Here is a 55,491-nt window from a genome sequence, read left to right on the forward strand (position 1 = left end):
CCTTTCGCGAAAGGTGACCGGCCGTCGTCGTACCCGCACAGCGTCACAGAAGGCCGGGGAGCTGGCGCAGAGGCTAAAATTCGATGATGCCTTTTCTGGACAAACTTCAGCTCTGGGCCGATGACCGCCCCGACGACACCGCCGTCGTCGTCGGCGGCAAACGGCTCAACTGGGCTGACCTTCGGGACGCCGCAACGTTGCGCCTGGGCGAGACCGCCGCGACGACGATACTCGCCGAGCCCAATTCCCTGGACTTCGTGGTGGCGTACACGGCCGCGGTGGCCGGCGAGCGGCGCTGCGCCGTGCTCGACCCGTTGTGGCCGCACGCCATGATCGATGAGGTCACCGGGAGGATGAGGCAAGCCGGGTCCGCCACCGGCCTCCACCATGGCGAAGGCGAACAGCTGACCGACGGCGATCCGGACACCACGTTCCTGATCGGGCTGACGTCCGGAACCACGTCCGTCCCCAAGGCCTTCACCCGTTCACGGCGTTCGTGGCAGGTCTCGTTTGACGCCTCCATCGAATTCTTCGGGCTGACGCCGGAGGACAGGACGCTTGCGCCCGGGCCGCTGGCCGCGAGCTTGAACCTCTACGCCTTGTCCGAATGCTTGTATGCGGGGGCGGCTTTCCATACCCTGGAGACCTTCGACGTCGGCGATGTCCACGCGGCCATCGCTTATGACGGGGTCACCCGCCTTGTCCTCGTGCCTACTATGCTGCGCCTCTTGAGCGAGCGCGGATTGACCGGGGGCGTGGACGCATCCGGTGTTCGGAGCATTATTTGCGCAGGCTCGAAGCTCGACGCCCGTACCCTTGAAGCGGCCCGGCGGTGGGCGCCCAATGCGGCAATTTTCGAATACTACGGTGCGTCCGAGCTCAGCTTTGTGTCCGGAACGCGCCTTGCCGCCGGGGAACCGCTCGACGCCGGCGGAACGGGAATCGGCCAACCGTTTCCCGGCGTCGAACTCAAGATCATGGACGACGACGGCGCGGAGCGGCCCGAAGGGGCAGACGGGAATATCTGTGTCCGCTCCGGCATGGTCAGCAACGGGTATCTGTGGGGCGACGACGGCCAAGCGCTGCGGTGCTTTGACGGTTGGTACACGGTGGGGGACCAAGGCTATGTGGACTCCGGTGTCCTGCACATCCTCGGCCGTCGGTCCGACATGATCATCACCTCCGGGAGGAACGTCTATCCCCACGAGGTGGAACTCGCCCTGGCATCGGTCCCCGGGGTCTCGGCGGCTGTAGCGGCCGGGATGTTGGACGAAGTGCGCGGCCAGAAAGTCGTCGCCGGAATCGTACCCGCCTATGGTTCGGTGACGGCAACCCAAGTGAAGACGGGACTGGACGGTTTGCTCGCCCGGGACAAGCGACCCCTGCGGTATTTCACCCTGTCCGAATTGCCCGTGACGGACCGCGGGAAGGTCAGCCGCCAAATGTTGCTCGACTGGATTGAGAACAACGATCCGCGGGCGAAACCCCTTGCCTAGCCGTGAGCGGGCCACGGGGCTGGACCCCTCGCGCCAGCCGGTGATCATCGCCGCCTTGCGTACACCAATTTGCCGGGCCAATGGGCAACTGAAGCCCCTTCGCGCCGAGGAACTCCTCGCTCCCGTGCTGCGCTCACTCCTCAAAACCACCGGTGTTGCCGGCCCGGACGTCACCGACGTCGTCATCGGGAATGCGGTGGGAGGGGGCGGAAACCTGGCCAGGTATGCCGCATTGCTCGCGGGACTGCCCGTGGGTGTTCCAGGACTGACCGTGGACCGGCAGTGCGGTTCCGGACTCGACGCCATCGCCCTGGCCTCCCGGCTCGTGGCCGCGGGGGGTAACGGCGTCTTCCTCGCCGGGGGAGTGGAGAGCATCAGTACTGCTCCGTTGCGTGCCAGGCGAAATCCGGACCCCGACGGCGAGCCGGACTTCTACACCCGCGCCACCTTCGTGCCGCCCGGGTTCGGGGATCCGGACATGGGTGTGGCCGCTGAAAACGTAGCGCGGGAGTGTGGCGTCAGTCGCGAACAACAGGACGGGTTCGCCGTGCGGAGTCACGAGCGCGCCGTCGCTGCCCGTGCCGCCGGCGCCTTCGCCTCGGAACTTGTTCCCTTGGAAGCCGGGGGCACCGTGGTGCAGGCGGATGACGGACCCCGGGCATCCCTCAAGGCCGGACTCATGGCCCGCTTTCCGTCGGCATTCGTACCGGGCGGCACTGTGACCGCCGGAAACTCGTGCTTCGACGCTGACGCGGCCTCCGCCGTCGTGATCACCTCACTCGAGCGCGCACGGCAACTTGGTGCCGCCGACGGATTGCTCGTCCTGGGCTCTGACACCGCGGGCGTGGACCCGGAATTGCTGGGTCTCGGAGCTTCGGTGGCGGCCAGACGGTTGCTGGCCGGGCTCGATCTTGAACCTGCGGAACTGGACCTCGTGGAATTCAACGAGGCATTCGCTTCGCAGACCCTCGCCTGCCTTGAAGCGCTGGGAGTGGAACCGGAACGGGCGAACCTCGACGGCGGTGCGCTGGCGTTGGGACACGCCTACGGTGCGTCGGGCGCTGTCCTGGTAACGCGGCTACTTGCCCAGGCCCGCAGGATTGCCGAAGATCAGCCCGGCCGGGAGAGCCTGGCACTGGCAATGATTAGCATCGCGGGTGGCATGGGCACGGCGGCAATGTTCCAGTACTCCCAGTTGCAGGGCAATTAGTCTTCCGCGTCGCCAAGACCGCGCGCGGCCAGGGCATCGCCGGTCTGGCGCGCATAGGCAACCGTGGTGATGAATACCGGCAATACCAGGGCGCGGGGATTGCGTTCGAGGCCGCGCGCACGGGCTGAGTCACGGACATCGGAGAATGCGCCGGCGATGAACGGAAGGCTGCGTAGCATAATGGCGATGGTCAGCGCGAAACGCTCGGGGTCCGCCCCGAACCGCTTGAACGGCTTGGACAGGGCAACCACCCCGTCCAGCAACGCCTGCACCGGAGTCGTGACCGTCAATACCGACGCCGCAACGACGCAGACCAGCACATTGAGCACGATCCGCGCGGCTACGGGGCCGCCCAGTTGCCACCATTGGAAGGCGCCGATCACGGCGAGGATGGGCGTCACGAGCCACACGGAACGCGCGAGACGTTTGAGCCCCGCGCCGCTGAGCAGGAAGAGCACGCACATCACCCCGAGGACGGCTGCCGAGACAAGCCAGTCGACAACGAGGAACGACGCCAGGCCGCAGCCGGCAACCAGCAGGAACTTGAGCCATAGGGGAGTGCGGTGCACAATCGAGTCGCCCGGCACATAATTCGGGATCAGGACCCCGTGGCCCCTCACGTCGCCTCGACCTTGCCATGTGCGGGCTCAGCGGCGCACAGCGCGCGGTAGTGTTCGACGGCGTCGGCTGCTCCGCCGTCGAACACTATCCGTCCGCAATCCACCACCAGGGCACGATCCGCTTCGAGGGCGAGGTCGAGATCGTGGGTGGACATGATGATCTGTTGCTCCAGGCCCGCAAGCGTCCGCCTGAGCAGCTCCCGGTTGCGCAGGTCCAGCAATGTTGACGGCTCGTCGAGGACCAACACGCCGGGGTTTACCGCGAGGACTGCGGCCAGGGCGAGTAGTTGCCGTTCGCCGCCGGACAGCTCGTAAATGCTTTGGTCGGCAAGGTCGAGGAGCCCGAACCGTTCCAGGACAGCTTCCGCCCGGGCTGTACGCTCCTTGGAGTTCTTGATGGAACGCCGCAGTGATAGTTCGACGTCTTCCCGCCCGGTCGGCATGACCAATTGCGACAGGGGGTCGGTGAAGACGAATCCCACCTGGCTGCGGACCTGGCGGACGTCCCGCAAGCTGTCGGCGCCGTTGACGCTGACGGTGCCTTCGCTGGGGGCCACCAAGCCGTTGAGCAAGCGCAGAAGGGTGGACTTTCCCGAGCCGTTGGCCCCGATGACTGCGACGCGTTGCTCCGTGAGTTCCAAGGAGACGTCCTGCAGCAAAGTCTTGGGCGCCGGGCTGCCATCGATGGCTACGCGCACCGCGACTTCGCTGAGAATGATGGTGTTCATGTACTGATTGTTCCCGCTTTACTTGACGCGGCGGACCAGGATGTCCGGGAAGGCCTTGTGGAGCGAGACGGCGATGATCGCAGCAAGGACGTTCTTGATGGTGTCGCCGGGGTAGTAGGGCAGGTCGGCCAGGAATGCCTTGGCGAAGTCGAACTTGCCATTGACCATGAAGCCAAGCACTCCGAGGCCGTGGATGAGGACGATCGTGCTGATCATGGCTGCGGCAAACAGGAAAACGGCGCGGTATTTGACGGTCTTGCGGATCACGATTGCCGCCAGCCAGCCGGTGGCGGCCGCCGCCAAGGGAAAGGCGATGATGTAGCCGGCCGACGGTGTCGCCAGGATACCGAGCCCGCTGCGACCTCCGCTGAAGATCGGCAGTCCCGCGAAACCAAGCAGGGTGTAAAGACCGACGGCGGCAAAGGCCCGTCCGCCGCCGAGCACAAGGCCCGTGAGGATGACGGTGAGGGTCTGCAGGGTGATCGGCACGCCCAGGGCGCCCACCGGAATGCCTGGAATCAGTGTTGAGGCGGCCACGAGGGCTGCGAATACCGCGATGAGGCCGATGTCCGTGGACGTCCAGCGGGTTCGGGGTGAAGTTTTTCGCGTGGATGCGGTTTCGGTGCTGCTCATCGTGAGTCCTATCTGGTGCCGGGGCAGAGGGAATCCCCTGAAACCGACACTACAGAGCGGCCTGACACTGCATTTTGTAGGGTGTCCACGAGCAACGCGCCCGGGCCTTGGGGCCAAGGTACAAAGAGCGGCGCTGTTGGTTGCCGGAGCCGCCTTGGCTAAGCCTCGACGTCCTCTGCTGTTGGGGTAAAGCCCGCGCGGTCAACCCTGCGGTGGTAGTGCATTCCAGCCAGTCCGCCCAGTGCCGCGGCGATGAGGGTCACTGCTGCCACGACCAGGGCGGCGATGATGCCGATGGTGCTCAGCTGTCCCTCATTCACCGGAATCCTCGGGAAACTGTTCACGGTGGCGAGGATATTGAACCGCGGTCCGGCGAACAAGCCCAGCAACGCGACCAACACGGCGACAATAATTGCCCAAAACCAGACCATGAGCCCCTGCCTGATGCCGTTGAACCGGGCCATGCGTCCGGCAACGTAGCCGCCGCAATAATAGGAGAGGAACAGGATCACCAGAAGCGCGATGATCCCGGCAATGCCGACGGGCTGCGATGATGCCAGGTTCGCTGCGTCACTGACGTTCGCGTTGTTCGCGAGTCCAACAGCGATCCCGGCCGCCGCCACGAGGGCGACCAGGAGCACGGCCATTCCCGTGGCGGTCAGCCAACCGAAGAAGGCCGAGCCGATCTTGATTCCGCCGAACTGCTCCTTTTCGCGGGCGATGACTGTCTCGCGGGTGGCGGCGTTTGGGTCTGATGCGGCGGGAACCACGGGGTAGCTGCTCGTCTCGTCGACGTAGCTGTTGTCAGTGTAGCCAGAGCCGGTTCCAGGTACATCTCCTACCCGGTCACGGCGTGGTTCGGTGTAAGGGACTTCATCCTGGCCGCGGTCGGCCCGGACGTGTTTGCCATCGGATCCTGTTGTGCTGCTCATCGAGAGCCTCCTTCGGAATCGTCCTACCTTCACCTAACCACGCACCGAAAATAGTAGCAAGGGTGCTTACTATTTCGGGGCGTTCCGCGCCCTGCCCTGGCGCTGGCGAGTGTGGGACCCCGTGGGCGGTAGAATCGTAAAGGCCGTTTGTTCGGCCCCTCCACTTCAGCCGCGCCTTGACTTCGGGTGCTGCGGGTGTTCCCCATTGAAAGGCATCCCCCGAATTGATTACCGTCCAGGAACTCGAACTGCGCGCCGGCGCCCGCCTGCTCATGGACCAGGTGAGCTTCCGCGTGGACAAGGGGGACAAAATCGGTCTGGTGGGCCGGAACGGTGCAGGCAAGACGACCCTCACCCGCGTCCTCGCCGGTGAGGGACTCCCCGCTGCCGGCAAGGTTGCACGCAGTGGCGAGATTGGCTACTTGCCCCAGGATCCCCGGACCCCGGACATGGAACAGCTTGCACGCGACCGCATCCTTTCCGCCCGCGGCCTCGACGTGGTGGTGGGCAAGCTGAAGCAGGCGCAAACGGACATGTCCAGCGAGGACGCCACGGTCCAGCGCAAGGCCATGAACCGCTACGACCGTTTGGAAGCCGAGTTCCTCGCGGGAGGCGGTTATGCGGCCGAGGCGGAAGCCGCAGCTATTTCCTCCAACCTGGCACTTCCCGAGCGTCTCCTGAACCAGCCGCTCAAGACACTCTCCGGCGGCCAGCGCCGCCGCGTGGAACTAGCCAGGATCCTCTACTCGGACGCCGAGACCCTCCTCCTGGACGAACCCACGAACCACCTCGATGCAGACTCCATCACGTGGCTCCGCGACTTCCTCAAGGGCCACCAGGGCGGGCTGATTGTGATCAGCCACGATGTGGAGCTCCTGGAAGCCACCGTCAACAAGGTCTACCACCTGGACGCCAACCGGGCGCAGATCGACTTCTACAACATGGGTTGGAAGCGCTACCTGCAGCAGCGGGAAACCGACGAGCGCGCCCGAAAGCGCGAACGCGCCAATGCCGAGAAGAAGGCCCAGGTCCTCATGGACCAAGCCAACAAGATGCGTGCCAAGGCCACCAAGGCCGTGGCCGCGCAGAACATGGCGAAGCGTGCCGAACGGCTGCTTGGCGGCCTGGAAGCAGTCCGCGAGAATGACCGCGTGGCAGCCTTGCGTTTCCCGGATCCTGCTCCGTGCGGCAAGACTCCGCTCACGGCAGAGGGTTTGAGCAAGTCGTACGGCTCACTGGAAATCTTCACCGACGTGGACCTGGCAATCGACCGTGGCTCCAAAGTGGTCATCCTGGGCCTCAACGGTGCCGGCAAGACCACCCTCCTGCGGATGCTCGCGGGGGTGGACAAGCCGGACACCGGCGATATCGTCCCGGGCCACGGGCTCAAAGTGGGCTACTACGCGCAGGAACACGAAACCCTGGACCACGACCGTACGGTCCTGGAGAACATGCGTTCATCGGCTCCGGACATGAAGGACGCAGAGGTCCGCGGGATCCTCGGGTCGTTCCTGTTCTCGGGTGACGACGTCGACAAGCCGGCAGGTGTGCTTTCCGGCGGTGAGAAGACGCGGCTGGCCCTCGCCACGATCGTGGCCTCAAGTGCCAACGTGCTGCTACTCGACGAACCCACCAACAACCTCGACCCGGCCAGCCGCGCCGAGATCCTGGGCGCACTGCGAAACTATTCCGGCGCCGTCGTGCTCGTCAGCCACGATGAGGGCGCCGTGCAGGCCCTGAACCCGGAACGTGTTGTCCTGCTTCCGGACGGGGTCGAAGACCACTGGAACGAAGACTACCTGGACCTCATCACGCTCGCTTAGGGCTGAGGGTCAGGGCATTTCCCACGGCGTCAGGGCATTTCCCACGGCACGGAGGCAAGCGGGCGGCCCAGTTCAATGTAGCTTTTCAGATTGGACAGGACCGCCGACCAGCCGCGGCCTGCGATCGCCAACTGTTCGTCGTCGGCGATGTTCCTGTGATGGACCGTGAGCCTTGCAATGCCTTCATGCGACTCGATGGTGAACGTGACAACGTCGGGCTTCACCACCGCTGGAACCGCGGGATCCTCCCACGTGTTCACCAGGCGCGCCGGGGGTGTTGCTTCCAGGATGGTTCCCACGACGTCGGCGGTTCCGGAGCCGTCCGTGCGCTGGTGTTCCCATCGTGAACCTGCCTTCCAATCCGAGACATTGGCATGGCCCCAGTATTCAGCGCTTTGGGCTGCGTCCGTGAGCGCCGTCCAAATCTGGTCCGGGGATCCTTCGATGTACGTGACGTAGGTGTATTCAGCCATGCTCAACAGCCTAGCCCCAGGCCGCAGCGGAACGACGGCTCCGCCGGATCAATAGCCCGGCGGACTGCTGGCTCAGCGGACCTTGAGGGGCTGGGCGGCCGTAATCCGCTGGAGTTCGCTGTAACTGATGGAGAACATCGAGTTATGGTCACCCGCGCCCGCCCAGAGCAGTGGATGCTCCTGGAGCGAGATGTCGAGGATGGTTCGTAGGGGCCGCGGGTGTCCAAGGGGAGCCAAGCCGCCTACGGCCTGGCCGGTGTGCTCCAAGACGAAGTCCGGGCTGGCCCGGCGGATCCTGGCTGTGCCCAAGGAATCCGCGACCAAGGCGGTGTCCACCTTCGCGGCCCCGCTCGCGAGAATCAACAGGGGAGTGCCGTCGAGTTCGAAGACGAGGCTGTTGGCGATGGCCGCAATGTCGCAACCCAGCAAGGATGCTGCCGCAGCGGCGGTGGGGACATCGTCGTCGAAGGTGAGCACCGTGTCCTGGGCGCCCGCCGCGGTCAGGGCGGACTTCACGTTCAGCACGGAGGCCGGGATCGTTTCAGTAGCCTTGCGCATCCAGGATGGCGTCTTCCTCTTCTTCGGCCGTTGGCCGCTTTGATTTCCGTGGCGCGGGTGCCTTCGGACGAGGCATCGCGCTGATTTCTTCGTCCTCGTCCTCGGCATCAATCCGGGCATTGCGGGCCTGTTGCCTGGCCGCGTAGCCGAAACCAACGAACATCAGCACGCCGAACGCGAACCACTGCAAGGAGTAGGAAAGGTGGGTGCCCTCGTCGGTGGCCGGCTTGGCGAACGGCGCGGGCATCACCTGGACGGCGGGCGATTCCGTGGCGAGCTGCCCGTAGGCCCCGGTCATGATGGGGTAGCCAAGTTCCGTGGCATATGAAGGGAGGTCGATCGATGCCAGCTGGCCGTCCACGGCGCCGCGGCCCAGATCCGGTTCAGAGGCCTTCAAGCGGGCGACGACGGTAACCTCGCCGGCCGGCGGGGCCGGGATGCTGTCGGGGTGCCCGGGTGTCTTGTTTCCGATGGGCAACCATCCGCGGTCAATTACCACGGCGTCGCCGCTCGACAATCGGAACGGGACCACTACTTCGTACCCGGGCTGGCCGTTGAGGGGACGGTTACGGACGACGCGTTGGCCCGCAACGTCATACCTTCCGTGGAGCTCAACTTGTGCCCATTCCCGTTCGGGGTCCAGGGACTGGAACTCCGCCTTGGCGGCGGAGAAGGGAAGGGGAGCGGCCGAGTAGTTGGTGACAACGCGGTTGATCTCGGCCAACGTCTCGGCCCTGCGGTCCATTTGCCAGCGACCCAGCAAGACGCAGCCGGTGGCGAAGATCACGGCCAAGACGAAGTAGCCCAGCCACTTGCTGGAAAAGAGAAAGCGGTACATTCAGCTGGCCTCGCCTGGGTCAGTGGTCATCGCGAACGGGATGGTCTCTTTCCAGAGGCCGCGGGTCTGCAAGTAGTCCTCCAACCATTCCCGGTGTTCCTCGCAGGACAGCCATACTTTGCGGCGCTCGGGAGTGTGGATGCGGGGATTGTTCCACAGGAGCTGCCACGTCGCCTCGGCGCGGCACGCCTTGCGTGAGCAGACGGCCGGATGAGTCCCGCCCCGGCCCGCGTGCTCTTCATTCTCCAGCCCAAGGCCGCCCATAGTGAAGATATTCATGAAGCCGCCTGTTCTTCCCCGCCGAGCGGATATCGCTGCTTGCTGGCACCGGTGTTGTCGGCTGGTTCCGGACCGGAAGCGTCCTGGACGGTGGCGTCGTCGCCGTCGTCGTCGATGAGTTCGCCTTCCAGGACGGTGACGGGCGCCGCCGACGGCGCCCCTTCTTCAGCCGGTGCCGCTTCCAGCTCGACGGCCGGGACGTAGTCCAGCAAGGCGTCGCTGTGGACTTCGGCCTTGTCGCTGCCATTGGCGATCACTACGGCAATCCAGGGCAGGAACACGGCCCCTGCGACAGCGATGATCTTGAACCAGCCGTCGACCACGAAAATGAGGATGAGGCACACCAAGCGGATACCCATTGCCAAGGCGTACTTGATCATTCGTTCGCGCATGTCGTCCGAGTGGGCGGCGGCGGCGTCGGTAATGCTATGCACCACGGGGTCACCTGATACGTCGTCGGGGTCCCCGGGCGCCTGCAGGGGACTGCTATCTCTTGTCACGGCTGATTCATCACGCTCCAACGGCTTCCCTCAATTCTCTCACCCTTGAACGGGCCTCCCAAACCGCGCCAGGTGCAGCTACCCGCGGCCGGGGCCTCGCGGCGGCTAAGATCGATGCAGGAAATCACCCACTTTCAAGCGGCACAGTCCTGCCGCGGAACTCTGGAGAGCAGCATGTCTGAAGCAGTATCAACCGCCCGCAGCGTCCTCATTACGGGCGGAAACCGCGGCATCGGCCTGGCTATCGCAGAGGCATTCCTCGCCAACGGCGACAAGGTCGCCGTGACCTACCGCAGCGAAACCCCCCTTCCCGAGGGCATCCTTGGCGTCAAGGCCGATGTGACGGACGAGGCCTCCCTCGACGCAGCGTTCAAGGAAGTCGAGGCCGCCCATGGACCCGTGGAGGTTTTGGTAGCCAACGCCGGGATCACCAAGGACACTCTCCTTTTGCGCATGAGCGAGGACGACTTCACGTCCGTCATCGACACCAACCTCACGGGCGCCTTCCGGGTGATCAAGCGTGCCTCCAAAGGCATGATCCGCCTGCGCAAGGGCCGGGTTGTGCTGATCTCTTCCGTGTCGGGTCTCTACGGCGCACCGGGACAGATCAATTACTCGGCCTCGAAGGCGGGCATGGTGGGCATCGCCCGTTCCCTCACCCGCGAACTTGGTAGCAGGGGCATCACGGCGAACGTGGTGGCACCGGGGTTCATCAACACGGACATGACCGCCGAGCTTCCCGAAGACACCCAGAAGGCCTACTTGGCGAGTGTTCCGGCCGGCCGCTTTGCCGAAGCCTCCGAGGTGGCCAACGTGGTCCGCTGGATTGCCAGTGACGAAGCCGCATACATTTCCGGTGCCGTCATCCCCGTGGACGGCGGCCTGGGCATGGGCCACTAGATCACCAATCCCGCTGGCATGATTGACTCGGAATTAATAGAAGTTGGATGTTTTCAACAAGTTGGACGTTTTGAATAAAGGAGCACGAATGGGACTGCTGGACAACAAGACGGCAATCGTCACCGGTTCTTCGCGCGGCATCGGCGCTGAAGTAGCCAAGATCCTGGCTGGCGAGGGCGCTGCCGTCGTCGTCAACTACCGCCAGAAGGCCCCCCGGGCCAACAAGGTAGTCGGCGAGATCCAGGCGGCCGGCGGCCGTGCCGTAGCCGTTGGCGCGGACCTGACCACGCAGGAAGGCGTCCAGGCGCTGGCCAGCGCCGCCATGGAGGAATTCGGTTCGCTGAACGTCCTCGTGCTCAACGCTTCCGGCGGCATGGAGTCCGGCATGGAAGAGGACTACGCCCTCAAGCTGAACCGCGACGCCCAGATCAACATGCTCAACGCCGCAGTTCCGCTGATGCCGGAAGGTTCCCGCGTGGTGTTCGTCACGAGCCACCAGGCGCACTTCGTCGAGACCGTTCCCACGATGCCCGAGTACGAGCCCGTTGCCCGGAGCAAGCGCGCCGGCGAAGACGCATTGCGTGAACTTCTGCCGAACCTTAGCGACAAGGGCATCTCCCTCGTGGTGGTTTCCGGCGACATGATCGAGGGCACCGTGACGGCCACCCTGCTGGACCGCTCGAACCCTGGCGCCATCGAGGCCCGCCGGGCCGAGGCCGGCAAGCTGTACTCGGTGGAGGAGTTCGCAGCCGAGGTGGCGAAGATGGCCACGGCCGACGTCGAGAGCGGCCACACCGAGTACGTCGGCGGCGCCGATTACTTCGGCAAGAGCGCCTGATCACCTCTTAGCGCATAAAGAAGCGGCCCGGGACTGTCTGTCCGGGGCCGCTTCGTCGTTGCGCGTGAATTTCCGCCTAAACGCCGGCGATATGCCGGACCGCGTCCAGGTACGGCATGTTGATGGCGGCATCGGCTACCGCCCGGACGGCAGGCTTGGCGTTGAACGCCACACCGATGCCCGCAGCGCCCAGCATGTCCAGGTCATTGGCACCGTCGCCCACTGCGATGGTGTGCTCCAGGTCGATTCCCTCGGCGGCTGCCCACTCGCGAAGGTACTTCTCCTTGGCGGCGCGGTCGATCACGTCGCCAAGGACCTTGCCCGTCAGGAAGCCGTCAACGATTTCAAGTTCATTTGCGATCCAGTAGTCCAGGCCGAGTTCCTCAGCGATGGGCCGAAGGATCTGGTTGAAGCCACCGGATACCACCGCCACCGCATGGCCGGCGGCCTTGAACGCGGCCACGAGTTCCGCGGCCCCCTCGCTCAGGCGCACCTCGGCGCGGACGGCGTCGACGACGGCGGCCGGCAGGCCTGCGAGGACCGCCACCCGGGCGTGGAGGCTTTGCGCGAAGTCCAGTTCGCCGCGCATCGCAGCCTCGGTCACGGCGGCTACTTCCTCGCGTTTGCCGGCGTGCGCGGCAAGCAGTTCGATCACTTCCTGCTGGATCAAGGTGGAGTCCACATCCATGATCAGCAGCTTGCGCGAAGCGTCACGCAGCGCGTCGGCGACAATCGCGGTGTCCATGCCCGGTGCGGAGGCCTCGGCGACCCTGCGCCGGAGGCCTGACAAGTCGGTGTCAGTAGCCCCGTCAACGGCCAGGCCCATGGTGTAGACCCCGAAGCGCTCGTCGCCCGAACGCGACTCCGACGTGAAGGTAGCCCCCGATCCGGACAAGACCTTGCGCAGGTGTTCAAGCTCCGAAAGGGACAAATTCACGCCATAGCTGACCGCGGTCAAGTTCGAACTCATGGCTGCAATCTTAGCGAGCGGGGAACCGCCGCCCGAACTCGTGCTTCATCCACGTCGTCGCGCAAACCATGTGACCGGGGTTCCAGTTATCTATCGCCCCTATTTTTGTCCTAGTGTCTACTCCTATGAGTGATGTTCTTGAATTGGCTTCCGTCAGCGTTGTCCGAGGTACCAAGACCCTGCTGGACAAGGTTGACTGGCAGGTCAATGAAGGCGAACGCTGGGTCATCCTCGGTCCCAACGGTGCCGGAAAGACCACTCTGCTCCAGATCGCGGCAGCCCGGATGCATCCCACCAGCGGGAAGGCCGGGATCCTGGACGAGACGCTAGGCCGGGTGGACGTGTTCGAGCTCCGTCCGCGGATCGGCCTTTCCTCGGCGGCCCTGGCTACCCAGATCCCGGAACAGGAAAACGTGTTGAACGTCGTGGTCACCGCAGCCTACGGTGTGACCGGCCGCTGGCGTGAGGGATACGAGCGCGACGACGAGCGCCGGGCCTTCGGCCTTCTCAACGAATGGGGCATGGGTCCGCTGCTGAACCGCTCCTTCTCCTCGCTTTCCGAAGGCGAGCGCAAGCGCGTGCAGATCGCCCGGGCCCTCATGACCGACCCGGAGCTGCTCCTCCTCGACGAGCCGGCCGCCGGCCTGGACCTCGGCGGACGCGAAGAGCTCGTCCACAAACTCGGTGAACTCGCCCGTGACGAGGACGCCCCCGCCATGGTCCTCGTGACGCACCACCTTGAAGAAGTTCCTCCGGGATTCACCCACGCCATGCTGCTTCGCGACGGCGGAGTGGTTGCCGCAGGACCCATCGAGGAAGTCCTGACCGCGGAACATCTCAGCAACACCTTCGGCCTGCCCCTGGATGTGACCGAAAACTCCGGCCGATACACGGCCACCGCCCGCCGCTAGGCCGGGGCAGCGAGAAGCAGTGGAGATCCTTAGCGGCATCCTGATCTTTTTCGCGGGCTTGTGGGCCGGAACCATCAACAGCGTTGTCGGCTCCGGCACCCTGGTGACGTTCCCGGTCCTCATCGCCCTGGGCTACGCTCCCGTCACGGCGACCATCAGCAACGCCATGGGGCTTGTGGCCGGCAACGTGACAGGGGCCTGGGGCTACCGACACGAACTCAGGGGCAGGGGCCGGCAACTGCTCAGGCTCTTGCCGGCGTCGCTGCTTGGCGGCATCACGGGTGCTTGGCTGCTGCTGCACCTTCCGGAAAAGGTCTTCTACTACGCCGCTCCCATCCTGATCGTGGTCGCGCTGCTCATGGTGCTCTTCCAGCCGAAACTCCAACGGTGGGTCCAGGACCGGGCCGGCAACCCGGAGCACGCCATCCACGACAAGCGGCACACCGTGATCCTGGTGGTGTTGGTGTACCTCGCGGGGGTCTACGGCGGCTACTTTGTCGCAGCCCAAGGCATCCTGCTCGTTGGCATTCTGGGTGTCTTCATGACCGGCACCATCCAGAACGCCAACGCGATGAAGAACATCCTGGTGCTGGCCGTCAACGTAGTGGCAGCCTGCTCCTACCTCTTGTTTGCCTTTGGCCGGATCGAATGGCCGGTGGTGGCAGTCATCGCGGTCAGTTCGTTGATCGGCGGACTGGTGGGCTCCAAAGTGGGACGGCGTTTGAAGCCCCTCGCGCTGCGCATCGTGATCTTCGCGCTCGGCATCGTGGCACTCGGCTTCATGATCGCCAACCTGCTGAAATAGGAACCCCCCGTGACTTTTCACTATCTCGAAACGGCAGACGACCCGCGCGTTGCCGACTACACACAACTGACGGATGTCCACCTCCGCAAGCTCCGCGAGCCCGCGGAGGGCATGTACATCGCAGAGTCGTCACGGGTCCTGCGACGCGCCCTCGCGGCCGGGCACCAACCCCGTTCCTTCTTCCTGGCGGAGAAATGGTTGGAAGACCTCGACGACGTCTTCCAACAGTTCCCGGAGGTCCCGGTCTACATCGGCAAAGCTTCGCTGCTTGAGGAAATCACCGGATTCCACCTGCACCGCGGTGCCATGGCAGCCATGCACCGGCCCGCACCGGTGCCCCTCGAGGAACTTCTCGCCGATTGCGTTCGTGCACGAGGGCGATCAAGGATCGCAGTGCTTGAGGACCTTACCGACCATACAAATGTCGGAGCCGTGTTCAGGTCAGCCGCGGCCATCGGCGTCGACGCCGTGCTGGTGTCACCTCAGTGTGCCGATCCGTTGTACCGGCGCTCGATCAGGGTCAGCATGGGCACAGTTTTTCAGGTGCCGTGGACAAGGGTCGACCCGTGGCCAGCTAGCATCGAACAGCTGAAAGAGGCGGGCTACTTCGTGGCAGGCATGTCCCTGGGGGAGGGAGCCATCACTCTGGATGAGTTGGTGGCCCAGGATCATCAAAACCTGGTGCTGGTTTTCGGAACCGAAGGCGACGGGCTGAAGCCCGAGACAGATCAACTACTTGACGCCCGCGTGACGATTCCGATGATGAACGGCGTCGACTCGCTGAACGTTGCTGCGTCGTCGGCTGTCGCCTTCTACGCGACGAGGTAACGAATGGCACGAAGGAAAATCTGAGACGGGTCAGGGTGCCCAGACATGCATCTGACCGGGTCATTCGCTTGCTCGAGTCATCACCGCAGGGGATCGTCTTTGCGCCGTGCCGCCTGCTTCAGCTCGGCGATCCGCAGCCGAAGGAAAACAATGACGAGGACCAGGGCGTACACCGCCAGTCCAGCCAGCACGAACGTGACGATCGCGTACAGAACCCAATAACACTGAAGGCTGGACTTAAATTCACTGGTTCCCCCCAATAATCGTTAGCCCTAGCTACGCGGGCGGGGACAGTTATCAGATCAGGTGGACGCCGCCCTCTGGCGTCACGTCGCTGTCACAGATCGGGCTCGGGTGGTGTCTTCATGTCATAGGACCCAGAACCGACCCGCAGGAGGAGTCATGACCAGCAGGATCCCCGCCGCAGAGATCACCGGTTTCTACGGCGCACTCATCAAGAAATTCAGCGCGAAGATGTTTGGCAAAGTCCCGGAATCGTTGGGCGTCATGTGGCACAACCAGCCCGTTCTCAAGGCATCCATGGGCTTCGGACAGAAGCTGCAGAAGTGGAACAGGTGTGACGAGTCGCTGAAGTCCTACGCGCACATGGCCGTGGCCTCACTCATCGGTTGTACGTGGTGCCTGGACTACAACTACTTCATGGCCCACAACCACGGCCTCGACCTGGAAAAGGCACAGCAGATCCCGCGCTGGCGTGATTCCGGGGTCTTCACGCCCCTGGAGCGGGACGTGCTGGAATATGCCGAAGCGATGAGTACGACCCCCGTAACGGTCACTGACGAGCTCGCTGCCCGGCTGCTGGAGCAGCTCGGCTCACCGGGCCTGGTTGAGCTGACCAGCGTTATCGGCTTTGCCAACCTCACGACCCGCGGCAACGTCGCCCTGGGCATTGAGTCCGAGGGTTTCGCGGATGCCTGTGGCTTGAAGCCGCTCGCGGCACGAAGCGGCGCGCGGTAGCGTGGCGGGCATGAGCAGCTCCGGCGCCGCCGACAGCTTGGACCTTTTCGTCACTCATCGCAGCCTGCTCTTCACCGTCGCCTACGAAATGCTCGGCTCCGCCGCCGATGCCGAGGACGTGGTGCAGGAGGCCTGGCTGCGGTGGTCTGACCTGGGCGCCGGAGCCCGCGTGGAGGTGCGTGACCCGCGGGCCTATTTCGTCCGAATCGTCACCCGCCAGGCGCTCAACCGCCTCCGCACGCTGTCACGACGGCGGGAGGATTACGTCGGGGAATGGCTGCCCGAGCCCCTGCTCACCGTGCCGGATGTCGCCGAGGACGTGGAACTGGCCGAAAGCGTCTCGATCGCCATGCTCACGGTTCTCGAATCCCTCACCCCTGTGGAGCGGGCGGTCTTCGTACTACGGGAGGTTTTCGACGTGCCCTACGAGGAGATTGCCGAGGCCGTGGGCAAGTCAGCGGCCGCCGTGCGCCAGATCGTCAGCCGTGCGCGCTCTCATGTGGCCGCCCGCCGCCCCCGCATGCGCGTGGACCGCAGCGAGCAGCAGGAAGTCGTCGAACGGTTCCTGGCGGCGGTCACCACCGGGGATGTGCAGGGCTTGATGGATGTGTTGGCGCCGGACGTCGTACTCATCGCCGACGGCGGCGGCATCGCGCAGGCGGTTCGGGTGCCGGTGTACGGTGCGAAGAAGGTGACAAATCTGCTGCGGTCCTTCCCAGAGGCCGCGCTCAACCCGAAAATCGCTCTGCTTTGGCTCAACGGCGGCCTCGGCATCCGGATCGACGACGAAGCAGGCGGTCCGTCGCTCATCAGCCTGGTGGTGGAGGACGGCAGGATCGCGCGGATCTTCGCCATGCGTAACCCGGACAAGCTGGGCCACTTGGAGGCGGAGACCCAGTTGGTGCGCTAGCCGCTCCGACCCTCCATTGCGATCTCGGCGCAGGTCGGCGTGGCCTCGTACAGCTGAAGTGGGATCCACCGCTCCACATGCGGACTTCTGAGACAAAGTGCAGCATGATTCTTTGGCTGGGGTCTGCTGTCTCTTCGCCAACTCGAGCCCGCGATTCCGACCCGTCGAACACTAGACGGGCGAGCCAAGCAACAGCCGGCGCTCTGCCCCGGTCGGGCACGCCTGCGGCGCGAAGGGTCTGAGCGTCGTTATCCGGCTCATCCGATAGGTGGACCAGGCAAAACCGAATCGGCGCACAATCTAGTCCCCGAGGATGACGTTTCCGTCGACGCCGCAAAATAAATTGAAAGACGGCTATCACCTTTGGCGTTGCTGATTCCAAGTCAATCAGAGGTTAGGGGACAACTTGATGAATGCACTGAAGAAGTTGCCCACGGGAACCGCGGCAGCGGCAGCTTCCGCGGACTTCTCCATGTCGATCCCGGCCGGGTACGTCGCAGAACTCACCAACGACGGCGGCGTGCAGCTCCGCAACCAGTCCGCCCGCATCGTGATTCCATTCATCAGTGCCCCATGGGCACTCGACTCCAACGGCAAGAAGCTCCCGACGTCGTATACCGTCAACGGGTCCAAAATCACCCAGCACGTCAACACCAACGGTGCTGCCTATCCAATCGTCGCGGATCCCTCGATCCAGTGGATTCCATACCCGGTCGTCGCCATGTACGGCTGGGAGGCTGACACCATCAGCAACATCGGAAACGTCTGGCAGTCTAGCTCAGGGCTTCTCCTGTGGGGTTGCTACGGATTCAGGATTTGGAATCCTGGAGCCGGGGCCATACCCGTGCCAGCCCGCGACTGCGCATAACGCACGAGGAGAAACATGCTTGTCTTCCGGTACATCTATAGTGCTGTATTCGTCTTCGCAATGTTCTGGGCGATCTTCCTCGAAGACCTCCCTGTCTTCGGGCGGCTCGTCTTCCCGCTCTTTGTGCTCATTCCTCTGATACTCAACGAAATACAGATCCAGAAGACGCGGAAGCTGAAAGCAGAACTCCGCTCACGCGAGGCAGAGTCCCTGCCGAACGACGTCCACCACGACTACAGGGAAGCAAACTAGCCAGGACACTTGCAGGCACTCCTGACAGGCGCGGCCAATGAGGAGACCGCCCCCGCGGCTGACCTCGGTTCGTTTGGCCCTGCGGTTTCCGCTATGATTGGTTGTTGGCCCGACCGCTGAAATTTGCAAATGGAAGCAACGGACCACCTCCATTCATACCTGGCAACTGGCAAAATCCAGCTGCGTGAACAAAGGTCCCATTATGAAGTCTGATATCCACCCGAAGTACGAAGCTGTTGTATTCAACGACCTGGCTTCCGGCGTCAAGTTCCTGACCAAGTCCACCGTGTCTTCTTCCAAGACCATCGAGTGGGAAGACGGCAACACCTACCCGGTCATCGACGTCGAAATCTCCTCGGAGTCCCACCCGTTCTACACGGGCAAGCAGCGCATTATGGACTCTGCAGGCCGCGTCGAGCGCTTCAACGCTCGCTTCAAGGGCTTCGGCGGCAAGAAGTAATCAACTTCACCTCCAAGCTTCTGTGAAAGCCCGCACCCGCCGTATCTTCGGTGGCTGCGGGCTTTTGCGTTTTCCGGCAGGATGGAAGCCATGACTTCCAGCATGGCTTTCGAGCAACCCGATCCCCTGCTCCACGGCGAATACAAGGTCCCCGGCGGAAAGCTCGTGGTGGTCGACCTCGACGTCGTGGATGGGCAGTTCGCGCACGTCTCGCTCAGCGGAGACTTCTTCCTGGAACCGGACGAGGCCCTGCAGGACATCAACCGGGCGCTCACGGGCCTTCCGGAAAGTTCGACGCCGGCAGAGATTTCCGCTGCCGTCTCCGCCGCATTGCCCGCGGACGCTGTCCTGTTCGGCTTCTCTGCCGACGCCGTCGCCGTCGCTGTCCGCAGGGCGCTGTCCAAGGCGAGCGGGTGGGCGGACCACCAGTGGGAGGTCATCCCGCCGTCGGTCCTTCCCACCCACCTCAATGTAGCGCTGGACGAGGTCCTCACCGAACAGGTCGGGGCCGGGCTACGCAAGCCCACCATGCGCTTCTGGGACTGGGAAGAGCCGTCGGTGGTAATCGGCAGCTTCCAGTCTTACCGCAACGAGGTGGATCCCGACGGCGTTGCCCGCCACGGCATCACGGTGGTCCGCCGCATCAGCGGCGGGGGAGCGATGTTCATGGAAGCGGGGAACTGCATCACCTATTCGCTCTATGTGCCACAGAGCCTCGTCGATGGCATCAGCTTCGCCGACTCCTACGCGTTCCTGGACGCGTGGGTCATGGCTGCCCTGGAAAAACTGGGCATTACCGCGTTCTACGTCCCGCTCAATGACATCGCCACCGAGCAGGGAAAGATCGGCGGTGCGGCGCAAAAGCGCCTCGCCAACGGCGGCATGCTGCATCATGTCACCATGAGCTACGACATCGACGCCGACAAGATGGTGGAGGTTCTGCGCATCGGCAAGGAAAAGCTTTCCGACAAAGGCACCCGCAGCGCAAAGAAGCGCGTGGATCCACTCCGACGGCAAACTGGCCTGGCGCGGACGGACATCATCAAAGCCATGCAGGAAGTCTTCACCGAGCGCTACGGCGCCACGGAGTCCCGCATCACCGACGCTGAATTGGCGATAGCCCGGGAGCGGGTGCAGTCAAAGTTCGGTACTGAAGAATGGCTGCACCGTGTCCCTTAACTGCACCGTGTTCCTTAACTGCGGGTGTTCCCTCGTTAACCGGCCCGGTACGCGTCCACTGCCTGTTCCAGGACCGGACCGTAGAGCGGCCATGAATCGGCGGGAGCCGCCACGATGAGGACGCTGCTGCCCTTACTCCCCGCTACGAGGCAAGCCATTTCCCGGTATTGGTTGTTGCCGACGCGGGTCACGTAGCTGTCCTCGACACAGGATCCCGTACCGCCAAGGAAAGCCATTCCGGATCGCTCGGCGATTTTGGTGGGCGACGAGGAGTTCTCGTCCGCCAAGTGATCAATCCTGAAGGTGCTCCAATTGTCCAGCGACTCGCTGCCCTGCCGGGGCGTGGCGTTGAAGTAGATCCGAGGTTCACCCGTTGGGGACGAGACAGCCGCGGACACGCTGCCCGGGTCGCTTTCCGCAGGACTCGCATCGGCAGGGACCGAAAGGACCCCGGTGCCATCCGGGAGGTCCATGGTTCTCCAGCCTGCCGGGGCCGGTGCTGCCGTGAACCACCCGAACGGCGCTTCCGCAGACTGCTCGGGGCGGGAACCCGGGCTTTGACCAGCGGAACTGCAAGCTGCGACGGCGATTATCGCAGCAGCCGTGCCCAAGGAGAGCCCGGCAGACAGTGCCGGTTTAATGCGAGGCGGCGTGCTAGCGGTTTCCATCGCCGTCGTCCGGTCCGCCGTTATCGTCGCCGTCGCGGTCGCCGCCATTGGGGTGCCGCGGGGTCGGCGGCGCCATGTGCGGTGGCGCCGGTACCGGCGGCGGGACCACGGCTGGCGGCGCTGGGGGTGGCGGAACGACGGCTGGCGCTGCGGGTGGAACCGTGGCTGGAACGACGGCGGGTGGGGCAGCAGGCGGTGCGACCGGCGTCGCCGTCGGCGCGGGTGACGGTGTGCTTGGGGCGGGCGTTGTACTCGCCGGCGGCCTTGCGGGCGCCGGAGCGGCAGGTTGTCCGCCGAAGCAGCCCCCGAGCAAAAGGCTGGCACCCAGCGCCGCGACGGCAAGCACGGGGCGAGGAATCTTCATGGTGACCGTCCTCAAGAAAGGCCCATGCGGAGCGCCGGGCTTTGCATCTAAAGACGATGCCGGCGATCCCCTTGGTTCAAGGCCAGCAGTCCACCCCGGGATCGCCGGCTCCTGCGTCAGCCCCGCTCGAGCGCCACAGCTTCCCGTTGCGGGGCACCGGCGGCTTGCGCCGCCAGGGCGCGGAACAAATGGCTTCGTTGCTCAATGACGATGCGTCGGAGCGCCCGCGGGGCCGACGTGTGGGTGCCTAGCCAATCGTCCGTGCGTCGAAGCACCGGATGATCTGCCGGCGCCATGCCGGCCTGAAGATCCTGGGCCGAGGGGAACAGCCCCCGGACAATCCGGCCCGCGATCTCGATGCTCCGGGACTGCCATATGTCTTCCAGGCAGTCGAAGTACGATTCGGTGAAGCCGTCCAGGAGCCCGGACGGGGCAAGGGAGAAGCCTGCGATTGTCGCGCCCAGAATCTCGTTGGAGAGCCCGGTGTCGTTGACTGCGGCATTCCATGCGGCCGTCTTGACGTCGGCATCGGGACGGGCAGCCGCGGCCAGTGCATGGCCTTCGCGTCCGGAGGCGGTGTGGTCCAGGGCGAGTTCGGCATCCAATTCCGGGAGCGTGGCCGCTCCGTTCGCTGCCAATGCCTGCCACAGGCTCCACCGGAGATCCGCATCCACCGCCAGCCCGTCCACTACGACGTTGCCGGAGAGAATGCCGCGGAAGAATTCGACGTAGGCGCCATCATGCCGCGACAAGTCTGCCAGGGTCCTGGCCCACGCGAGTTGCTGGTCCGAACCCGGCTCGGAGCTTCGCAACCGCATCGCGCTGGCAGCCATCAGGCCCTCCCGGACCTCATCGCGCTGCGGAGCCGGTACGTAGCGCTCGACGGCGGTCACCGCGTTGCCGAGAACGTTGAGGAGGACGCCGATTCCTGGCTCGGCGGGCGCGAAGCGCTCGACGGCGGCGACGTACAGTGCCGCCGGGGTCACGGCGTCGCGAGCTGAATCCCATAAGGCTGTCCAGCACAATGCCCGGGCCATCGGATCGCTGATCCGGTCCAGGGAGGAACGTACTGTTGCTTCGGACCCCGCATCCAGGCGGACCTTCGCATAGCTGAGGTCGTCGTCGTTGACGAGAAGGAGGGCCGGGCGCTGCTTGCCGGCGAGTCCGCCCACGGTAGTGTCGGCGCCGTCGAGGTCGAGCTCGATGCCCTCGGTTCGGAACAACTGTCCGCCGTCGTCAAAGTTGTAAAGACCTATCCTGAGCCTATGCGGCCGGTGCTCCTGCTTGCCGGTGATGGGGTCCACGGAGTCCTGGCGCAGGGTGACCGCCGCCATGGCATCGCCGCTCCCGGAGATCTCGGCCGCAATGGTGGAGATCCCCGAGGTCTGCAGCCACTGCCGGGCCCAGGTTCCAAGGTCCCGGCCCGATGCCGTGCCCAGGGCTTCCAGGAGGTCGGTCAGCGAGGTGTTGCCGTATTCGTGATCCCTGAAGTAGCGTCGCGAGCCGGCAATGAACGCCTCGAACCCGACGTAGGCCACCAATTGCTTGAGGACGGAAGCGCCCTTTGCGTAGGTAATGCCATCGAAGTTCTGCTTGGCGGCTTCCAGGTCGGGAATGTCCGCCACGATGGGGTGGGTCGTGGGCAGCTGGTCCTGCACATAGGCCCAGGACTTGCGCTTGTTCGCAAAATTCACCCAGGCGGTGTCCCAGTCCGTGGCCTTGTCCACGCCGAGGGTGCCCATGTAGTCGGCGAAGGATTCCTTGAGCCAGAGGTCGTCCCACCAGGTCATGGTCACGAGGTCTCCGAACCACATGTGGGCCATCTCGTGCATGAGGGTGTTGGCGCGGGCTTGGTACTGGGCATCGGTGGCCCGTGAGGTGAAGACGTACTTCTCCGTGAAGGTGACCAAGCCGGGATTTTCCATCGCACCGAGGTTGTACTCCGGCACGAACGCCTGATCGTACTTGCCCCACGGGTAGGGGTAGTCGAAGAGATCGTTGAAGAAGTCCAGGCCGTTCTTCGTCAGCCGGAAAAGCTCCGCGGCGTCGAAGGACTCCTGCATGGATGCGCGGCAATAGAGCGCCAGCGGAACCTCAAGGCTGGTGCCGTCGTCGAGCGTCTTGCTCCAGCGGTCAGTAGCGCGGAAATAGGGACCGGCGAGGACGGTGGTGATATAGGTGGACATCCGCTTGGTGGTGGCGAAGTCCCAGCGGCTCGTAGCCGGGTCGCTGGTCAGTTGCGTCCGGGCAAGCTCTGCGCCGTTGGAAGCCACCTGCCAAGCGGAAGGCGCCATGACGTGGAAGGTGAATTCGGCCTTCAGGTCCGGCTGCTCGAAGTTCGCGAACACGCGGCGGGCATCCGCCGGTTCGTATTGCGTATAGAGGTAGCACTGCCCGTCGGCCGGATCGACGAAGCGGTGCATGCCCTCGCCGGATCGGCTGTAAAGGGCGGTTCCGGTGACCGTGACCTGATTTTCGGCCTGGAGATTGTTGAGGTGGATCCTGTCGCCGTCCACCACCTCGGCGACGTCGAGTCCTTTTCCATTGAGGAAGACGCTGTGCACGCCGCCGTGGATGAAATCCAGGAACGTGGAGGAACCGGGCTCCGCGGAGAAGTCAATGATGCTGCGGCTGGTGTACCCCGGCACGCCGGTATCTGCGGCTTCGCGGACGTCAAGGGAGACATCGTAGCTGTGGGTGCTGATCAGGGCTGAACGGGTGGCGGCTTCAGCGCGCGCCAAGTTGTGATTCGACACCCAGCTATCTAATCATGAGGAAGACTGCGCCCAGGCCCAAGATGGCGATAAGGAACCAGGAGCCAAGCGCGACTAGCGCGGCGCGGCCACCCGTGTGCAACAGCGTGCGGACGCGGACCGCCGAACCCAGCCCGAACAAGGCCGAGGCGAGCAGGATGTCCTGGAGCCCTCCTGCGGCGTCCAGCACGCCAGGACCCAGCCAGCCAACGGAACGGACGGCCACCATCGCGATGAACCCGAGCACGAAGAGAGGGACGATCGGCGGAAACTTACCGCCGTCGTCGTTCGCCTCCGTACCGTTGCGCGACTTCCGCCGCATGGACCATCGTTGCGCAAGGCCCGCCCCGGCCACGATGGGGGCCAGCAGGACCACCCTGGTCAGTTTCACGACGACGGCGAGCGCCAGCGCCACCGGACCGGCAGTCTGTGCAGTCGCGACTACCTGGCCGACGTCGTGCACGGAAGCCCCGGTCCAGGCGCCGAATTGTTCCGGGCTCAGGCCCAAGGGGTGCATGAGCAGGGGCAGGACGCCGATCGCGAGCGTGCCGCAAAGGGTCACCAGGGCAACCGGCAGGACGGTGTCCTGGTGTTTGATGCGGCGTACCGCGGCCATGGCTCCGATCGCGGAGGCACCGCAGATGGAGAAGCCGGTGGCTATCAGAAGGGCGCCTTCGCGGGGAAGCTTTACCAAGCGGGCCAGCCCATAGGTGCCCGCGAAACTGAGGAGCACGACGGCGGCAATCAGGACGAGAGCGAACCAGCCAAGGTCGAGGACATCGACAACGCTGACCTTCAGGCCCAACAGCACGATGCCCGCCCGCATGTGGTGCTTGCCCGCGAAGTCGAGGCCCGGGCGGGCGCGTCCGGCAGCCCATGCCGCCGTGCCCGGTATATTTGCAGCTAACAAACCCAGCGCTACAGCGGCTGTCATGGCAGGGATGGGGGGAAGCAGGGCATGGACAATGAAGGCAAGTCCAGTGGCTGCCACTGCCATGACGATCCCGGCTCCCAATCGGGAGACCGGGGCCGGGAAACGATTGGAGTGCATTCGTCAACCTTGATGCATGCAGGCGCTGAAATGCGAACCGGGTTCACGCTTGGTGTCGCAACATGCAGAACGCGAAATGCGTTCGTAATCGAAAAGGTGATTGTCTGAATCCCATGTCAGAGCTATTCCGGGATTACTCCGAGGCCGCCGCGCGTTCCGGCGCCTACGACGAAATGTTCGCCCCAGGCACCGTTGCCCGAAAGTCCTACGGCCAGGTGGACGGCGCACTTCGCGAGCTTTCGCTTGCGGATGTGAGCGCGCGTGCCGAGTCGATGGCGCGGACCTTCTTGGACCGGGGCGTGACCTTCGATTATGCGGGGGAGGAGAGACCCTTCCCGCTGGATATCGTGCCGAGGGTGATTCCGGCTGACGAGTGGGATGTCCTCGAGCGCGGGGTGGCGCAGCGGGTGCGGGCGCTGGAGGCTTTCCTGGACGATGTCTACGGGCGGATGGCGGTGGTCGCTGATGGCGTGGTGCCGCGGGCATTGGTGACCACGAGCGCGCATTTCCACCGTGCCGTGCATGGTTTCGAACCGGCCGGTGGCGTGCGGGTGCACGTGTCCGGTATCGACGTTGTCCGCGATGCGGCGGGCACCTTCCGGGTGCTGGAGGACAACGTCCGTGTGCCTTCCGGCGTGTCCTACGTGCTGGAGAACCGGCGGGCGATGGCGAAGGGTTTGCCGGAGGCGTTCGGGCAGCAGCACATCCGTCCGGTCGAGGAATACCCGCGGCGTCTGCTGTCGGCGTTGCGGAAGACGGCGCCGTCCGGGGTCGATGACCCCACGGTGGTGGTGCTTACCCCCGGTGTGTTCAACAGCGCCTACTTCGAACACACGCTACTGGCCGGGTTGATGGGCGTTGAACTGGTCGAGGGCAGGGACCTGATCTGCCGCGGTAACCGGGTCTACATGCGCACCACGGCCGGTGAACAGCGGGTGGACGTGATCTACAAGCGGATCGACGACGAATTCCTGGATCCGCTGCAGTTCCGTTCCGATTCCATGCTCGGGTGTCCGGGACTCGTGAACGCGGCCCGGGCGGGCGGTGTGACGATCGCAAACGCCGTTGGAAACGGGGTGGCCGATGACAAGCTGGTCTATTCCTACGTGCCGGACCTGATCCGGTACTACCTGCACGAAGAGCCGGTGATCGCGAACGTGGAGACTTTCCGGCTGGAGGAGAAGGAAGCCCGCGAGCAGGTCCTGGACCGGCTCGAGGAACTCGTGGTCAAGCCGGTGGACGGTTCCGGGGGCAAGGGCCTGGTGATCGGTCCGGATGCTTCACGGGACGAGCTGGACGCCTTGCGGAAGCGGGTGCTGGCGGATCCGCGAGGCTGGATCGCGCAGCCCGTGCTGCAGCTTTCCACCGTGCCCACCCTCTCGGGAGACCGCTTCGGGCCCCGCCACGTGGACTTGCGTCCGTTCGCGGTCAACGACGGCGACGACGTCTGGGTGCTGCCGGGCGGGCTGACCCGGGTGGCACTGAAGGAGGGCTCGTTGATCGTGAACTCTTCCCAAGGCGGCGGTTCCAAGGACACGTGGGTACTCTCCGACTCCCCGCAATTGCCCGCCGTCGAACTGCCCCGTTCCTCCATCACGGTGCGTGAACAGGTCTCGGTCTGGCCCGTCGAAAGCAACTGGCGGGACCGCCAATCGGACCAGCAGCAGTGATCCGTCACGCTATGGTGCCGGAGCAGGATACATTCATCGTCACAACGCAGGACCCGAAGGAGGCACAGCCTCATGCTGAGCCGTATTGCTGAATCCCTTTTCTGGATCGGCCGTTACGTGGAGCGGGCCGACGGAACGGCCAGAATCCTGGACGTCCATCTAGAACGCCTAAACCACCTTCCGCTCGAGGAGCAACGCAGTGTGGCGAGGGAACTCCTGGCTGTCATGGGCGCCCGGCCACAGAGCGAGGAATTCGGCTTGCCGGAGCTGCTGCACGCCCTCGCCTACGACAAGACGAGTGCCACCTCGATTGCCGGGTCCCTGGGGGCCGCGCGTGAAAATGCGCGGCGCGCGCGCGAGACTGTGTCCTCGTCATTGTGGGAGAGCCTCAACACCACCTATTACGGGCTGAACCAGCACCGTAAAGACGTCGTGGGTACGTACCGCTTCTGCAACTGGGTCCTGGAACGCACCGCAATGGTCAGGGGCCTCGCGGACACCACGGTGAGCCACGACGAAAGCTGGCTCTTCCTGGTCCTCGGCCGCTCGCTCGAACGCGCCGACATGACCGCGCGGATGCTCTCCACCCGGGATGTGCTCTCCGCCGGAATGTCCTGGGTGAACATGTTGCGTTGCGCCGGCGCCTACGAGTCGTTCCTTCGGACCCGCCGTGCGGCGTTCGGAGACCAACACGCCGCGGAGTTCCTCCTGCTGGACCGTTTGTTTCCCCGCTCCATCGTCTTCGCCCTGCGCGACGCCGACGAATGCCTGGCCAAGCTGGATCCCTCCGCCCAGCGGGTGGGCTTCATCAACGACGCCCGTCGGATCGTCGGCCAGGCCCGTACCTTCCTTGAGTTCCATCGCACGGACGATCTCATGTCCGAGCTGCCCGAGCACATGGACCGGGTGCAGAAAGCCGTCACGCAGGCCTCCGACGCGATTTCCCGTAAGTACTTCAATCAGGCGGATGAACTGGCCTGGGTGGGAGAAGTTTCATGACCCGGCTGAGCATCGTCCACAAGACGGCCTACAAATACAACCGCCGAGTGACCCTGTCGTACAACGAGGCACGCATGACCCCGTTGACCGATCCGCAACAGGTGGTGCTTGAATCCTCGCTGAAGATCACGCCGTCGCAAGCTGCCGTGAGCACCTACCGTGACTATTGGGGCACCCGCGTCACCGCCTTCGATATGCAGATGCCGCACGAGCGCCTCGAAGTGGTGGCAACCACCACCGTTGAGGTCCACCGGGTGGAGCGGGTCGCCCTGGACGACGAGATTGTGGGCTGGGATGTGATGGCTTCCGACGAGATCCGGGACCAGTTCAGCGACTGGCTGCCCCAGTCGCAGCTCACGGGTCCGGGGGAGGAAGTCCTCGGCATCATTCCCGCCGTCGTCGCCGGCAAGAATCCGCACGAGACAGCCATGGCCATTTTCGAATGGATGCGCGGCGAAATGAGCTATGTGAAGGGCACCACGGGCGTCACCACCAACGCCGAAGAAGCCTGGAACCAGCGTCAAGGAGTCTGCCAGGACCTGGCCCACTTGGCTATCGGCTCACTCCGCAGCTGCGGCATCCCGGCCCGGTACGTGTCCGGGTACATCCATCCGCGGCCCACGGCAGAGATCGGCGAAACCGTCGCGGGTCAATCCCACGCGTGGCTGGAATGGTGGGACGGCGAATGGCGCAGCTGGGATCCCACCAACCACAAGCCTGCCGGAGATCTCCACGTCACCGTGGCGCGGGGCCGGGATTACCGGGATGTTCCGCCCTTGAAGGGGATCTTGTCCGGGGGCGGCGGCTCAGGCCTCACCGTCACTGTCGAGATAACCCGGCTCACGTAGCAGGACCGCGGCCCTCCGCCTGGGATTTACCAGGGGGAAGGCTTGTAGTCCTTCAGGAAGACGCCGTACTGGTCTTCGCCGTTTTCGCCCATGACGATGGGATCGTAGACACGCGCCGCTCCATCCACGAGGTCGAGCGGCGCGTGGAAGCCTTCCTCCATTAGCCGCACTTTGGTGTAATGCGGGCGTTCGTCCGTGATCCATCCGGTGTCGACGGCGGTCATCAGGATCCCGTCGCTGTCCAGCATCTCTTGTGCACTGGTCCGCGTCATCATGTTCAACGCGGCCTTTGCCATGTTTGTGTGCGGGTGCCCGGGGCCCTTGTAGGCGCGGGAGAACTGCCCTTCCATGGCCGAGACGTTCACGATGTATTTCCTGCGTGCCGTGGAACGCTTCATGGCCCCGCGAAGCCGACTCACCAAGAGGAACGGCGCCGTGACGTTGCAGAGTTGAACCTCAAGCATCTCCAACGGGTCTACTTCGTCCACCACCTGGGTCCAGCTATTGATGGCCGCGAGGTCGGGAACCAGGCCGCCGGCGTCGATCGCGGTGCCTGTCGCTATCCGCTCCAACGACGCGGAGCCCGTGGACAGCGCGAGCGAGGTAATCGCATCTCCCGCGAGCACGGGATGTTCCGTGACGCTGTGGGTGATGGCCAACGGGTGTTTGTCGTGGGCATGCCCGAAGGTGACGAGTTCGGGGCCGCCGTTGGCTGCCTCCAAGGCCTCAGGCAGCGGCTCGTCCTCGGCATCCACCAAGGGCTTGTACGCATTCCCCGAACGCCGGACGGTCTGGGCGGCGTTGTTGATGATGATATCGAGCGGGCCGGCTTCGTTGAGGGAATCGGTGAGGGCCATGACCTGTGAGGGGTCCCGGAGGTCGATGCCCACAATCCTGAGCCGGTGCAACCAGTCAGCACTGTCTTCCATGGCGGCGAAGCGTCGTGCCGCGTCTTTGGGGAAGCGGGTGGTGATCGTCGTGTGTGCGCCGTCGCGGAGCAAGCGGAGGGCGATGTACATGCCGATCTTGGCGCGCCCGCCCGTGAGGAGGGCGCGGCGTCCGCTGAGGTCGGTGCGGGCATCGCGCTTGCTGTGGCTGAAGGCCGCACATTCCGGGCACAACTGGTGGTAGAACGCGTCTACCTGCGTGTAGTGCTGCTTGCAGATGTAGCAGGGCCTGGAACGGATGAGGTGGCCGGCGATTTCGCCCGTCGCCGAGGTTGCCAGCTTGTTGCCGCGGGTTTCGTCGTCGATCCTGTCCGGGGCCGCGGTGGCGGTCAGTGCGATGACGGCGCGGTCGGCTTCCGCGATCTCGTCCCGTTTGGCGACCCGGCGATGCCGCTTGACGGCTTTGAACATCTTTCCCGTGGCACGACGGATTGCGACGTAGTCCGGGTGCTCCTCGTCGTAGGCGTGGATGGTGTTCAAGACCTTGAGGCAGGCCTGGATTTCTTCAGGCGTCAAATCGGCGGGGCTCATTGGGTCAATTTTACAGGGTCAGGCACAGCAAAGCCTCCCGGGCAACAGAGGCTGGAGGCCTGCTGTCGGCCGGGAGGCCGGGGGCTATCCTGGTTCCGGTGTTCCGGGTCAGACCTCTACCGAGTCCGCCTGGATTTTCGTGACCTGCTCCGCGGAGTCCCTGATGTCGGGGAACTTCTCCGTGGCAGCCTTGATTGCTTCCGGCACCGAGCGGCGGTACTCGGCAGCCAGGGCAAGCTCGGAACCGTCAGGCTCCGGTACTACCTGACCCTTGGCGAGTACGGTGATTCCGGATTCGGTGACCTTGAAGCCGCGCGCGCGGTCGAGGTCGGCATCCAATCCAATGGCGGCCCCGGCAGGAACCTTCACGTTCTTGTCGATGATGGCCCGCTTGATGACGGCGCCTTCACCGATGCGCACCTTGTCCATCAGCACCGAGTCCTGGATCCTGCTGGCCGGTCCAACGTAGACATCGTTGGAGAGGACGGATCCTTCCACGATTCCTCCGGAGATCACCGAGCCGCTGGCCACGATGGAGTCCAAAGCGGTGCCGACCGTGTTGTTGTCTCCCCGGACGAACTTGGCCGGCGGAGAGATGCTCTGCCGCGTGTAGATGGGCCATTCCGAGTTGTACAGGTTGAACACGGGGACCGGGGAAATCAGGTCCATGTGGGCGTCATAGAACGAATCGATGGTTCCAACGTCACGCCAGTAGGTGCGGTCGCGGTCGGTGGATCCGGGAATGTCGTTGAGCGTGAAGTCGTAGACGCCGGCCTCACCCTGGGACACGAAATAGGGGATGATGTCGCCGCCCATGTCGTGCTTGGTGTCCAAGCGCTCCGCATCGATGCGAAGTGCTTCCACCAGGGCATCGGCGTCAAAGACATAGTTGCCCATGGAAGCAAGGAACTGCGAGGGATCGGCGGCGAGGCCTTCCGTTTCAGCGGGCTTTTCCACGAACGCCGAGATCTTCTGGGGATCGTTCTTGTCGACCTCGATGACGCCGAACTGGTTGGCCATGTTCAGCGGCTGGCGGACGGCCGCAACCGTGGCCTTGGCTCCGCTCGCAACGTGCTGTTGAACCATTTGCTGGAAGTCCATGCGGTAGACGTGGTCCGCTCCGACAACCACCACAATGTCCGGGTTGGCGTCGTGAATCAGGTTCAGGGACTGGTAGATGGCATTCGCGCTGCCGAGGAACCAGCTCTTGCCCACGCGCTGCTGGGCCGGAACCGAGGCGACATATCTTCCCAGCTGGGTGGACATCCGCCAGGTCTCGGAGATGTGGCGGTCAAGACTGTGCGACTTGTACTGGGTCAGCACCACGATCTGGAGGTACCCGGAATTGACCAGATTCGAGAGAGCGAAATCGATCAACCGATAGCCCCCCGCAAACGGCACCGCAGGTTTTGCCCTGTCTGCCGTCAATGGCATAAGGCGGTTTCCTTCGCCGCCTGCCAACACAATTGACAATACTTTCTTCAACGCCATGGTGTTTGCTCTCCCTGTACGTCTTTGTAGCCCCCGAAAAAAGCCCGGGTTGCCGGACCCTTTCACACTAGAACACATACTCCGGAAGGACTACGTTAGGTAGCGTGCGCGTAGACATTGTGACTAAAGAGTTTCCACCCGAAATCTATGGCGGGGCCGGTGTGCATGTTGCCGAGCTCAGCCGCGTCTTGGCGAAGCACGTGGATCTGCAGGTGCGCGCCTTTGGCGCGCCCCGTGATGCGGACTTCCACGGGGCAACGGTGACGTCGTATTCCACACCGGATGATCTGGGCGCGGCCAATGCCGCTGTCCAGACCCTTGGCGTGGATTTGCGCATCGTGCCGGACATCGCCGGAGCGGACCTGGTCCATTCCCATACCTGGTACGCCAACATGGCCGGCCACCTGGCGTCCCTGTTGCATGGGATACCCCACGTGCTCAGCGCACATAGCCTGGAGCCGTTGCGCCCATGGAAAGCGGAGCAGTTGGGTGGCGGCTACGCGTTGTCCTCATGGGTTGAAAAAACCGCCTATGAGGCTGCCGCCGCTATCATCGCCGTCTCGGAAGGCATGCGGAAGGACATCCTGCGCAGCTATCCGAACGTGGATCCCGCCAAGGTCCGCGTGGTCCACAACGGCATCGACGTCGACATGTGGCAGCCGGACGAAGGCGAAGACGCAATCCGTGCCCTCGGCATCGACCCCGCCAAGCCGAGTGTGGTCTTCGTCGGGCGCAACACCCGGCAGAAGGGCGTTCCTTACCTCCTGAAGGCTGCGGCCAGCCTGCCCGACGATGTGCAGCTTGTGCTGTGCTTGGGCGCGGCGGACACTCCGGAACTCGCGGCCGAAACGGCCCGGCTCATCGAGGAATTGCAGGGCAAGCGCGAAGGTGTCCTGGTCATCGAACGCATGCTTCCGCGGCATGAGCTCATCCAGGTCCTCAGCCATGCCACGGCCTTCGCCTGCCCGTCGATCTACGAACCCCTCGGCATCGTCAACCTTGAGGCCATGGCATGTGGCGCAGCCGTGGTGGCCAGCGCTACAGGCGGCATCCCCGAAGTGGTTCAGCACGGTGAAACAGGACTGCTGGTGGAACTGGAGCAGGTCACGGACGGTACCGGCACCCCGCTGGATCCCGAAAAGTTCGTCGCAGATTTCGCCGCCGCCCTCAACGAGGTGGTGTCCGATCCTGCGCGAGCCAAGGTCATGGGCGCCGCGGGCCGCGTCCGGGCGGAGGAACACTTTTCCTGGGAATCGATCACCGAAACAACCCTTGAGGTCTATCGCTCGGTCCTCACCCAGTAGCCCACCAGCCCAACTGACTCGCAGTAAGTGTCGTTATGAGGGCTCATAACGACAACAAATGCGAGTCAGTTGGGGAAGAACGACGGCGGCGCCGCACCCCCGCTGAGGGGTGCGGCGCCGCCGTCGTTAAAGGATTCGGCAGATGTTCACCGGCCGGTCACGGCAGGATGCTAGCTGGATTTTCTTCCCTTCAAGGCGAGGAGGCTCTTCTCCTCGGCGGGTGCCTCGCCGCTAGCCCTCTGCGCCTGGAAGTAGCCCCGGGCTTCGTCCTGGCGTTCCTTCTCGGCCCCCGAGGCGATGGCCGCCCGCAAGTGCTCCGGACCGTAGCCGAAGGAATCGACCAGGTCCAGGGCGTGGGGACGGATCTTGACGAGCAGCCTGTTGATGTAGGCCCCCACAGTGCGTCCGCGCTGCATGGAGAGGCGGCCGTTCATGAGGTACCAGGACAAGTGCTTCTCAATGAGCGAAAGGCCGAACAGGTCGCGGAGCCAGGTCAGTACTCGCAAGGTGCCCGGATCGCCGACCTTGCCAAGGGCTTCCGTGAACGCTTCCCATTGCAGTAGCTCGGCGTGGGCCTGGGCGGCTTCAATCAGATCGTCCTGGTGCTGGTTGAACAGGGCGGCGCCTTGGTGCTGCGGAAGCTTGTTCGCACCCTTGAGCGCCGAACCGACCTCCGCCACCATGGACTGCACCCGGTCCGTCAGGAGCGTGCGTTGGCCTTCCTCGTCCCGCAGGGCCAAAGCAGCCTTCTGGACTGATCCGGTGTCCGCCACGAACTGCGCCACTTGCCGCAGGCCGGTCCGGTTGATGGCGACGTCGGCAGCCTGGGCAGCGACGAAGCGGGCCAGCACGCCAAAGTCGACATTGCGGAGCTCTTTGGCATAGTCCGCCAGGAGGCGCTTAGCCACGAGCTGCAGAAGCACGGTGTTGTCACCTTCGAAAGTGGCATAGACGTCCAGGTCCGCACGCAGCGAGGCGAATCGGTTCTCGATCAGGAATCCGGCGCCGCCGCAGGCCTCGCGGCACTCTTGCAGGGTGTCGAGGGCGTGCCAGGTGCTCATGGGCTTGAGGGCGGCGGCCAGGGTCTCGAGGTCCTGGCGGTCGGCGTCAGTGTCGTGCCGGCCGGAGAAGACGTCGTCGAACTTTTCGAGCAGCTGCTCATGCGCGAAGCTCGCCGCAACGGTGGTGGCAAGGCGAGTGAACAAGCGGCGCTGGTGCCGCTGGTAGTCCAGCAGTACTTCCTCGTCCGTGGGGGATGAGGCGTTGAACTGGCGCCGTTCGGCGGCGTACCGGATGGCTGTCGTCAAGGCCACCTTGCTGGCTGCGACTGCGGCTCCGTCGAGGGAGACCCGGCCTTGCACCAAAGTACCGAGCATCGTGAAGAAGCGCCGTCCCGGGCTGGCGATCGGCGAGGTGTATTCGCCGTCGGGGGCGACGTTGCCGTAACGGTTGAGCAGGCTGGTGCGCGGGACGCGGACGTCGGTGAAGTGGAGGCGGCCGTTGTCGATCCCGTTGAGCCCGCCCTTGATGCCGTCGTCCTCGCCGCCGATTCCGGGCAGGAACTCTTTGGTGTCCGGGTCCCTCAGCTCGACATAGAACGCGTGGACGCCATGGTTCACATTGCGGGTGACCAGTTTGGCGAATACGACGGCGGCCAGGCCATCCTCGGCTGCGTTGCCGATGTAGTCCTTCCACGCGGCGCGGAACGGAGTGTTGATGACGAACTCCTGGGTGGCCTCGTCGTAGGTGGCCGTGGTGGCAATGCTCGCAACATCGGAGCCGTGCCCGGTTTCGGTCATGGCGAAGCAGCCGGGGATCTCCAGGCTCATGATCCCGGGCAGCCATTTGTCCTGGTGCTCTTTCGTGCCGAGGTGCATCACGGCTGAACCGAAGAGGCCCCACTGGACGCCGGCCTTGATCTGCAGTGATGGATCGGCAGTGACGAGCTCCTCGAAGCCGGCGATGTTGCCGCCGTGGTCATCCGAACCGCCCAGGCTGGTGGGGAAAGCCCGGTGCACGGCGTTGTTGTCCACGAGGTACTTGAGCTGCCCGAAGACGCGCTTGCGGTGCTCGGTATGCGTCAAGCCTTCGATCTTGTGCACCTCGGGGCGGCCCGCGAGGTCACGTGCCGTGTGCCGGATGTGGGCCCACTTGCCGAGCAGCAGTTCGCCAAGGGCCGCTACGTCCACCGTGGGGGCGGGCTCAACTGGCTGTGTGGTTGCAGCCGTTTCCGCGGCCACCCGGTTGCTGGAGGAGGTGCGGTCCACTACTTCAGTCATGGTCATTCCTTCTTTGGTTCCGAACAACGTGGAGTCATTGCTGATATTCAGGGGAGTTGATCTTGAGTTCCGGGGCGATTCCCACGCACAGCCAATCGGTGATCCGGGCCGCCATGGTTTCCTGGTCGGGCTTAGCGGGGGAGGCGGGACTGCCGAGCCACCTCTCGCCGGCATTGCGGACAAGCCCGATGGCGGCGGTGGGCCAGTAGTCGATCAACGCTTCCTTTTCCGCCCCCAGGTGTTCCCGCATGGGCCTGGCGATCATGGCGCTGATTGATTCGAAGAAGTGGCCAAGGGCTCCCGAAGCTGCGATGGCGTCTTGCGCCGATGGTTCCCCTTGCGAGAGCCGCGTGATGAACGCGTAGACGGCGGGGCTGGACTCCGCCATCTGCAGGTACGCGGAAACCATGGCGAACAGGCCTTCGCGGGGAGTTTGAGCGCTTTCTGCCGCTTCCTTCATTCGTCGTTGCATTTGTCCGAGGACTACTTCGCCCATGGCTTGCTGCAAGCCGGCTTTGTCCCCGAAATAGCGGTAGTACACCGACTTGGAGGTGCTGGCCGCGGTCGCGATGTCCTCCATGGAGGCGTCGCTGCCCAGTGCATGGACGGCTTTGCGGGCGGCCTTGATGAGTTCCCGCCGGCGTTCTTCGCGGTGGACCTGCCAGCGGGCGGCACGGCCGTCGACGGCGGGAGCCTCGCTGTCCGCGGGGGGCGGGGTCACGGCGTCGCGGTCGGCGGGAAGTCCTGGGCTGGGGATGTTCACGATACTCAGCGTATCAGGTACGCTGGGTATCAGTAACCCGATGTGATCTAAGGAGCAACGCATGCCTGCAGCAGCACATTCCGCGAGCGCGCCACACGAATCCCCGGTAGCCCCGGGTACAGTCCGCAAGGCAGTGGTGGTTGGCGGGAACAGGATCCCCTTTGCCCGTACCGGGGGCGCCTACACCAAATCCTCGAACCAGGACATGCTGACGGCTGCACTGGACGGGCTGATCGCACGCTTCGGCCTTCAGGAGGAACGGATCGGTGAAGTCGCAGCCGGAGCTGTCCTGAAGCACTCCCGCGACTTCAACCTGACACGCGAAGCGGTGCTTGGCTCGGCCCTTTCGCCGGAGACACCCGCCTACGATCTCCAGCAGGCGTGCGCCACCGGCCTTGAAACCGTCCTGGGCCTCGCCAACAAGATCAAGCTTGGCCAGATCGACTCGGCCATCGCCGGCGGCGTCGACTCTGCCTCCGATGCCCCGATTGCCGTCAGCGAGGGCCTCCGCGAGGTCCTGCTCGACCTCAATCGCGCCAAGTCCCTGCCCGATCGGCTCAAGGTCCTCTCGCGGCTGCGTCCCAAGGACCTCGCCCCGGATGCTCCGAACACAGGGGAACCGCGTACCGGCCTCTCGATGGGAGAACACCAGGCGCTGACCACGGCCCAATGGAAGATCAGCCGCGAAGCCCAGGACGAGATCGCGTTCAACAGCCACCACAACCTCGCCGCGGCCTACGATCGTGGCTTCTTCGATGACCTCGTCACTCCATACCGCGGGCTGAGCCGTGATTCGAACCTCCGGCCCGATACGTCCATGGAGAAGTTGGCCACCCTCAAGCCCGTCTTCGGCAAGAGCCTTGGCGCGGAGGCCACCATGACGGCCGGCAACTCGACTCCGCTCACGGACGGCGCCTCCACGGTGCTCCTCGGCACTGAGGACTGGGCTGACGCCCGTGGCCTGCCCAAGCTGGCCGTCGTCGTTGACGGAGAGGCGGCCGCCGTCGATTTCGTCCACGGCAAGGACGGACTCCTCATGGCCCCGGCCTTTGCGGTACCGCGACTCCTCGCACGCAACGGGCTGTCCTTCGAAGACATCGACTTCTTCGAAATCCACGAAGCCTTCGCGGGCACCGTCCTGAGCACGCTCGCCGCATGGGAAGACGAGGAATTCGGCCGAACCAGGCTGGGACTGGACGGTGCGTTCGGCAAGATCGACCGCGCCAAGCTCAACGTCAATGGCTCGTCCCTCGCCGCCGGCCATCCTTTTGCCGCCACTGGAGGACGCATCGTGGCTTCGCTGGCGAAGATGCTCCACGACAACGGCCCGGTTGACGGCCGCCCTGCGCGCGGACTCATTTCCATCTGCGCTGCCGGAGGGCAGGGCGTCGTCGCGATCCTCGAGGCCTACTCCGCTCCGGAAGGTCGGTAACCGGCATGACGGACAAATACACGCAGTTTGTCAGCCACGGGATCGGCAAGGACCTGGCCAAAAAGCTCGGACTGCCCCAACCTGCCGTGCTCCGGAGGTACAAAGAGGGAGAGCCGCTGGTTCCGGGTCCGGTCCTGGTACTCGGGAGCGGCAACGGCAGAACCGCCGGCTCCGACGACTTGGCTGCCGCCCTGGCGGGCTGGGGCCTCGACGTTCGGCGTTCCGCCTTGCCCAAGGAAAAGCTGGGTGCGATCGTCCTGGTGCTTGACGCCGTCGAGCATCCGGAAGAGCTTGCCGGACCGGTTCTCACTGCGGCTCCGTCGCTCCGCGATTTGGCCCCGGGCGCGCGGGTGGTCACGATCTCCCGCACCTCGGCGTCCGCTGCCACCCCGGCTGTTGCCGCCGGCCGTCAAGGCGTCGACGGGCTGCTGCGTTCGCTCGCCAAGGAACTCCGGGCGGGTGCCACGGCCAACGGCATTCTCCTCGGGGACGGTGCCGGCACCACGAGCCCGAGCACGCTCGGCGCGCTGCGCTTCTTCCTGTCCGGCCGGTCCGCGTTCGTGGATGGTCAGTTCTTGACCGTTACCTCAGGCGCCGGCCAACTTTCCGCCGACCCCGACAAGCCCTTGGCCGGGAAGGTCGCCGTCGTGACGGGAGCCGCCCGTGGGATCGGCGCGGCGATCGCACGGACGCTGCACCGGGACGGCGCCCGGCTCGTGGTGGTGGATATTCCCGCGGCGGGTGACCACCTCGCCGCCGTCGCCAACGAGGTTCATGGCACTGCCCTGCAATTGGACATCACGGCCGGGGACGCCGGGAGGCGGATCATCGACCACGCCGTGGAACGCCATGGCGCGCTGGACATCGTCATCCACAACGCGGGTATTACCCGGGACAAGCTCCTGGCCAACATGGATGAGGGCCGCTGGAATTCCGTCATCGGCGTGAACATCGCCTCGCAGTTGAGAATCAACGAGGCACTCCTTGGTGCGGACCAGCTCCACAAAACCCCGCGGATCGTATCCGTGGCCTCTACGAGCGGCATCGCGGGCAACCGCGGGCAGACAAACTACGCCGCATCCAAAGGGGGAGTGATCGGCATGGTGAGGGCCACGGCGCCCTTGCTGGCTGAACGCGGCAGCTCCATCAACGCCGTCGCGCCCGGCTTCATAGAGACAGACATGACCGCCCGGATCCCCTTCGCTACCAGGGAAGTAGCCCGCAGGCTTAATTCGCTGCAGCAGGGAGGCCTGCCCGGCGACGTGGCAGAGGCAATCGCGTTCCTGGCATCGGACGAGGCCGGTGGAATCACGGGAGAAGTGCTCAGGGTCTGTGGACAGAACCTGGTGGGTGCATGACTACGGAACAACCGCTCATCCTGGGGGAACTGCCGTCCCTCTCTAAGCTGTATGTGAACGCGGCGGCGACGGCGGCACGGCGGAGGGTGATGGGGTTCCAGGCAGCCATCGCGCTGCCCCACGGGAGCCACGAGGTCCGCGGGGTGCGGGCCGACGTCGCGAACCTCACCGCCTACCAGCACCTGATCGGGGAGACAGCGAGTGACGCACTGCCGGCGGGCTTCATCCATGCCCTTGCGTTCCCGGTTGCCATGAGCGTGCTTAACCGGGACGACTTCCCGCTTCCCTTGCTGGGGATGATCCATTTGAAGAACCATGTGGAGCAATTGCGGGCAGTCCAGTTCAGTGAGCCGCTCGACGTCCGGTCCTGGGCAGAGCACATGCGCGGCCACAGGGCTGGAACCCAGCTGGACGTCGTCGCCGAAGTCCGGTCAAGCAACGGCGGGGCCTTGCTCTGGCGCGGCGTCTCGACGTACCTCGCCAAGGGGGTCTTCCTTCCGGGAGTCGACAAGGCCGCCGCGGCCGCCGCTCCACCGGAGTTCAGGGCGCCCGCACCAACCGCCGTCTGGCAGCTCGGAGTGGATACCGGCCGCCTGTACGCCGCCGTATCCGGGGACTTCAATCCGATCCACTTGAGCCTGCTCTCGGCCAAGGCGTTGGGCCTGCCGCGGTCGATCGCGCACGGCATGTACCTTGCGTCCCGGGCCTTGGCTGACGTGGGCTCGGTGAAGTCGGAAGCGTTCCGGTGGGACGTGAACTTCGAGGCGCCGGTGTTCCTTCCGGCGCGGGTGGCCCTGGAAATCGGCACGGTCCACTCCGCGTCAGGCTCGTGGGAGCGTTCGGACTACGTGGCCTGGAACCCGCGAAGCGGCAGGAGGCACTTCAGCGGATCCGTGACGGCGCTGTAGGGCGCCGGTTTCGGGTTCCAGGTTCAGGGGCAAGCTTCAGGGTCACGGTCCAGGGTCCAACAACAACTACGACGACGGCGGTCACCCACGCGGGCGGCCGCCGTCGTCGCGCCTGGCGGAGCCGGATTCAGAGCCGGGTCCCGGAGCCGGGTTCGACGGCGGATTCATTGCCGGTGGTGAATTCCCGGTAATGCAATTTAATAAATGTGATGAACGCCGCATTAGCGTCCGAAAAGGCAAATTCAGGTTAAACAAACAAGGCCTGGAATTCTCAGAATTCCAGGCCTCGCAATTGTGCGCGGAGGGGGACTTGAACCCCCACCCCCTTTCGAGGACTAGCACCTCAAGCTAGCGCGTCTGCCATTCCGCCACCCGCGCAGGTGGTGTTCGGAGCGTTCGTTCTGCGCCTCTCGGCGCTTCTCTTTCCTCCGAAGCAGCGAGAAAAACTCTAACACGGTTTCTGGGAAATAAAAAAACCGGAGCTCGAGACGGCGCTGTCAACGGCAATTGGGCCTCGCCAATCCGCGCCAAAACGCGGGAAAGCGCGCGGCCAAACGGGCATGCGGTGGGTAGGCTGGGGGAAGCGCGCGGGGAGCGTCCGCACCATCTGCCTTCCCGCCGGAGTACGTCCATCCCAGCCAGCAAGGAGAGTTCCATGACTGATATCCGACCCGAGGACGAAGTAGTCCGGATCTGCCAGGAACTCATCCGCATAGACACCTCGAACTTCGGTGACGATTCCGGTCCTGGCGAACGCGCCGCAGCGGAATACACGGCGGCGCTTATTAATGAAGTTGGATTGGACGCGGAAATCTTCGAGTCGGCTCCGGGCCGGGCCAATGTTGTCACGCGCATGGCCGGGGAGGACCCCTCGGCCGGCGCCCTGGTGGTGCACGGCCACCTCGACGTGGTTCCGGCGCTCAAGGACCAGTGGTCCGTGGATCCCTTCAGCGGCGAACTCAAGGATGGACTCATCTGGGGACGCGGCGCCGTGGACATGAAGGACATGGACGCCATGATCCTCGCGGTCATGCGTGACTTCGCCCGGACGGGACGCAAGCCCAAGCGCGACATCATCTTTGCCTTCTTCGCCGACGAGGAAGCCGGGGGCAACCACGGCGCGCGCTACGCCGTCGAGCATCGCAGGGAACTCTTCGACGGCGCAACGGAAGCGATCTCCGAGGTAGGTGGGTTCTCGGCCACCATCGGGGGCCAGCGCACCTACCTGCTGCAGACCGCGGAGAAGGGACTTTCCTGGCTGCGCCTTGTGGCGCACGGCCGTGCCGGGCACGGCTCGCAAATCAACACCGACAACGCGATCACCCGCCTGGCCGGGGCAGTCACGAGGATCGGCGAATACCCCTGGCCGATTGAGCTGACCCCCACTACCCGTCAGTTCCTCGACGGCGTGACGGAACTGACCGGCGTCGAGTTCGATCCGGACAATCCCGAGGCCCTGCTGAAGGAACTCGGCACCGTCGCCCGCTTCGTCGGAGCCACCCTTCAAAACACCTCGAACCCCACGCTGCTGAGCTCCGGATACAAGCACAACGTCATCCCCGAATCGGCCGAAGCGCTGGTGGACTGCCGCACGCTCCCCGGCCAGCAGGAGATGGTCTTCGAAACCGTCAAGAAACTCGCCGGAGACGGCGTGGAGGTCAGCTACGTCAACAAAGACGTGTCCCTGGAAGTGCCGTTTGCCGGCAACCTGGTCGACGCCATGATCGATGCCTTGCACTCGGAAGACCCCGGCGCCAAAGTGCTGCCCTACACCTTGTCCGGCGGCACCGACAACAAGTCGCTCAGCAAGATCGGCATCACGGGCTACGGATTCGCCCCGTTGATGCTCCCGGAGGAACTCGACTTCACTGGCATGTTCCACGGGGTCGACGAACGCGTTCCTGCCGATTCGCTCAAGTTCGGGTCCAGGGTGCTCAACACCCTGCTCAGCAACTACTAGGGAGAACGCCTTGACCCCCGAAGAGATCCTGCCGGACGAGATGCTCCGTCGCATCCGGGACCGCGCAGCGGGGTACGACCAGAACAACTCGTTCTTCCACGAGGATCTTGAGGAGCTCGCCGCGGCGGGATACCTGAAGATCTTCGTCCCGGAGTCCGACGGCGGACTGGGGCTCGGGCTCGAAGCCGCGGCGGCGCTTCAGCGCCGGCTTGCCACGGCTGCCCCGGCCACGGCGTTGGCCGTCAACATGCACCTTGTCTGGACCGGCGTCGCGCACGTCCTGGCGAGGCGCGGCGACGGCTCCCTCGACTTTGTGCTGAAGGAGTCCGGACACGGCGAGGTCTTTGCCTTCGGGATTTCCGAGCCCGGAAATGACTCCCTGCTCTTCGACTCAGGGACCACGGCGGAACCGCAGCTGGACGGCGGGTACAGCTTCACCGGGCGGAAGATCTTCACGAGCTTGTCGCCGGCATGGACCCGCCTCGGCATCTTCGGCAAGGATGGCGGCGCACGGGAGGGGAGTGGTGAGCTGGTTTTCGGCTTTATCCAACGCGACGCACCCGGCCACGAGACACTGAATGACTGGGACACCCTGGGCATGCGGGCAAGCCAATCGAACACCACGCTCCTCCACGGCGCCATGGTGCCGCCGGAACGGATCTTCCGGAAACTGCCCGTAGGACCCAACCAGGATCCGTTGATCTTCGCGATCTTCGCGTGCTTCGAAACGCTGCTTGCCGCGGTCTACACAGGCATCGCGGAGCGGGCATTCACGCTGGCGGTCGAGGCCGTCAAGCGCCGTACCTCGGCCAAGTACGGGGGCCGAAGCTTTTCGCAGGACCCGGACATCCGCTGGAAGATTGCCGACGCCGCCATGGGAATGGATTCCATCCAGCCGCATTTGGCGTCGGTGGCCCGTGACGTGGATGCCCTGGTCGATCACGGGTCGCAGTGGTTTCCCAAGTTCGTGGGGCTCAAAGTGCGGGCCACGGAGAACGCCCGGACCATCGTGGACGTGGCGATACGAGTTTCGGGAGGCTCCAGCTACTTCCGGGGCTCCGAACTCGAACGGCTGTACCGCGATGTGCTGGCCGGGATCTTCCATCCCTCCAATGAGGAATCCGCGCACACCACAGTTGCCAACGCGTGGCTTGGTCCGCTCGAAAGCTGAAACGCTCGAACACTGGAGCGGGGACCCTGAAATAACGGCCGTGCTGCTTACACGGTGCGCTGTACGTTGAGTACTCTGCGGCGCAGCCAGAACCGGCGACCGCCGCCGATATAGAGGATGCTCCGCTCCAGTTCCCACTTGCCGTATTCGGAGTGCTCCACGAGCCGACGCCGCGCCTCGGGCAAGGAATCGTCAGGGCTGACAGTCAGTACGAGGTACTCGTACTGCCTTGCGTAGTCCCGCTGACGCTCCACTGAACTGCTCAGAAATTGTTCTCTCATCCCTCTCCATTTTCGTCTTTTTCGGGCTAACGTGAAGTCATGAGCATCGATCCGCGTGTCGCGCTTCAGTCATTGACAGCAGCCTTGGAAGAGCACCTGATTGCCGCTTCCGCCCGCCGGGGCGAAGGAGATCCCACTGTGGAGGCAGCGTTTTTCGCCGTTGCAGATGCCTTTGAGGTATATGAGGACTCACTATACGAGGCCTACTCGGAAGTCACACCACTTCAGGTGTTCGACGACGATGAAGAAGATGACGACGAGGACAACAATGAACTCCTCGACGAAGACGAGCTGGAGATCCTCGACCAGTAAGCCCGATCAGTAATGCCCGAGTTTCAGTTGAGTCAGATCGCTGAAACGTCTTCCAGTGCCCTCGAAATTTCGGCGGGAAGAGGCGAAAGCTGCGCATCGAGCAGTTCCTTGAGCTGGACCGCATTGCGTGCGCCCACTATGGCGGTGGATACCCCAGGGCGCGAGAGCAGCCAGCTCAGGGAAACATCGACGGCGGACCGTCCCAAGCCGCGCGCAGCCATTGCTGCCGCTTCGACGATCCGTGCTCCCCGCGCATCGAGGTACTTCTCGACGTAGCCGCTGAGGCGGCCTTCAGCCGCCCGTGATTCGGACGGAATCTGTCCGCGGTATTTGCCGCTGAGCACTCCGCGGCCCAGGGGCCCCCACGCCATGAGGCCGAGGCCGGCGTCCTCGATGGCGGGCACCAGTTCGTCTTCGGGCTTCCTGTGCAGGAGCGAGTATTCGGATTGGTTGGCCACCAGGGTAAATCCCGCGATCGCCGCAGCCTTGGCGGTCTGCCAGCCGTTGTAGTTGGAGATGCCGACGTACCGTGCGCGGCCCGAGCGCAACGCGAGGTCCAGCGCGGAAAGGGTTTCCTCGAGCGGTACGTTTCCGTCCCAAGCGTGCGCGAACCAGATGTCCACGTAGTCGGTTCCCAAGCGGGCGAGGCTGGCGTCGAGAGCGGACAGCATGGATCCGCGGGACGCATCGACGCTGCGCCGGCCGTCCGACGTCGAGACGCCCGCTTTCGTGGAGAGGACAACCTCCGAACGCGCCACAACGTCCCCCAGCATGGAACCCAGCAGGGCTTCGGCCCGTCCACCGGCGTAGGAAGCGGCGGTATCGATCATGGTGCCGCCGGCAGCGATGAACGTATGGAGCAGTTCCCGTGCATCCTGTTCGTCCGTTTCTTCTGCCCAGGACATAGTGCCCAGGGAAAGGGTGGACACCCGAAACCCGCTGTTGCCGACGTAACGCTGCTGCATAGCTGATAGCTTACGGGGAGATCGGGTAGATCATGACGTAGGGTCTATTCACGTGAACTGGATAGAAGCAGCCTTCCTTGGCCTCGTGCAGGGCCTGACAGAATTCCTTCCGATTTCTTCAAGCGCACACCTGCGAATTGTCGGCTCGTTCCTGCCCAATGCGGCGGATCCCGGAGCTGCTTTCACGGCCATTACCCAGCTAGGCACCGAGACGGCCGTCATCGTTTTCTTTTGGCGCGACATCGTCAGGATTGTCCGCGCCTGGTTCGGATCGCTGCGGGGGAAAGTCTCCAGGGACGATCCCGACGCGCGGATGGGCTGGTTGGTCATCCTCGGCAGCGTGCCTATCATCGTGCTCGGCCTGCTCTTCCAGGACCAGATCGAATCCGTCCTGCGCAGCCTGTGGATCGTCGCCACGATGCTCATCGTCTTTGGCATGATCCTCGCGGTGGCCGACGCCCTGGGCAAGCAGGAACGCGAGCTGAGCCAATTGACCGTCAAGCACGGCATCCTTTACGGGCTGGCCCAGGCCATGGCTCTCATTCCGGGCGTCTCCCGCTCCGGCGGAACCATCACGGCCGGCCTCTTGATGGGGTACACGCGTGAAGCCGCCGCACGGTATTCGTTCCTGCTTGCCATACCCGCTGTCTTCGGCAGCGGCCTGTACCAGCTGTACAAGGTGGTCTCGAAGGAAGGAATCACCGGACCCTTCGGCCTTCCGGAAACAGCCTTGGCCACCGTCATCGCCTTCGTGGTGGGCTTCATCATCATTGGCTGGTTCCTGAAATTCATTTCCACCCACAGCTACCGTGCCTTTGTGTGGTACCGCATTCTCCTGGGACTAGCCCTCTATGTATTGCTCGGTTTCAATGTCATCAGCGCCTAGCACTATGGTTGAGGCTGTGAAATCGTGGATCTCCCGCCCTGTGCCTGAACTACCCGGCAGCATGCCCCCGTTGAGGCTGTTCGATACCGCCCTCGGGTCCCTCGTGGAGGTCGAGCCACGTGCGGAGCAATCCATGTACGTCTGCGGTATCACGCCGTACGACGCCACCCACATGGGCCACGCCGCCAGCTACGTCGCGTTCGACCTGCTCAACCGGGCATGGCGGGACAGCGGCCAGCGCGTTGCGTACGTCCAGAACGTCACCGACGTCGACGATCCGCTCCTGGAGCGGGCCACCGCCACTGGCGTTGACTGGCGGGAGTTGGCTGCGAGCCAGATTGAGCTTTTCCAGACCGACATGGACGCCCTCAATGTGCTGGCCCCGAATTACTACATCGGAGCCGTCGAAGCGATCCCGATGATTGTTCCGGCTATCGAGAAATTGATCGCGGACGAGCTCGCCTACCGCGTGCACGGCACGGGTGGCGAACCCGACGGCGACGTCTACTACGACGTCGAGGCAGCCGGCAAGGCGTCGGATAGCCCGGACGCGTGGACCCTCGGGGACATTTCGGGGCTCGGCGAAGTGGAAATGCTCGAGCTTTTCGCCGAGCGCGGCGGCGATCCCGGCCGCTCCGGCAAGCGGAATCCCCTTGATCCCCTGCTATGGCGCGTTGCCCGCGACGGCGAGCCGAGCTGGCCGGGCGCAAGCCTCGGTGACGGACGTCCCGGCTGGCACATCGAATGTACGGTCATCGCGCAGAAGTACCTGCCGGAACCGTTCACCGTGCAGGGCGGCGGATCTGACCTCGTTTTCCCGCACCACGAAATGGGCGCCGGACACGCGTATTCGCTAAGCGGCATTCCCCTGGCACGCCACTACGCCCATGCTGGAATGGTGGGCCTGGACGGTGAAAAGATGAGCAAGTCCAAGGGCAACCTGGTGCTGGTGTCCAAGCTCCGTGCAGCAGGCGAAGAGCCCGCCGCAATCCGCCTGGCGATCCTGGCCAACCACTACCGCTCGGATTGGTCCTGGACCGATGAAGGCTTCGCCCAGGCCAAGGAACGCCTCAACACGTGGCGGGCCGCCCGGGACATCGCTCCCGAAGGAACAGCGGCGGAATTGCTGACGCGGATGCGTGCCGAGCTGGCCAACGACCTGAATGCTCCCGGCGCGGTCGCCGCCGTCGATGCCTGGGCCGCGGCGGCTCTCAGTAATCCGTCTACCGCTAATCCGAGTGCACTGGATTCCGCCCTGGTGAGCGACGCGATCAACGGATTGCTCGGCGTCGAGCTTTAAGCAACGCGGGGTCACTTACGGCCCATAATGTCCCCTTGGACGGGCCGTAAGTGACCCCGCGTTGGGTTAGGGCTTGTCCTTGCCCCTGCGCTTGAGATAGCGCTCGAACTCGCGGGCGATGGATTCGCCACTGGCCTCCGGCAGGTCGGCCGTGTCCTTGGCCTCCTCGAGCTGCCGCACGTAGGCGGCGATTTCCGGGTCTTCGGTGGCCAGTTCGTCCACGCCCCGCTCCCAGGCCTCGGATTCCTCGTTGAGGGCGTGGGTGTCCAGCGGCACCTGGAGCAGGTCCTCGATCCTGTTCAAGATGGCCAGTTGCGCCTTGGGGGAGGGCGGTTGGGCGACATAGTGCGGCACGGCCGCCCACAGCGACACCGTGGGCAAGCCCGCGAGCAGCGCGAATTCCGCCAGCACGCCCACAATGCCTACCGGACCCTCGTACTGCGAAGCCTCCAGGTTCAACCGCTGCCGCAATCCGCTGTCGTCCGAGGTGGTGCTCACGGGGATTGGGCGGCTGTGCGGGACATCGGCCAGAAGGGCGCCGATCAACACCACATAGTCGACCTTGAGCGTTTCAGCGTGGACCAGAAGCTCGGCCGTGTAGGCACGCCAGCGGTAGGACGGCTCGGTGCCGAGCACGAACACCACATCGACGTTGCTGTCCGGGACGCTGGCCTTGTACAAGCGCGTGGAAGGCCACTTCACTTTGCGCGTCCCGGCGGCCGTGCGTCGCACAGTCGGCCTGGTGAACTGGAAGTCGTAATAGTCGTCGGCATCAACGGATGCCACTTTCCTTCCTTGCCACAACTTGTTCAAGTAGTGCAGGGAATCGCTGGCCGCCTCACCGGCGTCGTTCCAACCTTCGAAAGCCGCGAGCATCACGGTGATGCGCTGACCTTCGGCTACAGGCTGGAGAAGGCGCTCAGGCTCCGGTGAAGTGGCCTGTCCGTCAGGGGCTCCGTCCAAACTGTTCATTCACTCACCCTACGTCCAACACCGCCACCGATGCATGGCGTGCGGGGACCGGCGTGGCCATACTTCGCCCCGGGCGTAGAGCGGCAATCGCCCTGCCTCCTTCCACGTAGACTTTAGGCATGCTTGCTTCAGCCACCCAGCCCTTTGTAAAAGCCGAGCTCAAAGCCGCGCTATGGGACATGGATGGCACCCTGGTGGACACCGAGCCGTATTGGATTGCCGCAGAGCGCACCCTCGTGGAGTCCTACGGAGGCGCCTGGAGCCATGAACAAGCCATGCAGCTCGTAGGGCAATCGCTCATGCACTCGGCCGGCATTCTCCAAAAGGCTGGAGTGAACCTGGAGAAGCGGGAGATCGTTGACTCCTTGAGCGCCCATGTCATCGACCGCCTCCGCGTCGAGGTGCCGTGGCGGCCCGGTGCCAAGGAGCTGCTGGACGAGCTGTATCAATCGGGCGTCCGCTGCGCCCTCGTGACGATGTCCGAAGGCCCGATGGCGCGGGAAGTCGTCGCCAACCTCCCCAAGCCCTACTTCGAGTTCCTCATCACGGGGGACACCGTCAGCCGAGGAAAACCCCACCCCGAGGCTTACCTCGCCGCCGTCGAGCGGCTCCGGGACACGGATCCTGCGCTGACCGTGGATCACTGCGTCGCCCTCGAGGATTCCGTGCCGGGCGTTGCGTCCGCGATCGCCTCCGGGGTGGTCACGGTGGGAATTCCGCACCAAATGGCTTTGCCCGAGGATGCCCGCCGGGCAACCTGGGACACCCTGCAGGGACGGAAGGTCTCCGACCTTGAGGCGCTTGTCGCCGCCCGCGCTTCCGCCACCATGCCCGCCGCGGCTTTCCTTGGACAGGCAAACTAAGTGAGCACTCCCCGGAACGGTGGCCACAGCACACGCAGCAGCAGGAAGGACGGGATTCCGCTCGGCCGCATCGCGGGAATCCCCGTGTACCTTGCGTACTCCTGGTTCATCATCGCCGCGTTCACGGTGATCGCGGTTGGCCCGGTCGTATTCGTTCAGCACCCCTACTTGGGAAACGGAGCGTACTTCGTTGCCTTTGCCTATGCGGTGCTCCTCGCCCTTTCCGTGCTGGTCCACGAACTCGCCCATGCCTTGAGCGCCAAGGCGTTCAACTGGCCCACGGAGAAGATCGTGTTGAATCTGTGGGGCGGCCACACCCAGTTCGAGAGCTTCATTTCGTCTCCTGGCCGCTCGGTGCTTGTGGCCTTGGCAGGACCCGCCGCCAACTTTGTCCTCGCTGCAGCCGCCTGGCCGCTGGTGGTGGCCCACGTCTTCGGCGGGGTGGCGGAGGAATTGGCCAACAGCTTCATGTGGGCCAATCTGTTGATCGGCATTTTCAATGTGCTCCCGGGTCTGCCCCTTGACGGAGGGCGGTTGGTGGAATCCGCGGTATGGAAAGTGACGGGAAGCCAGGAAAAGGGGACAGTGGCGGCTGGCTGGGCCGGAAGGATCGTCGTCATCGTCCTGGTTGTTGGGTTCATAGCCCCGCCGCTGCTTAGCGGGAGCCCGATTAATTTCACTTATATGCTCATCACCCTCCTTGTCTGCAGCTTCCTGTGGATGGGCGCTTCGGGCGCGATCAAGCAAGCGACGCTCCGTGGACGCCTCCCCTCGGTGAGTGCCGCCGCCTTGGCCGAACCCGCCGTCGGAATTCCGAACTCGGCCACGGTCGCCGAAGTCCTGCGCGTGGCACCCTACGGCACGCCCGCCGTCGTGATCTGCGGACCGGATGGCCGGCCACAGGGTCTGGTAGATCCGGCTGCGACTGCAGCCGTGCCGGCCTCCGAGGTATCCACGACCTTCGTGACCGCGGTTTCCACCCCGCTCGCCGACGGTGCCTACGTCCCCTGGACGTCCAGCGGCCAGGAACTGATCCAGTATTTGGCGCAGCTCAGCGGCGCCGAATACGCGGTCGTGGACGAACGCGGCACGGTCATGGGCCTGCTGCGTCAGCAGGCGGTAGTGACAGCCATTACAGGTAAAGTAGCCCGACGGAGCGGACGCCCGTAGGACCTTCCCGGTAGAGTTACCTGCCGGTCGTGAATTAACCCGGCCGGCAGTGCGCATCACTAAGCAGTTACTGCGGCAACAAATGACGGCCCAGCCGTACAGGAGCGAGGAAACACCCATGAGCAGCGAAACCGCCGCCAACTACACGGCCACCGGCGCCGCCGACACCGCCATTCAGCCGACTGGTGCGGCCCGGCGCCGAGGGCCCTTCCGTGTGGGCGAGCGGGTTCAACTCACGGACGAACGCGGCCGGATGAACACCATCACCCTGGAGGAAGGCGGCGCTTTCCATACGCACCGCGGCTTCCTGAACCACGACGAAATCATCGGCCAGGTTGACGGTTCAGTGGTGGCCAACAACATCGGCCAGCAGTACCAGACCCTCCGTCCCTTGCTCTCGGACTTCGTGTTGTCCATGCCCCGCGGTGCCGCAGTGGTGTACCCCAAGGATGCCGGCCAGATCGTCACCATGGCCGATATCTTCCCGGGGGCCCGCGTTGTGGAGGCCGGCGTTGGTTCCGGCGCCCTTTCGATCTCCCTGCTTCGAGCAGTCGGCGACAACGGGTACCTCCACTCCTTCGAGCGTCGCGAAGAATTCGCCGACATTGCCCGCGGCAACGTGGAAACCATTTTCGGCGGTCCGCACCCGGCCTGGAAGATCTCTCTTGGCGACTTCCAGGAGGAAGTCGTCCGCTCCGAAGGGCCCGGATCCGTGGACCGCGTGGTGCTGGACATGCTCGCTCCGTGGGAATGCCTCGACGCCGTAGCCACCGTTTTGGCCCCGGGCGGCGTGTGGATCAACTACGTGGCCACCGTGACCCAGCTCTCCCGTACCGCTGAAGCGATCCGCGCCGACGGCCGTTTCACGGAACCGGACGCCTGGGAGTCCATGGTGCGCGGCTGGCACCTTGAGGGCCTCGCTGTCCGTCCCGACCACCGCATGGTGGCCCACACGGGCTTCCTTTTGGTGACGCGTCGCCTCGCCGACGGCGTGACCGGAATCTCCGTCAAACGGCGACCGTCCAAGACCGAGTTCAGCGAAGAGGACCTGAATGCCTGGACTCCGGGGGCGGTAGGAGAGCGTGCGGTTTCCGACAAGAAACTGCGCCGGGCCGCACGGGATGCGATTGCCGGCACCAACGTCAAGGACGACCCCACACCCGCCCCCTAGGGAAAGATCACAAACTGGTCCGCATTCCGGATGTCACAGGTTACCCAACGCTTTTGAGGGCTAAGGTCTATTTATAGAAAGCGGGAAGGAGCTGATGCTTCGTGGATACGTCGAACAATGACTTCGGGCGAACAACGCCGGAGGAGCCATCGAACAAGGCTGTGACTGAAGGAAAAGCGGGACACGGGGGTGGGGCAATCCAACCGGTGGACGACTCCGCGGAACTCACTGTCGCGGAACGCCAGATAAACATCCTTCGAGACAAACTGCGCCATATCGACCGTCAGCTTGCCGCCGCCACCCAGAACAACACCAAGCTCGTGACCATGCTGGAGACGGCGAAGGCCGAAATCCTGCGACTCAAAGGCGCCCTCGAGCAGGACGGCCAACCACCGTACAGCTTCGGGACCATCCTGCAGATCAATCCAAGGCGCCAGCCGACTGCAGGCAGCACCGGCCAGGCGGCCACCGAGGAATCGGTCGACATCTTCAATGCCGGCCGCAAGATGCGCGTGGGCGTCAGCCCGCTCGTTAACATCAACCAGCTGGCCGTTGGGCAGGAAGTCCTCCTCAATGAGGCCCTCCTCGTGGTGACAGGCCTGGGCTACGAACGGGCAGGTGAACTTGTCACGCTCAAGGAAATGCTGGGCACGGACCGCGCCCTCGTCGTGGGCAGGGCCGATGAAGAGCGGGTAGTCAGGCTCTCAGGCGCATTGCAGAAGGTGCACCTGCGCGTCGGCGATGCTTTGTCGCTCGATTCCCGCACGGGCTACGCACTGGAGAAGGTGCCCCGGGCAGAGGTCGAAAACCTGGTCCTCGAGGAAGTCCCGGATATTACGTACGAGGACATCGGCGGCCTGGGCCCGCAAATCGAACAGATCCGCGACGCGGTGGAACTGCCGTTCCTGCACCCGGACCTGTACCGCGAACACGGTCTCAAAGCCCCGAAGGGCATCCTGCTTTACGGCCCTCCGGGTTGCGGCAAGACGCTGATCGCGAAGGCCGTTGCCAACTCGCTCGCCGCCCGCGCCTCCGAACGGGCCGGCAACGTAGACCTGAAGAGCTATTTCCTGAACATCAAGGGGCCTGAACTCCTTGACAAATACGTCGGTGAAACAGAGCGGCACATCCGCCTGATCTTTGCGCGTGCCCGGGAGAAGGCCTCCGATGGCAGCCCCGTGGTGGTGTTCTTCGACGAAATGGACTCGCTGTTCCGCACCCGCGGCACCGGGGTGTCCTCCGACGTCGAAACAACCATCGTCCCGCAGCTCCTGAGCGAGATCGACGGCGTCGAACGCCTGGACAACGTCATCGTGATCGGTGCCTCGAACCGTGAAGACATGATCGATCCGGCTATTCTTCGTCCAGGGCGGCTTGACGTGAAGGTCAAGATCCAGCGGCCCGACGCCGAGGCGGCCGCCGACATTTTCGCCAAGTACATCACCACCGACCTTCCATTCCACGCGACGGATCTGGCAGAGCACGGCGGCGACGTCCAGGCCACGGTCGACGCCATTATCCAGCGCACCGTTGAAGCCATGTATTCGACGGAGAAGTCCAACGAGTATCTCGAAGTCACCTACGCCAACGGCGATACCGAGATGCTCTATTTCAAGGACTTCAACTCCGGCGCGGTTGTCCAGAACGTCGTGGACCGGGCCAAGAAGTACGCCATCAAGGACCTCCTGCTAACCCAGCAGAAAGGCCTGCGGATCGACCACTTCCTGCGCGCCGTCGTCGACGAATTCCGCGAACACGAGGACATGCCCAACACCACCAACCCGGACGACTGGGCACGCATCTCGGGCAAGAAGGGCGAACGCATCACCTACATCCGCACCATCGTCCAGGGCAAGGCCGGCCAGGAGCCCGGGAAGTCGATCGAAACGACTCCCAACACCGGCCAGTACCTGTGACGGCCCGGCCGGAAGGCCTGCCTTCGGACAAGCTTCCCGTGGGCGGGGCCATGCGGGTCATGGGTTCGGAAACTGAATACGGTATCCATGCGCCCTCCGCTCCGGGGGCGAACGCCACGATGATGTCCGCGCGGATCATCCAGGCCTACGCCAACCTCACGCGACAGCGGGCGGCCGGCGGGGCCGAGACCCGCTGGGACTATACGGACGAAGAGCCCCTGCATGACGCACGCGGTTGGACGGTGGAGCGCAGTGCCGCCGACCCCAGCCAGCTGACGGACAGGCCCCCCGTGCTCGACGCCGAGGCCGTCGCCTTGGCGTACGGGCGCCAGGAGCTCGAAGCCGACGGCGGCGACGAGTCAGGCTCGTTGCTGATGAACATGGTCCTCGGGAACGGGGCGCGCCTGTACGTGGACCATGCCCATCCGGAATATTCGAGTCCGGAGGTCACGAATCCCCGGGACATCGTCGCGTGGGACGCGGCCGGGGACCTCGTCGCCCTGGCCACGGTTCGGAAAGTCGCCGCGGATCCGGATCTGCCGGCCATCAACCTTTACAAGAACAACACCGACAACAAATCTGTGTCCTACGGTTCCCACGAAAACTACCTCATGCCACGGTCGGTACCTTTCGGGGACATCGTCCGCGGCCTGACGCCTTTCTTCGTCACGCGCCAGGTCATCTGTGGTGCCGGACGGCTCGGCAAGGGCCAGGACGGTTCAACCGCCGGATTCCAGATCAGTCAGCGTGCGGATTTCTTTGAGGCCGAGGTGGGACTGGAAACCACCATCAGGCGCCCGATCATCAATACCCGGGATGAACCGCACGCGACGGCGGACAAATACCGGCGCCTGCATGTCATCATCGGCGACGCCAACCTGAGCCAGGTGTCGAACTACTTGAAGTTCGGCACCACGGCTTTGGTCCTGAGCCTCATCGAAGCCGGCCAGGCTCCGAAGATCGAGGTGCATGAGCCGGTGGCCGGCCTCCAGGCAATCAGCCACGACACCTCCCTGACTGCCACGGTCAGGCTTCTTGACGGACGGCGCGTCACAGCGCTCGATATCCAGTGGATGTACTACGAGGCAGCGGCCAAACTTGGACAGGAAACCGGGGTTTCTGATTCCTTCAGCGGAGACGGCCACACCCGGGATGTCCTGGAACGGTGGGAGTCGACGCTGGGGCTCTTGGGGACCAACCCCGCCGGTGCCGCGTCATCGGTCGAATGGCTCGCCAAAATGTCCTTGCTGGATGGTTATCGGAACCGTGACGGCCTGGAATGGAACGATGCCCGCCTGGGCCTCGTCGATTTGCAATGGTCCGACGTGAGGCCGGAAAAGGGCCTCTATTACCGGATGCTTTCCCGCGACCGCATGCAGACAATCGTGGACGAAGCCGCCATCAGCCGCGCTGTCGTCGAACCGCCGCCTGACACGCGCGCGTTTTTCCGCGGGAAGTGTGTTTCCAGCTTCGGCAAGGACGTGGTCGGTGCCAGTTGGGATTCGGTCATCTTCGACGTTCCCGGCATTGGAAAACTGCAGCGCGTGCCTACCCGGGAACCCCTCCGCGGCACGGAAGCACTCACCGGACAACTGTTTCGGAAACACGACACGGCGGGCGCATTCCTCCGTGAATTGCTCGGCCTGGACCCGGCCCCGCCTGCCTGAACAAGCAGCCGGCTAAAGGGCGTCAAACGGGCCCTTAAAACCGCAGCGTGGCGGCCCGCCCCGTGGCAGTATGGCATTACAGGAAGTCCCCGTTGCCGGGGATGGACAGAATGGAGAAGGAAATGGCAGCTCAGGAGCAGCAGCAACCGCAGTCGCGGGACGTCGAGGTAGAGACCGACGCCCCCGAGGCGCCGCCCGCAGCGCCAGAGGCCCAGGCCTCGGTAGCGACGCAGGGCGTGGACGATCTCCTCGACGAAATCGACGGCGTGCTTGAATCGAACGCCGAAGAGTTCGTCAGGGCATTTGTGCAAAAGGGCGGCCAATAGCCAGCCGCCAGCTAAGCCAAGGGCCCGGCCGGCGCGAGGCCGCCGGGCATCGGATGTCAGAGTCGAAGGAGCGCAGCAATGCAGGATCCATCAACCGGCCACCCGGCCACCCAAGCAACGTCTTCGTTCATAGAGCATCTGCAACGCTCCAGGCCTGAACTCCTCCCCTTTAATCAAGCGCTGCCCGCGGGACAGATTCCCCCCGTGCCCCATGCCACAACCATCGTCGCCCTCAGTTACCCCGGTGGCGTCCTGATGGCGGGGGACCGGCGTGCCACGATGGGCAATGTGATCGCCAGCAGGCACATCGAGAAGGTCTTCCCGGCCGACGAATACTCCGTCCTGGGAATTGCCGGGACCGCGGGCCTGGCCATCGACATCACGCGGTTGTTCCAAGTGGAACTGGAACACTACGAAAAGATCGAGGGCACTCTGCTGAGCCTGGACGGCAAAGCCAACAGGCTTGGCGCCATGATCCGGGGAAACCTGCCGATGGCCATGCAAGGCCTCGCGGTGATCCCGCTCTTCGCGGGCTTCGACCAAGCCGGCGGCGTGGGACGGCTTTTCTCCTACGATGTCACCGGGGGACGGTACGAGGAATTCGAGCACCACTCTGTCGGCTCGGGTTCCGTCTTCGCACGCGGCGCCTTGAAGAAGCTGTGGCGGCCGAACCTCACCGAAGACGAGGCCGTCGCCGTCGCGGTTGAGGCCCTCTATGACGCTGCCGACGACGACTCCGCCACGGGCGGTCCGGACCCGGTCCGGCAGCTCTGGCCGGTGGTCTACACCGTCAACCGCGCCGGTGCCCGACGGGTGCCGGAACGGGAGCTGGCAGCGATCGCCGGCGCGATCGTTGAATCGCGCGCAGTTGCCGGACGGGAGGCCTGAGATGACCCAGCAGTTTTATGTTTCGCCCGAACAACTGATGAAGGACCGTGCGGACTTCGCGCGGAAGGGTATCGCCCGCGGCCGGTCCGTCGTCGTGATCAGTTGCGCTGACGGCATCGCGCTGGTGGCTGAAAACCCTTCGCCGTCGCTCCACAAGATCGGTGAGATCTACGACAAGATCGCGTTCGCAGCCGTGGGGAAGTACAACGAGTTTGAGAGTCTTCGGCAAGCCGGTGTCCGTTACGCCGACGTCCGCGGCTATTCATACGATCGCGAGGACGTCACCGC

The 55,491-nt window shown here is 64.3% G+C and carries 55 protein-coding genes and 1 tRNA gene (1 of these 56 cut by a window edge); 34 read left to right on the forward strand and 22 right to left on the reverse strand.

Translation table 11 applies throughout. The features are described 5' to 3' along the window. Nucleotides 1–86: 86 nt before the first annotated feature. Both AC3WJU_RS01700 and AC3WJU_RS01705 read left to right on the forward strand, forming a co-directional pair. The gene (locus AC3WJU_RS01700; protein WP_492258978.1) at nt 87–1,496 is read left to right on the forward strand and encodes a class I adenylate-forming enzyme family protein; all 1,410 of its coding nucleotides are present in this window, start codon (nt 87–89) and stop codon (nt 1,494–1,496) included. Further along, complete coding sequence (locus tag AC3WJU_RS01705) at nt 1,489–2,706, forward strand: thiolase family protein (protein ID WP_492258979.1); 1,218 nt, start codon at nt 1,489–1,491, stop codon at nt 2,704–2,706. Before AC3WJU_RS01700 ends, AC3WJU_RS01705 begins: the two co-directional genes overlap by 8 nt. Here the strand turns inward: AC3WJU_RS01705 and AC3WJU_RS01710 are convergent. The 4 genes from AC3WJU_RS01710 to AC3WJU_RS01725 form a co-directional block, all read right to left on the reverse strand. Beyond that, nucleotides 2,703–3,326: an energy-coupling factor transporter transmembrane component T family protein gene (locus tag AC3WJU_RS01710; RefSeq protein ID WP_059389265.1), complete on the reverse strand. Its 624-nt coding sequence runs from the start codon at nt 3,324–3,326 to the stop codon at nt 2,703–2,705. The genes AC3WJU_RS01705 and AC3WJU_RS01710 overlap by 4 nt on opposite strands. Next, the gene (locus AC3WJU_RS01715; RefSeq protein WP_492258980.1) at nt 3,323–4,054 is read right to left on the reverse strand and encodes an energy-coupling factor ABC transporter ATP-binding protein; all 732 of its coding nucleotides are present in this window, start codon (nt 4,052–4,054) and stop codon (nt 3,323–3,325) included. The genes AC3WJU_RS01710 and AC3WJU_RS01715 overlap by 4 nt, the downstream gene beginning before the upstream one ends. An 18-nt stretch (nt 4,055–4,072) precedes the next feature. Then, nucleotides 4,073–4,687, reverse strand: coding sequence for a biotin transporter BioY (locus AC3WJU_RS01720; RefSeq protein ID WP_059389263.1), 615 nt, complete (start codon nt 4,685–4,687; stop codon nt 4,073–4,075). A 158-nt stretch (nt 4,688–4,845) separates the two neighbouring features. Then, nucleotides 4,846–5,619, reverse strand: coding sequence for a YrzE family protein (locus AC3WJU_RS01725; RefSeq protein WP_492258981.1), 774 nt, complete (start codon nt 5,617–5,619; stop codon nt 4,846–4,848). 224 nt (nt 5,620–5,843) lie between these two features. On the opposite strand from AC3WJU_RS01725, the gene AC3WJU_RS01730 reads away from it, so the two are divergent. Beyond that, entirely contained in the window at nt 5,844–7,442 is a 1,599-nt protein-coding gene (locus tag AC3WJU_RS01730; RefSeq protein WP_306959633.1) for an ABC-F family ATP-binding cassette domain-containing protein, read from the forward strand. Between the two features lie 29 nt (nt 7,443–7,471). Here the strand turns inward: AC3WJU_RS01730 and AC3WJU_RS01735 are convergent, their stop codons facing one another. From AC3WJU_RS01735 to AC3WJU_RS01755, 5 genes are all read right to left on the reverse strand, one after another. After that, nucleotides 7,472–7,915, reverse strand: a complete 444-nt coding sequence (locus AC3WJU_RS01735) for an SRPBCC domain-containing protein (protein ID WP_492258982.1) — start codon at nt 7,913–7,915, stop codon at nt 7,472–7,474. A gap of 72 nt (nt 7,916–7,987) precedes the next feature. Then, a complete protein-coding gene (locus AC3WJU_RS01740; protein ID WP_492258983.1) occupies nt 7,988–8,473 on the reverse strand; it encodes a YbaK/EbsC family protein in 486 nt (161 codons plus the stop codon). Next, the gene (locus tag AC3WJU_RS01745; RefSeq protein ID WP_306959637.1) at nt 8,457–9,311 is read right to left on the reverse strand and encodes an SURF1 family cytochrome oxidase biogenesis protein; all 855 of its coding nucleotides are present in this window, start codon (nt 9,309–9,311) and stop codon (nt 8,457–8,459) included. The genes AC3WJU_RS01740 and AC3WJU_RS01745 overlap by 17 nt, the downstream gene beginning before the upstream one ends. Next, nucleotides 9,312–9,590 carry a hypothetical protein gene (locus AC3WJU_RS01750; RefSeq protein WP_059389258.1) on the reverse strand — a complete coding sequence of 93 codons (279 nt, stop codon included), beginning with the start codon at nt 9,588–9,590 and terminating at the stop codon, nt 9,312–9,314. It lies immediately after the preceding gene. Then, nucleotides 9,587–10,111, reverse strand: a complete 525-nt coding sequence (locus tag AC3WJU_RS01755; protein ID WP_492258984.1) for a DUF3099 domain-containing protein — start codon at nt 10,109–10,111, stop codon at nt 9,587–9,589. Before AC3WJU_RS01755 ends, AC3WJU_RS01750 begins: the two co-directional genes overlap by 4 nt. A 153-nt stretch (nt 10,112–10,264) precedes the next feature. On the opposite strand from AC3WJU_RS01755, the gene AC3WJU_RS01760 reads away from it, so the two are divergent. Continuing rightward, a complete protein-coding gene (locus tag AC3WJU_RS01760; protein WP_059389256.1) occupies nt 10,265–10,990 on the forward strand; it encodes a beta-ketoacyl-ACP reductase in 726 nt (241 codons plus the stop codon). 88 nt (nt 10,991–11,078) lie between these two features. Next, the gene (locus tag AC3WJU_RS01765) at nt 11,079–11,828 is read left to right on the forward strand and encodes an SDR family oxidoreductase (protein WP_284988202.1); all 750 of its coding nucleotides are present in this window, start codon (nt 11,079–11,081) and stop codon (nt 11,826–11,828) included. A 76-nt stretch (nt 11,829–11,904) separates the two neighbouring features. On the opposite strand, the gene serB is transcribed toward AC3WJU_RS01765, so the two are convergent. Then, complete coding sequence (serB, locus tag AC3WJU_RS01770) at nt 11,905–12,798, reverse strand: phosphoserine phosphatase SerB (RefSeq protein ID WP_284988201.1); 894 nt, start codon at nt 12,796–12,798, stop codon at nt 11,905–11,907. 125 nt (nt 12,799–12,923) lie between these two features. Between serB and AC3WJU_RS01775 the strand changes: the two genes are divergently transcribed. The 9 genes from AC3WJU_RS01775 (at nt 12,924) to lplAB (ending at nt 19,989) form a co-directional block, all read left to right on the forward strand. Next, nucleotides 12,924–13,709, forward strand: coding sequence for an ABC transporter ATP-binding protein (locus AC3WJU_RS01775; protein WP_059389255.1), 786 nt, complete (start codon nt 12,924–12,926; stop codon nt 13,707–13,709). Nucleotides 13,710–13,728: 19 nt separating this feature from the next. Then, nucleotides 13,729–14,514 carry a sulfite exporter TauE/SafE family protein gene (locus AC3WJU_RS01780; protein ID WP_059389254.1) on the forward strand — a complete coding sequence of 262 codons (786 nt, stop codon included), beginning with the start codon at nt 13,729–13,731 and terminating at the stop codon, nt 14,512–14,514. Between the two features lie 9 nt (nt 14,515–14,523). After that, complete coding sequence (locus AC3WJU_RS01785) at nt 14,524–15,342, forward strand: TrmH family RNA methyltransferase (RefSeq protein ID WP_059389253.1); 819 nt, start codon at nt 14,524–14,526, stop codon at nt 15,340–15,342. Between the two features lie 402 nt (nt 15,343–15,744). After that, nucleotides 15,745–16,320 carry a carboxymuconolactone decarboxylase family protein gene (locus AC3WJU_RS01790; RefSeq protein WP_332602129.1) on the forward strand — a complete coding sequence of 192 codons (576 nt, stop codon included), beginning with the start codon at nt 15,745–15,747 and terminating at the stop codon, nt 16,318–16,320. 10 nt (nt 16,321–16,330) lie between these two features. After that, nucleotides 16,331–17,230 carry an RNA polymerase sigma-70 factor gene (locus AC3WJU_RS01795; protein ID WP_492258985.1) on the forward strand — a complete coding sequence of 300 codons (900 nt, stop codon included), beginning with the start codon at nt 16,331–16,333 and terminating at the stop codon, nt 17,228–17,230. Nucleotides 17,231–17,639: 409 nt separating this feature from the next. Then, nucleotides 17,640–18,098 carry a hypothetical protein gene (locus AC3WJU_RS01800; RefSeq protein ID WP_492258986.1) on the forward strand — a complete coding sequence of 153 codons (459 nt, stop codon included), beginning with the start codon at nt 17,640–17,642 and terminating at the stop codon, nt 18,096–18,098. A 15-nt stretch (nt 18,099–18,113) separates the two neighbouring features. After that, entirely contained in the window at nt 18,114–18,350 is a 237-nt protein-coding gene (locus tag AC3WJU_RS01805) for a hypothetical protein (protein ID WP_059389251.1), read from the forward strand. Between the two features lie 202 nt (nt 18,351–18,552). Beyond that, nucleotides 18,553–18,810 carry a type B 50S ribosomal protein L31 gene (locus AC3WJU_RS01810; protein ID WP_009358283.1) on the forward strand — a complete coding sequence of 86 codons (258 nt, stop codon included), beginning with the start codon at nt 18,553–18,555 and terminating at the stop codon, nt 18,808–18,810. An 81-nt stretch (nt 18,811–18,891) separates the two neighbouring features. Then, the gene (gene lplAB / locus AC3WJU_RS01815) at nt 18,892–19,989 is read left to right on the forward strand and encodes a lipoate-protein ligase LplAB (RefSeq protein WP_492258987.1); all 1,098 of its coding nucleotides are present in this window, start codon (nt 18,892–18,894) and stop codon (nt 19,987–19,989) included. A 35-nt stretch (nt 19,990–20,024) separates the two neighbouring features. On the opposite strand, the gene AC3WJU_RS01820 is transcribed toward lplAB, so the two are convergent. The 4 genes from AC3WJU_RS01820 to AC3WJU_RS01835 form a co-directional block, all read right to left on the reverse strand. Then, nucleotides 20,025–20,462, reverse strand: coding sequence for a hypothetical protein (locus tag AC3WJU_RS01820; protein ID WP_492258988.1), 438 nt, complete (start codon nt 20,460–20,462; stop codon nt 20,025–20,027). 181 nt (nt 20,463–20,643) lie between these two features. Next, on the reverse strand, nt 20,644–21,021 hold the full coding sequence (locus AC3WJU_RS01825; RefSeq protein ID WP_307053030.1) for a hypothetical protein: 378 nt from the start codon (nt 21,019–21,021) through the stop codon (nt 20,644–20,646). A 116-nt stretch (nt 21,022–21,137) separates the two neighbouring features. After that, on the reverse strand, nt 21,138–23,777 hold the full coding sequence (gene pepN / locus AC3WJU_RS01830; protein WP_492258989.1) for an aminopeptidase N: 2,640 nt from the start codon (nt 23,775–23,777) through the stop codon (nt 21,138–21,140). 4 nt (nt 23,778–23,781) lie between these two features. Then, nucleotides 23,782–24,825 carry a YeiH family protein gene (locus AC3WJU_RS01835; protein ID WP_284988188.1) on the reverse strand — a complete coding sequence of 348 codons (1,044 nt, stop codon included), beginning with the start codon at nt 24,823–24,825 and terminating at the stop codon, nt 23,782–23,784. 113 nt (nt 24,826–24,938) lie between these two features. Here AC3WJU_RS01835 and AC3WJU_RS01840 point away from each other — a divergent pair, with 113 nt between their 5' ends. From AC3WJU_RS01840 to AC3WJU_RS01850, 3 genes are all read left to right on the forward strand, one after another. Beyond that, nucleotides 24,939–26,495, forward strand: coding sequence for a circularly permuted type 2 ATP-grasp protein (locus tag AC3WJU_RS01840; protein ID WP_059389248.1), 1,557 nt, complete (start codon nt 24,939–24,941; stop codon nt 26,493–26,495). A 72-nt stretch (nt 26,496–26,567) separates the two neighbouring features. Further along, nucleotides 26,568–27,494 (forward strand): alpha-E domain-containing protein, encoded by a 927-nt coding sequence (locus AC3WJU_RS01845; RefSeq protein WP_078108851.1) that lies wholly within the window; start codon nt 26,568–26,570, stop codon nt 27,492–27,494. Then, nucleotides 27,491–28,342, forward strand: a complete 852-nt coding sequence (locus AC3WJU_RS01850) for a transglutaminase family protein (RefSeq protein WP_284988187.1) — start codon at nt 27,491–27,493, stop codon at nt 28,340–28,342. Before AC3WJU_RS01845 ends, AC3WJU_RS01850 begins: the two co-directional genes overlap by 4 nt. Before the next feature lie 26 nt (nt 28,343–28,368). On the opposite strand, the gene AC3WJU_RS01855 is transcribed toward AC3WJU_RS01850, so the two are convergent. After that, nucleotides 28,369–29,820: an SDR family oxidoreductase gene (locus AC3WJU_RS01855; RefSeq protein ID WP_492258990.1), complete on the reverse strand. Its 1,452-nt coding sequence runs from the start codon at nt 29,818–29,820 to the stop codon at nt 28,369–28,371. A gap of 108 nt (nt 29,821–29,928) precedes the next feature. Beyond that, nucleotides 29,929–31,311: a glucose-1-phosphate adenylyltransferase gene (gene glgC, locus AC3WJU_RS01860; protein ID WP_059389246.1), complete on the reverse strand. Its 1,383-nt coding sequence runs from the start codon at nt 31,309–31,311 to the stop codon at nt 29,929–29,931. A 104-nt stretch (nt 31,312–31,415) separates the two neighbouring features. Between glgC and glgA the strand changes: the two genes are divergently transcribed. Then, entirely contained in the window at nt 31,416–32,615 is a 1,200-nt protein-coding gene (gene glgA / locus AC3WJU_RS01865) for a glycogen synthase (protein WP_284988186.1), read from the forward strand. 170 nt (nt 32,616–32,785) lie between these two features. On the opposite strand, the gene AC3WJU_RS01870 is transcribed toward glgA, so the two are convergent. Both AC3WJU_RS01870 and AC3WJU_RS01875 read right to left on the reverse strand, forming a co-directional pair. Further along, nucleotides 32,786–34,894, reverse strand: a complete 2,109-nt coding sequence (locus tag AC3WJU_RS01870) for an acyl-CoA dehydrogenase family protein (RefSeq protein ID WP_492258991.1) — start codon at nt 34,892–34,894, stop codon at nt 32,786–32,788. Between the two features lie 34 nt (nt 34,895–34,928). Then, nucleotides 34,929–35,720: a TetR/AcrR family transcriptional regulator gene (locus AC3WJU_RS01875; RefSeq protein WP_306959669.1), complete on the reverse strand. Its 792-nt coding sequence runs from the start codon at nt 35,718–35,720 to the stop codon at nt 34,929–34,931. Here AC3WJU_RS01875 and AC3WJU_RS01880 point away from each other — a divergent pair. Genes AC3WJU_RS01880 through AC3WJU_RS01890 form a run of 3 tightly spaced genes read left to right on the forward strand, consistent with a single transcriptional unit; the run spans nt 35,719 to nt 39,355 of the window. Continuing rightward, on the forward strand, nt 35,719–37,089 hold the full coding sequence (locus AC3WJU_RS01880) for an acetyl-CoA C-acetyltransferase (RefSeq protein WP_059389244.1): 1,371 nt from the start codon (nt 35,719–35,721) through the stop codon (nt 37,087–37,089). The two genes, AC3WJU_RS01875 and AC3WJU_RS01880, sit on opposite strands and share 2 nt — an antisense overlap. Before the next feature lie 5 nt (nt 37,090–37,094). Beyond that, nucleotides 37,095–38,447, forward strand: coding sequence for a 3-oxoacyl-ACP reductase (locus AC3WJU_RS01885; protein ID WP_306959671.1), 1,353 nt, complete (start codon nt 37,095–37,097; stop codon nt 38,445–38,447). Next, nucleotides 38,444–39,355, forward strand: a complete 912-nt coding sequence (locus AC3WJU_RS01890; protein ID WP_492258992.1) for a MaoC family dehydratase — start codon at nt 38,444–38,446, stop codon at nt 39,353–39,355. The genes AC3WJU_RS01885 and AC3WJU_RS01890 overlap by 4 nt, the downstream gene beginning before the upstream one ends. Before the next feature lie 295 nt (nt 39,356–39,650). Here the strand turns inward: AC3WJU_RS01890 and AC3WJU_RS01895 are convergent. Then, nucleotides 39,651–39,733 (reverse strand) — tRNA-Leu (locus AC3WJU_RS01895). Nucleotides 39,734–40,010: 277 nt separating this feature from the next. On the opposite strand from AC3WJU_RS01895, the gene AC3WJU_RS01900 reads away from it, so the two are divergent. Both AC3WJU_RS01900 and AC3WJU_RS01905 read left to right on the forward strand, forming a co-directional pair. Then, nucleotides 40,011–41,315 (forward strand): M20/M25/M40 family metallo-hydrolase, encoded by a 1,305-nt coding sequence (locus AC3WJU_RS01900; RefSeq protein ID WP_059389243.1) that lies wholly within the window; start codon nt 40,011–40,013, stop codon nt 41,313–41,315. Nucleotides 41,316–41,325: 10 nt separating this feature from the next. Continuing rightward, nucleotides 41,326–42,486 carry an acyl-CoA dehydrogenase family protein gene (locus AC3WJU_RS01905; RefSeq protein WP_492258993.1) on the forward strand — a complete coding sequence of 387 codons (1,161 nt, stop codon included), beginning with the start codon at nt 41,326–41,328 and terminating at the stop codon, nt 42,484–42,486. A 47-nt stretch (nt 42,487–42,533) separates the two neighbouring features. Here the strand turns inward: AC3WJU_RS01905 and AC3WJU_RS01910 are convergent, their stop codons facing one another. Continuing rightward, nucleotides 42,534–42,767: a DUF5703 family protein gene (locus AC3WJU_RS01910; RefSeq protein WP_059389241.1), complete on the reverse strand. Its 234-nt coding sequence runs from the start codon at nt 42,765–42,767 to the stop codon at nt 42,534–42,536. Nucleotides 42,768–42,806: 39 nt separating this feature from the next. On the opposite strand from AC3WJU_RS01910, the gene AC3WJU_RS01915 reads away from it, so the two are divergent. After that, nucleotides 42,807–43,079: a hypothetical protein gene (locus AC3WJU_RS01915; protein WP_059389240.1), complete on the forward strand. Its 273-nt coding sequence runs from the start codon at nt 42,807–42,809 to the stop codon at nt 43,077–43,079. A gap of 32 nt (nt 43,080–43,111) precedes the next feature. Here AC3WJU_RS01915 and AC3WJU_RS01920 read toward each other — a convergent pair whose 3' ends face one another. Next, complete coding sequence (locus tag AC3WJU_RS01920; RefSeq protein WP_306959680.1) at nt 43,112–44,044, reverse strand: aldo/keto reductase; 933 nt, start codon at nt 44,042–44,044, stop codon at nt 43,112–43,114. A 52-nt stretch (nt 44,045–44,096) separates the two neighbouring features. On the opposite strand from AC3WJU_RS01920, the gene AC3WJU_RS01925 reads away from it, so the two are divergent. Together AC3WJU_RS01925 and mshC are read left to right on the forward strand one after the other, a co-directional pair. After that, complete coding sequence (locus AC3WJU_RS01925; RefSeq protein WP_492258994.1) at nt 44,097–44,930, forward strand: undecaprenyl-diphosphate phosphatase; 834 nt, start codon at nt 44,097–44,099, stop codon at nt 44,928–44,930. A 16-nt stretch (nt 44,931–44,946) separates the two neighbouring features. Beyond that, nucleotides 44,947–46,230, forward strand: a complete 1,284-nt coding sequence (mshC, locus tag AC3WJU_RS01930) for a cysteine--1-D-myo-inosityl 2-amino-2-deoxy-alpha-D-glucopyranoside ligase (protein ID WP_284988177.1) — start codon at nt 44,947–44,949, stop codon at nt 46,228–46,230. A 66-nt stretch (nt 46,231–46,296) separates the two neighbouring features. On the opposite strand, the gene AC3WJU_RS01935 is transcribed toward mshC, so the two are convergent. After that, on the reverse strand, nt 46,297–47,202 hold the full coding sequence (locus AC3WJU_RS01935) for a PAC2 family protein (RefSeq protein ID WP_492258995.1): 906 nt from the start codon (nt 47,200–47,202) through the stop codon (nt 46,297–46,299). Between the two features lie 119 nt (nt 47,203–47,321). On the opposite strand from AC3WJU_RS01935, the gene AC3WJU_RS01940 reads away from it, so the two are divergent. From AC3WJU_RS01940 to prcA, 8 genes are all read left to right on the forward strand, one after another. Then, nucleotides 47,322–48,065 (forward strand): HAD family hydrolase, encoded by a 744-nt coding sequence (locus AC3WJU_RS01940; RefSeq protein ID WP_492258996.1) that lies wholly within the window; start codon nt 47,322–47,324, stop codon nt 48,063–48,065. Next, entirely contained in the window at nt 48,066–49,235 is a 1,170-nt protein-coding gene (locus AC3WJU_RS01945) for a site-2 protease family protein (protein WP_307053956.1), read from the forward strand. Nucleotides 49,236–49,353: 118 nt separating this feature from the next. Then, nucleotides 49,354–50,406 (forward strand): tRNA (adenine-N1)-methyltransferase, encoded by a 1,053-nt coding sequence (locus tag AC3WJU_RS01950; protein WP_284988174.1) that lies wholly within the window; start codon nt 49,354–49,356, stop codon nt 50,404–50,406. Nucleotides 50,407–50,507: 101 nt separating this feature from the next. Then, nucleotides 50,508–52,322 (forward strand): proteasome ATPase, encoded by a 1,815-nt coding sequence (arc, locus tag AC3WJU_RS01955; RefSeq protein WP_084784542.1) that lies wholly within the window; start codon nt 50,508–50,510, stop codon nt 52,320–52,322. A 50-nt stretch (nt 52,323–52,372) separates the two neighbouring features. Continuing rightward, nucleotides 52,373–53,989, forward strand: a complete 1,617-nt coding sequence (gene dop / locus AC3WJU_RS01960; protein ID WP_306960223.1) for a depupylase/deamidase Dop — start codon at nt 52,373–52,375, stop codon at nt 53,987–53,989. A 122-nt stretch (nt 53,990–54,111) separates the two neighbouring features. Beyond that, entirely contained in the window at nt 54,112–54,315 is a 204-nt protein-coding gene (locus AC3WJU_RS01965; protein ID WP_059389233.1) for a ubiquitin-like protein Pup, read from the forward strand. 78 nt (nt 54,316–54,393) lie between these two features. After that, the gene (prcB, locus tag AC3WJU_RS01970; RefSeq protein ID WP_306959692.1) at nt 54,394–55,203 is read left to right on the forward strand and encodes a proteasome subunit beta; all 810 of its coding nucleotides are present in this window, start codon (nt 54,394–54,396) and stop codon (nt 55,201–55,203) included. 1 nt (nt 55,204) lies between these two features. Next, nucleotides 55,205–55,491, forward strand: partial view of a proteasome subunit alpha gene (gene prcA, locus AC3WJU_RS01975; protein WP_284988172.1) — the 5' end (the start) only. It continues 421 nt past the right edge of the window; 287 of the gene's 708 nt are visible here — the first part of the coding sequence; its start codon is at nt 55,205–55,207; its stop codon lies beyond the right edge, outside the window.

This window comes from Arthrobacter sp. FW306-1B-F12A, assembly GCF_058781865.1.

What these genes read in the sequence shown, in the direction of transcription:
- AC3WJU_RS01700 (WP_492258978.1), top strand. Translation starts at nt 87, where the DNA reads ATGCCTTTTCTGGACAAACTTCAGCTCTGGGCCGATGACCGCCCCGAC.
- AC3WJU_RS01715 (WP_492258980.1), bottom strand. Translation starts at nt 4,054, where the DNA reads ATGAACACCATCATTCTCAGCGAAGTCGCGGTGCGCGTAGCCATCGAT.
- AC3WJU_RS01720 (WP_059389263.1), bottom strand. Translation starts at nt 4,687, where the DNA reads ATGAGCAGCACCGAAACCGCATCCACGCGAAAAACTTCACCCCGAACC.
- AC3WJU_RS01725 (WP_492258981.1), bottom strand. Translation starts at nt 5,619, where the DNA reads ATGAGCAGCACAACAGGATCCGATGGCAAACACGTCCGGGCCGACCGC.
- AC3WJU_RS01735 (WP_492258982.1), bottom strand. Translation starts at nt 7,915, where the DNA reads ATGGCTGAATACACCTACGTCACGTACATCGAAGGATCCCCGGACCAG.
- AC3WJU_RS01740 (WP_492258983.1), bottom strand. Translation starts at nt 8,473, where the DNA reads ATGCGCAAGGCTACTGAAACGATCCCGGCCTCCGTGCTGAACGTGAAG.
- AC3WJU_RS01745 (WP_306959637.1), bottom strand. Translation starts at nt 9,311, where the DNA reads ATGTACCGCTTTCTCTTTTCCAGCAAGTGGCTGGGCTACTTCGTCTTG.
- AC3WJU_RS01750 (WP_059389258.1), bottom strand. Translation starts at nt 9,590, where the DNA reads ATGAATATCTTCACTATGGGCGGCCTTGGGCTGGAGAATGAAGAGCAC.
- AC3WJU_RS01760 (WP_059389256.1), top strand. Translation starts at nt 10,265, where the DNA reads ATGTCTGAAGCAGTATCAACCGCCCGCAGCGTCCTCATTACGGGCGGA.
- AC3WJU_RS01765 (WP_284988202.1), top strand. Translation starts at nt 11,079, where the DNA reads ATGGGACTGCTGGACAACAAGACGGCAATCGTCACCGGTTCTTCGCGC.
- serB (WP_284988201.1), bottom strand. Translation starts at nt 12,798, where the DNA reads ATGAGTTCGAACTTGACCGCGGTCAGCTATGGCGTGAATTTGTCCCTT.
- AC3WJU_RS01775 (WP_059389255.1), top strand. Translation starts at nt 12,924, where the DNA reads ATGAGTGATGTTCTTGAATTGGCTTCCGTCAGCGTTGTCCGAGGTACC.
- AC3WJU_RS01790 (WP_332602129.1), top strand. Translation starts at nt 15,745, where the DNA reads ATGACCAGCAGGATCCCCGCCGCAGAGATCACCGGTTTCTACGGCGCA.
- AC3WJU_RS01795 (WP_492258985.1), top strand. Translation starts at nt 16,331, where the DNA reads ATGAGCAGCTCCGGCGCCGCCGACAGCTTGGACCTTTTCGTCACTCAT.
- AC3WJU_RS01800 (WP_492258986.1), top strand. Translation starts at nt 17,640, where the DNA reads ATGAATGCACTGAAGAAGTTGCCCACGGGAACCGCGGCAGCGGCAGCT.
- AC3WJU_RS01805 (WP_059389251.1), top strand. Translation starts at nt 18,114, where the DNA reads ATGCTTGTCTTCCGGTACATCTATAGTGCTGTATTCGTCTTCGCAATG.
- AC3WJU_RS01810 (WP_009358283.1), top strand. Translation starts at nt 18,553, where the DNA reads ATGAAGTCTGATATCCACCCGAAGTACGAAGCTGTTGTATTCAACGAC.
- lplAB (WP_492258987.1), top strand. Translation starts at nt 18,892, where the DNA reads ATGGAAGCCATGACTTCCAGCATGGCTTTCGAGCAACCCGATCCCCTG.
- AC3WJU_RS01820 (WP_492258988.1), bottom strand. Translation starts at nt 20,462, where the DNA reads ATGGACCTCCCGGATGGCACCGGGGTCCTTTCGGTCCCTGCCGATGCG.
- AC3WJU_RS01825 (WP_307053030.1), bottom strand. Translation starts at nt 21,021, where the DNA reads ATGAAGATTCCTCGCCCCGTGCTTGCCGTCGCGGCGCTGGGTGCCAGC.
- AC3WJU_RS01835 (WP_284988188.1), bottom strand. Translation starts at nt 24,825, where the DNA reads ATGCACTCCAATCGTTTCCCGGCCCCGGTCTCCCGATTGGGAGCCGGG.
- AC3WJU_RS01840 (WP_059389248.1), top strand. Translation starts at nt 24,939, where the DNA reads ATGTCAGAGCTATTCCGGGATTACTCCGAGGCCGCCGCGCGTTCCGGC.
- AC3WJU_RS01845 (WP_078108851.1), top strand. Translation starts at nt 26,568, where the DNA reads ATGCTGAGCCGTATTGCTGAATCCCTTTTCTGGATCGGCCGTTACGTG.
- AC3WJU_RS01850 (WP_284988187.1), top strand. Translation starts at nt 27,491, where the DNA reads ATGACCCGGCTGAGCATCGTCCACAAGACGGCCTACAAATACAACCGC.
- AC3WJU_RS01855 (WP_492258990.1), bottom strand. Translation starts at nt 29,820, where the DNA reads ATGAGCCCCGCCGATTTGACGCCTGAAGAAATCCAGGCCTGCCTCAAG.
- glgC (WP_059389246.1), bottom strand. Translation starts at nt 31,311, where the DNA reads ATGGCGTTGAAGAAAGTATTGTCAATTGTGTTGGCAGGCGGCGAAGGA.
- AC3WJU_RS01870 (WP_492258991.1), bottom strand. Translation starts at nt 34,894, where the DNA reads ATGACTGAAGTAGTGGACCGCACCTCCTCCAGCAACCGGGTGGCCGCG.
- AC3WJU_RS01880 (WP_059389244.1), top strand. Translation starts at nt 35,719, where the DNA reads ATGCCTGCAGCAGCACATTCCGCGAGCGCGCCACACGAATCCCCGGTA.
- AC3WJU_RS01875 (WP_306959669.1), bottom strand. Translation starts at nt 35,720, where the DNA reads ATGCGTTGCTCCTTAGATCACATCGGGTTACTGATACCCAGCGTACCT.
- AC3WJU_RS01885 (WP_306959671.1), top strand. Translation starts at nt 37,095, where the DNA reads ATGACGGACAAATACACGCAGTTTGTCAGCCACGGGATCGGCAAGGAC.
- AC3WJU_RS01890 (WP_492258992.1), top strand. Translation starts at nt 38,444, where the DNA reads ATGACTACGGAACAACCGCTCATCCTGGGGGAACTGCCGTCCCTCTCT.
- AC3WJU_RS01900 (WP_059389243.1), top strand. Translation starts at nt 40,011, where the DNA reads ATGACTGATATCCGACCCGAGGACGAAGTAGTCCGGATCTGCCAGGAA.
- AC3WJU_RS01910 (WP_059389241.1), bottom strand. Translation starts at nt 42,767, where the DNA reads ATGAGAGAACAATTTCTGAGCAGTTCAGTGGAGCGTCAGCGGGACTAC.
- AC3WJU_RS01915 (WP_059389240.1), top strand. Translation starts at nt 42,807, where the DNA reads ATGAGCATCGATCCGCGTGTCGCGCTTCAGTCATTGACAGCAGCCTTG.
- AC3WJU_RS01920 (WP_306959680.1), bottom strand. Translation starts at nt 44,044, where the DNA reads ATGCAGCAGCGTTACGTCGGCAACAGCGGGTTTCGGGTGTCCACCCTT.
- AC3WJU_RS01935 (WP_492258995.1), bottom strand. Translation starts at nt 47,202, where the DNA reads ATGAACAGTTTGGACGGAGCCCCTGACGGACAGGCCACTTCACCGGAG.
- AC3WJU_RS01940 (WP_492258996.1), top strand. Translation starts at nt 47,322, where the DNA reads ATGCTTGCTTCAGCCACCCAGCCCTTTGTAAAAGCCGAGCTCAAAGCC.
- AC3WJU_RS01950 (WP_284988174.1), top strand. Translation starts at nt 49,354, where the DNA reads ATGAGCAGCGAAACCGCCGCCAACTACACGGCCACCGGCGCCGCCGAC.
- dop (WP_306960223.1), top strand. Translation starts at nt 52,373, where the DNA reads ATGCGGGTCATGGGTTCGGAAACTGAATACGGTATCCATGCGCCCTCC.
- AC3WJU_RS01965 (WP_059389233.1), top strand. Translation starts at nt 54,112, where the DNA reads ATGGCAGCTCAGGAGCAGCAGCAACCGCAGTCGCGGGACGTCGAGGTA.
- prcB (WP_306959692.1), top strand. Translation starts at nt 54,394, where the DNA reads ATGCAGGATCCATCAACCGGCCACCCGGCCACCCAAGCAACGTCTTCG.